The 52,435-nt window shown below is 38.4% G+C and carries 53 protein-coding genes and 1 pseudogene; 27 read left to right on the forward strand and 27 right to left on the reverse strand.

What is annotated here, in order from left to right; translation table 11 throughout:
• Positions 1 to 343: 343 nt before the first annotated feature.
• Positions 344 to 3,799, reverse strand: a complete 3,456-nt coding sequence (locus FIB07_13355; GenBank protein NJD53842.1) for a PAS domain S-box protein — start codon at positions 3,797 to 3,799, stop codon at positions 344 to 346.
• A 1,466-nt stretch (positions 3,800 to 5,265) separates the two neighbouring features.
• Between FIB07_13355 and FIB07_13360 the strand changes: the two genes are divergently transcribed.
• The 5 genes from FIB07_13360 to FIB07_13380 all read left to right on the forward strand — a co-directional run bounded on the left by FIB07_13360 (position 5,266) and on the right by FIB07_13380 (position 10,139).
• Positions 5,266 to 6,936 (forward strand): hypothetical protein, encoded by a 1,671-nt coding sequence (locus FIB07_13360; GenBank protein NJD53843.1) that lies wholly within the window; start codon positions 5,266 to 5,268, stop codon positions 6,934 to 6,936.
• Between the two features lie 42 nt (positions 6,937 to 6,978).
• On the forward strand, positions 6,979 to 7,608 hold the full coding sequence (locus FIB07_13365) for a hypothetical protein (GenBank protein ID NJD53844.1): 630 nt from the start codon (positions 6,979 to 6,981) through the stop codon (positions 7,606 to 7,608).
• 123 nt (positions 7,609 to 7,731) lie between these two features.
• Complete coding sequence (locus FIB07_13370; GenBank protein NJD53845.1) at positions 7,732 to 8,190, forward strand: hypothetical protein; 459 nt, start codon at positions 7,732 to 7,734, stop codon at positions 8,188 to 8,190.
• A gap of 218 nt (positions 8,191 to 8,408) precedes the next feature.
• Entirely contained in the window at positions 8,409 to 9,767 is a 1,359-nt protein-coding gene (locus FIB07_13375) for an MBL fold metallo-hydrolase (protein NJD53846.1), read from the forward strand.
• 36 nt (positions 9,768 to 9,803) lie between these two features.
• Complete coding sequence (locus tag FIB07_13380) at positions 9,804 to 10,139, forward strand: histidine triad nucleotide-binding protein (protein NJD53847.1); 336 nt, start codon at positions 9,804 to 9,806, stop codon at positions 10,137 to 10,139.
• Between the two features lie 2 nt (positions 10,140 to 10,141).
• Here FIB07_13380 and FIB07_13385 read toward each other — a convergent pair whose 3' ends face one another.
• Entirely contained in the window at positions 10,142 to 10,822 is a 681-nt protein-coding gene (locus FIB07_13385; protein ID NJD53848.1) for a phosphoribosyltransferase, read from the reverse strand.
• Between the two features lie 172 nt (positions 10,823 to 10,994).
• Between FIB07_13385 and FIB07_13390 the strand changes: the two genes are divergently transcribed.
• The 5 genes from FIB07_13390 to FIB07_13410 are packed head-to-tail and all read left to right on the forward strand — an operon-like array spanning position 10,995 to position 15,169.
• The gene (locus tag FIB07_13390) at positions 10,995 to 11,957 is read left to right on the forward strand and encodes an NADP-dependent oxidoreductase (protein ID NJD53849.1); all 963 of its coding nucleotides are present in this window, start codon (positions 10,995 to 10,997) and stop codon (positions 11,955 to 11,957) included.
• A 44-nt stretch (positions 11,958 to 12,001) separates the two neighbouring features.
• Positions 12,002 to 12,550: a rubrerythrin family protein gene (locus FIB07_13395; protein ID NJD53850.1), complete on the forward strand. Its 549-nt coding sequence runs from the start codon at positions 12,002 to 12,004 to the stop codon at positions 12,548 to 12,550.
• A 29-nt stretch (positions 12,551 to 12,579) separates the two neighbouring features.
• Positions 12,580 to 13,542, forward strand: coding sequence for a trypsin-like serine protease (locus FIB07_13400; GenBank protein ID NJD53851.1), 963 nt, complete (start codon positions 12,580 to 12,582; stop codon positions 13,540 to 13,542).
• Positions 13,543 to 13,570: 28 nt separating this feature from the next.
• Positions 13,571 to 14,023: a universal stress protein gene (locus FIB07_13405; GenBank protein ID NJD53852.1), complete on the forward strand. Its 453-nt coding sequence runs from the start codon at positions 13,571 to 13,573 to the stop codon at positions 14,021 to 14,023.
• Between the two features lie 36 nt (positions 14,024 to 14,059).
• Complete coding sequence (locus FIB07_13410) at positions 14,060 to 15,169, forward strand: CBS domain-containing protein (protein ID NJD53853.1); 1,110 nt, start codon at positions 14,060 to 14,062, stop codon at positions 15,167 to 15,169.
• Between the two features lie 11 nt (positions 15,170 to 15,180).
• On the opposite strand, the pseudogene FIB07_13415 reads toward FIB07_13410, so the two are convergent.
• Positions 15,181 to 16,128: pseudogene (locus tag FIB07_13415) on the reverse strand (DNA-3-methyladenine glycosylase 2 family protein).
• 223 nt (positions 16,129 to 16,351) lie between these two features.
• On the opposite strand from FIB07_13415, the gene FIB07_13420 reads away from it, so the two are divergent.
• Positions 16,352 to 16,591 (forward strand): ferredoxin, encoded by a 240-nt coding sequence (locus tag FIB07_13420; protein NJD53854.1) that lies wholly within the window; start codon positions 16,352 to 16,354, stop codon positions 16,589 to 16,591.
• A 6-nt stretch (positions 16,592 to 16,597) separates the two neighbouring features.
• Here FIB07_13420 and FIB07_13425 read toward each other — a convergent pair whose 3' ends face one another.
• The 3 genes from FIB07_13425 to FIB07_13435 are packed head-to-tail and all read right to left on the reverse strand — an operon-like array spanning position 16,598 to position 18,040.
• Positions 16,598 to 17,110 carry a CGGC domain-containing protein gene (locus FIB07_13425; GenBank protein NJD53855.1) on the reverse strand — a complete coding sequence of 171 codons (513 nt, stop codon included), beginning with the start codon at positions 17,108 to 17,110 and terminating at the stop codon, positions 16,598 to 16,600.
• 55 nt (positions 17,111 to 17,165) lie between these two features.
• The gene (locus FIB07_13430) at positions 17,166 to 17,519 is read right to left on the reverse strand and encodes a hypothetical protein (GenBank protein NJD53856.1); all 354 of its coding nucleotides are present in this window, start codon (positions 17,517 to 17,519) and stop codon (positions 17,166 to 17,168) included.
• Between the two features lie 44 nt (positions 17,520 to 17,563).
• The gene (locus FIB07_13435; protein NJD53857.1) at positions 17,564 to 18,040 is read right to left on the reverse strand and encodes a DUF2124 domain-containing protein; all 477 of its coding nucleotides are present in this window, start codon (positions 18,038 to 18,040) and stop codon (positions 17,564 to 17,566) included.
• A 90-nt stretch (positions 18,041 to 18,130) separates the two neighbouring features.
• Between FIB07_13435 and FIB07_13440 the strand changes: the two genes are divergently transcribed.
• Positions 18,131 to 18,367, forward strand: coding sequence for a sulfurtransferase TusA family protein (locus FIB07_13440; GenBank protein NJD53858.1), 237 nt, complete (start codon positions 18,131 to 18,133; stop codon positions 18,365 to 18,367).
• A gap of 243 nt (positions 18,368 to 18,610) precedes the next feature.
• Here FIB07_13440 and FIB07_13445 read toward each other — a convergent pair whose 3' ends face one another.
• Positions 18,611 to 19,183, reverse strand: coding sequence for a DUF99 family protein (locus FIB07_13445; protein NJD53859.1), 573 nt, complete (start codon positions 19,181 to 19,183; stop codon positions 18,611 to 18,613).
• Between the two features lie 75 nt (positions 19,184 to 19,258).
• On the opposite strand from FIB07_13445, the gene FIB07_13450 reads away from it, so the two are divergent.
• The 3 genes from FIB07_13450 to FIB07_13460 all read left to right on the forward strand — a co-directional run bounded on the left by FIB07_13450 (position 19,259) and on the right by FIB07_13460 (position 20,895).
• Complete coding sequence (locus FIB07_13450) at positions 19,259 to 20,020, forward strand: hypothetical protein (GenBank protein NJD53860.1); 762 nt, start codon at positions 19,259 to 19,261, stop codon at positions 20,018 to 20,020.
• Between the two features lie 73 nt (positions 20,021 to 20,093).
• Positions 20,094 to 20,327 carry an Lrp/AsnC family transcriptional regulator gene (locus FIB07_13455; protein NJD53861.1) on the forward strand — a complete coding sequence of 78 codons (234 nt, stop codon included), beginning with the start codon at positions 20,094 to 20,096 and terminating at the stop codon, positions 20,325 to 20,327.
• A 52-nt stretch (positions 20,328 to 20,379) separates the two neighbouring features.
• Entirely contained in the window at positions 20,380 to 20,895 is a 516-nt protein-coding gene (locus FIB07_13460; protein ID NJD53862.1) for a hypothetical protein, read from the forward strand.
• 11 nt (positions 20,896 to 20,906) lie between these two features.
• On the opposite strand, the gene cas4 is transcribed toward FIB07_13460, so the two are convergent.
• Complete coding sequence (gene cas4 / locus FIB07_13465; protein NJD53863.1) at positions 20,907 to 21,665, reverse strand: CRISPR-associated protein Cas4; 759 nt, start codon at positions 21,663 to 21,665, stop codon at positions 20,907 to 20,909.
• A gap of 1,130 nt (positions 21,666 to 22,795) precedes the next feature.
• Between cas4 and FIB07_13470 the strand changes: the two genes are divergently transcribed.
• Genes FIB07_13470 through FIB07_13480 form a run of 3 tightly spaced genes read left to right on the forward strand, consistent with a single transcriptional unit; the run spans position 22,796 to position 24,051 of the window.
• Complete coding sequence (locus FIB07_13470) at positions 22,796 to 23,182, forward strand: hypothetical protein (protein NJD53864.1); 387 nt, start codon at positions 22,796 to 22,798, stop codon at positions 23,180 to 23,182.
• Position 23,183: 1 nt separating this feature from the next.
• The gene (locus FIB07_13475) at positions 23,184 to 23,591 is read left to right on the forward strand and encodes a hypothetical protein (protein NJD53865.1); all 408 of its coding nucleotides are present in this window, start codon (positions 23,184 to 23,186) and stop codon (positions 23,589 to 23,591) included.
• 4 nt (positions 23,592 to 23,595) lie between these two features.
• Positions 23,596 to 24,051 (forward strand): hypothetical protein, encoded by a 456-nt coding sequence (locus FIB07_13480; protein NJD53866.1) that lies wholly within the window; start codon positions 23,596 to 23,598, stop codon positions 24,049 to 24,051.
• Positions 24,052 to 24,724: 673 nt separating this feature from the next.
• Here FIB07_13480 and FIB07_13485 read toward each other — a convergent pair.
• Entirely contained in the window at positions 24,725 to 24,982 is a 258-nt protein-coding gene (locus FIB07_13485) for a hypothetical protein (protein ID NJD53867.1), read from the reverse strand.
• 16 nt (positions 24,983 to 24,998) lie between these two features.
• Positions 24,999 to 25,304, reverse strand: coding sequence for a hypothetical protein (locus FIB07_13490; protein NJD53868.1), 306 nt, complete (start codon positions 25,302 to 25,304; stop codon positions 24,999 to 25,001).
• A 372-nt stretch (positions 25,305 to 25,676) separates the two neighbouring features.
• Here FIB07_13490 and FIB07_13495 point away from each other — a divergent pair, with 372 nt between their 5' ends.
• Positions 25,677 to 25,988 carry a hypothetical protein gene (locus FIB07_13495; GenBank protein ID NJD53869.1) on the forward strand — a complete coding sequence of 104 codons (312 nt, stop codon included), beginning with the start codon at positions 25,677 to 25,679 and terminating at the stop codon, positions 25,986 to 25,988.
• Positions 25,989 to 26,322: 334 nt separating this feature from the next.
• Positions 26,323 to 26,955: a hypothetical protein gene (locus tag FIB07_13500; GenBank protein ID NJD53870.1), complete on the forward strand. Its 633-nt coding sequence runs from the start codon at positions 26,323 to 26,325 to the stop codon at positions 26,953 to 26,955.
• Positions 26,956 to 26,984: 29 nt separating this feature from the next.
• Here FIB07_13500 and FIB07_13505 read toward each other — a convergent pair whose 3' ends face one another.
• Positions 26,985 to 27,197 carry a hypothetical protein gene (locus FIB07_13505; GenBank protein ID NJD53871.1) on the reverse strand — a complete coding sequence of 71 codons (213 nt, stop codon included), beginning with the start codon at positions 27,195 to 27,197 and terminating at the stop codon, positions 26,985 to 26,987.
• 1 nt (position 27,198) lies between these two features.
• Complete coding sequence (locus tag FIB07_13510; GenBank protein ID NJD53872.1) at positions 27,199 to 27,426, reverse strand: hypothetical protein; 228 nt, start codon at positions 27,424 to 27,426, stop codon at positions 27,199 to 27,201.
• 142 nt (positions 27,427 to 27,568) lie between these two features.
• On the opposite strand from FIB07_13510, the gene FIB07_13515 reads away from it, so the two are divergent.
• The 3 genes from FIB07_13515 to FIB07_13525 all read left to right on the forward strand — a co-directional run bounded on the left by FIB07_13515 (position 27,569) and on the right by FIB07_13525 (position 30,952).
• A complete protein-coding gene (locus FIB07_13515) occupies positions 27,569 to 28,813 on the forward strand; it encodes a transposase (protein NJD53873.1) in 1,245 nt (414 codons plus the stop codon).
• 96 nt (positions 28,814 to 28,909) lie between these two features.
• Complete coding sequence (locus FIB07_13520; protein ID NJD53874.1) at positions 28,910 to 29,422, forward strand: hypothetical protein; 513 nt, start codon at positions 28,910 to 28,912, stop codon at positions 29,420 to 29,422.
• A gap of 336 nt (positions 29,423 to 29,758) precedes the next feature.
• Positions 29,759 to 30,952: a hypothetical protein gene (locus tag FIB07_13525; protein NJD53875.1), complete on the forward strand. Its 1,194-nt coding sequence runs from the start codon at positions 29,759 to 29,761 to the stop codon at positions 30,950 to 30,952.
• A gap of 83 nt (positions 30,953 to 31,035) precedes the next feature.
• On the opposite strand, the gene FIB07_13530 is transcribed toward FIB07_13525, so the two are convergent.
• A complete protein-coding gene (locus FIB07_13530; GenBank protein NJD53876.1) occupies positions 31,036 to 31,767 on the reverse strand; it encodes a glucose-6-phosphate isomerase in 732 nt (243 codons plus the stop codon).
• Positions 31,768 to 31,893: 126 nt separating this feature from the next.
• Between FIB07_13530 and FIB07_13535 the strand changes: the two genes are divergently transcribed.
• On the forward strand, positions 31,894 to 33,273 hold the full coding sequence (locus FIB07_13535; protein NJD53877.1) for a hypothetical protein: 1,380 nt from the start codon (positions 31,894 to 31,896) through the stop codon (positions 33,271 to 33,273).
• Here the strand turns inward: FIB07_13535 and FIB07_13540 are convergent.
• Together FIB07_13540 and FIB07_13545 are read right to left on the reverse strand one after the other, a co-directional pair.
• A complete protein-coding gene (locus tag FIB07_13540) occupies positions 33,254 to 34,195 on the reverse strand; it encodes a hypothetical protein (protein NJD53878.1) in 942 nt (313 codons plus the stop codon). The genes FIB07_13535 and FIB07_13540 overlap by 20 nt on opposite strands.
• Before the next feature lie 16 nt (positions 34,196 to 34,211).
• Positions 34,212 to 35,090: a GNAT family N-acetyltransferase gene (locus FIB07_13545; GenBank protein ID NJD53879.1), complete on the reverse strand. Its 879-nt coding sequence runs from the start codon at positions 35,088 to 35,090 to the stop codon at positions 34,212 to 34,214.
• A gap of 168 nt (positions 35,091 to 35,258) precedes the next feature.
• Between FIB07_13545 and FIB07_13550 the strand changes: the two genes are divergently transcribed.
• The gene (locus tag FIB07_13550; protein ID NJD53880.1) at positions 35,259 to 36,482 is read left to right on the forward strand and encodes a lipopolysaccharide biosynthesis protein; all 1,224 of its coding nucleotides are present in this window, start codon (positions 35,259 to 35,261) and stop codon (positions 36,480 to 36,482) included.
• Here the strand turns inward: FIB07_13550 and FIB07_13555 are convergent.
• The 12 genes from FIB07_13555 to FIB07_13610 form a co-directional block, all read right to left on the reverse strand.
• A complete protein-coding gene (locus tag FIB07_13555) occupies positions 36,479 to 38,005 on the reverse strand; it encodes a hypothetical protein (protein ID NJD53881.1) in 1,527 nt (508 codons plus the stop codon). The two genes, FIB07_13550 and FIB07_13555, sit on opposite strands and share 4 nt — an antisense overlap.
• Positions 38,002 to 39,189: a glycosyltransferase family 4 protein gene (locus tag FIB07_13560; protein ID NJD53882.1), complete on the reverse strand. Its 1,188-nt coding sequence runs from the start codon at positions 39,187 to 39,189 to the stop codon at positions 38,002 to 38,004. The genes FIB07_13555 and FIB07_13560 overlap by 4 nt, the downstream gene beginning before the upstream one ends.
• A complete protein-coding gene (locus FIB07_13565) occupies positions 39,186 to 40,520 on the reverse strand; it encodes a phenylacetate--CoA ligase family protein (GenBank protein ID NJD53883.1) in 1,335 nt (444 codons plus the stop codon). Before FIB07_13565 ends, FIB07_13560 begins: the two co-directional genes overlap by 4 nt.
• Positions 40,513 to 41,601 carry a DUF354 domain-containing protein gene (locus tag FIB07_13570; protein NJD53884.1) on the reverse strand — a complete coding sequence of 363 codons (1,089 nt, stop codon included), beginning with the start codon at positions 41,599 to 41,601 and terminating at the stop codon, positions 40,513 to 40,515. The genes FIB07_13565 and FIB07_13570 overlap by 8 nt, the downstream gene beginning before the upstream one ends.
• The gene (locus FIB07_13575) at positions 41,602 to 43,638 is read right to left on the reverse strand and encodes a hypothetical protein (GenBank protein ID NJD53885.1); all 2,037 of its coding nucleotides are present in this window, start codon (positions 43,636 to 43,638) and stop codon (positions 41,602 to 41,604) included.
• Between the two features lie 14 nt (positions 43,639 to 43,652).
• On the reverse strand, positions 43,653 to 45,188 hold the full coding sequence (locus tag FIB07_13580; GenBank protein ID NJD53886.1) for a glycosyltransferase: 1,536 nt from the start codon (positions 45,186 to 45,188) through the stop codon (positions 43,653 to 43,655).
• A 394-nt stretch (positions 45,189 to 45,582) separates the two neighbouring features.
• Entirely contained in the window at positions 45,583 to 46,332 is a 750-nt protein-coding gene (locus tag FIB07_13585; protein ID NJD53887.1) for a CPBP family intramembrane metalloprotease, read from the reverse strand.
• A gap of 34 nt (positions 46,333 to 46,366) precedes the next feature.
• Entirely contained in the window at positions 46,367 to 47,452 is a 1,086-nt protein-coding gene (locus FIB07_13590) for a site-2 protease family protein (protein NJD53888.1), read from the reverse strand.
• A 68-nt stretch (positions 47,453 to 47,520) separates the two neighbouring features.
• Positions 47,521 to 47,922 carry a Zn-ribbon domain-containing OB-fold protein gene (locus tag FIB07_13595; GenBank protein ID NJD53889.1) on the reverse strand — a complete coding sequence of 134 codons (402 nt, stop codon included), beginning with the start codon at positions 47,920 to 47,922 and terminating at the stop codon, positions 47,521 to 47,523.
• Positions 47,923 to 47,924: 2 nt separating this feature from the next.
• Positions 47,925 to 49,094 carry a thiolase domain-containing protein gene (locus tag FIB07_13600; protein ID NJD53890.1) on the reverse strand — a complete coding sequence of 390 codons (1,170 nt, stop codon included), beginning with the start codon at positions 49,092 to 49,094 and terminating at the stop codon, positions 47,925 to 47,927.
• Between the two features lie 28 nt (positions 49,095 to 49,122).
• The gene (locus FIB07_13605; protein NJD53891.1) at positions 49,123 to 50,163 is read right to left on the reverse strand and encodes a hydroxymethylglutaryl-CoA synthase; all 1,041 of its coding nucleotides are present in this window, start codon (positions 50,161 to 50,163) and stop codon (positions 49,123 to 49,125) included.
• A 53-nt stretch (positions 50,164 to 50,216) separates the two neighbouring features.
• Positions 50,217 to 51,017 carry a helix-turn-helix domain-containing protein gene (locus FIB07_13610; protein NJD53892.1) on the reverse strand — a complete coding sequence of 267 codons (801 nt, stop codon included), beginning with the start codon at positions 51,015 to 51,017 and terminating at the stop codon, positions 50,217 to 50,219.
• Positions 51,018 to 51,167: 150 nt separating this feature from the next.
• Between FIB07_13610 and FIB07_13615 the strand changes: the two genes are divergently transcribed.
• Both FIB07_13615 and FIB07_13620 read left to right on the forward strand, forming a co-directional pair.
• Positions 51,168 to 51,947, forward strand: coding sequence for a winged helix-turn-helix transcriptional regulator (locus FIB07_13615; GenBank protein NJD53893.1), 780 nt, complete (start codon positions 51,168 to 51,170; stop codon positions 51,945 to 51,947).
• A 73-nt stretch (positions 51,948 to 52,020) separates the two neighbouring features.
• Positions 52,021 to 52,329: a winged helix-turn-helix transcriptional regulator gene (locus FIB07_13620; GenBank protein ID NJD53894.1), complete on the forward strand. Its 309-nt coding sequence runs from the start codon at positions 52,021 to 52,023 to the stop codon at positions 52,327 to 52,329.
• Positions 52,330 to 52,435: the final 106 nt, after the last annotated feature.

Genomic DNA, 52,435 nt, shown 5'->3' on the forward strand with positions numbered 1-52,435 from the left:
TGTTTAGAAAACTTATCAAGTTACCTAAATTATTTATTAAGGTAATCTGTTTTATACACGTTTAACCTGAATGGACGGGATAGATTTTTCATACGAAGTAATCTATTCCAAAGGGGGTACGTTTCAGCCCAAGCCTGAAGGCATTGGGCGATCTCTACCCCTTGACCCCGCACAAAGTATATATAGCAGGATATATGCTTCCCGACGCTGTAAATGTTGTAGAGCCAGTAAAATCCAGTGCAAAAAGTGCAGTTATAGGCGGCATCATTAGCATGTAAATCAATGCCCGGCCTGAAAGAATGGCTGTAATGGCGGCTGCGTGTTCATATGGGGTCTGGGGTGACTATTTTGCGCTTAGAACCTCGTGAATAGTTTTCAATAATCTCTCAGCAGTATAAGGTTTTGGTAAAAGGGTTTGTGCACGAGTGCTTTCAATTTTTGCAAGTTTATCTTTCTCTGCTAATCCACTGGCTGCTATAATTTTGACTTCAGGGTTAATTTTACGTATCGCCCGGATGCTTGCATGACCATCCATTACCGGCATCATCATATCCATAAGAACAACTTTGATTTTATCCTTATTTTGGGCATACTCTGTTACTGCCTGTGCACCATCTTCAGCAGCAAGAACATCATATCCATTTTCTTTTAATACCGAAATAGTAACCTCACGAACTGAATCTTCGTCTTCAGCAACGAGAACCAATTCTCCATGTCCGAAGGGCAATTCAAGTTGCTGCTTCTCTACATTTTGTATTTCGGTTTTAGTCGCTGGCAGGTATACATTGAACTTTGTTCCTTTTCCAACCTCGCTGTATACATTTATAAATCCACCGTGGCTTTTCACAATCGCAAGAGCTGTTGAAAGGCCAAGTCCTGTACCTTTACCAAACTCCTTTGTCGTGAAAAACGGTTCAAATATTCTGTCAACTGTTTTAGGAGGAATACCAACCCCGGTATCCGAGACAGAAATGGCAACATAAGAACCTGCTTTGGCTTCAGCGTGCACATTCTTGTAATTTTCATCGATCACGAAATTCGAAGCTGTGATTCTCAGAATACCGCCATCCAGCATAGCATCGCGGGCATTCACGCATAAATTCATTAGAACCTGGTGCAATTGGGTTGTGTCTCCGGATATGGTCCAGATACCAATTGGTATATCGGTTCGGATTTCAATGTTTCTTGGAAATGTCTCTTTTGCGATCTTTTCTATCTCAGATACGATGTTTGCAACATTAAGGGGAGCGCGTTCACCCTCTACACCCCGTGAGTATGACAGCACCTGCTTTATCAAATCAGCGCTGCGCTCGGAGTTTTTTTCAAGAATGGTAAGCAATTTCTGACTCTGCTCATCTTTGAATTTTTGTTTTAATGTATGCAGAGACATCATCATCGGTGTCAGTAAATTGTTGAGATTATGCGCTATACCTCCCGCAAGAACGCCTATGCTTTCCATTCGTTGCGCTCGTAATAAGTGCGCTTCAAGCTTTTTTTTCTCAGTGATATCTTTGGCGATAACAGAGAGACCATCCCTGGTTGGATAAGCATTAATTTCAAAAATGAATTTCTTATCCCCAAGCTGGTATTCATTCTCGAAACGCTCAGGTTGCTGCGTTTTTAATGCCTCTATATAGAACTGCTCCGCTTTTGTATCTTTCACATCAGGGAAAAGCTCGTATATAGATTTTCCAATAGCATCTTTCGCCAGAATCCCTGTAAGAGCTTCAGAGGCTTTATTCCAGTAGGTATATCTTAACCCTCTGTCCATCGCATAGAATAGGTCGTCAATGCTTTCAGTAAGCTCCCTGTAGCTTGCTTCTCTCTCCAGCAATGCTTTGTTTGCCTCTTTCAGCTCTGCTGTCCGTTCCTGAACACGTAGTTCTAACTCATCGTGCGCTTTCTGCAGCGCCTCCTCGGCTTGCTTGCGCTCGGTGATATCGGAATGCATTGCCAGGTAGCCAATGAAGTTACCGGCGGCGTCTCGCCTCGGAGAGATGTTGCTCAGAGTCCACAATATCGAGCCATCCTTCCGTCGCATCTTCCGTTCAGTATTGAAGCTACCCTGCTCTTTCAGGCGCTCACGCGCCCCAAGCACGGCTTCCCGTTCTTCAGTGCCCACGAAATCGAGGCTGGACCGTCCTACGATCTCCTCGCGCGGGTAGCCCAGCATATCAACCATGCGCTGGTTGACGTAGGTGATTGTTCCATCAGGCCCGTGGGTGGCAATGCCTTCTTCGGCTGTCTCGATGAGCCCACGATATCGCTCCTCGCTCTCGCGAAGCGCTTCTTTCGCCCGCTTTCGCTCGGTGATATCATGCATATAAATACGCACGACGCCCAGTTTTTTTACTACATGTATGGACTCGGCGAATATTCTATCTTTGATCTCAACATCACGATAAAAAAGTTGCCCCTCTTTTTCCAGCTCCAGAGCTTTCATGATTTCTTCAAAATCGCCGGGCAAAAATATACGCACGTTGTTCTCCATCTTTAATGTCTTCAGGGCTTCCGCAGTCGCCGCATTTGAGAATGTAACCTCTCCGTTTGCATCTATCTCGATAACCGGATTAGGATTTAACTGCGGGAACGAGGCAAGGTGTTCAATTTCTCTCTCGGTTCGCTTGCGCTCTGTAATATCTCTTATTATCGCCATTCTCAGCCGACCACTCGGAGTATCCTTTACCGATACCGATAGTTCAGCGGTAAATGTTTCTCCAGTCTTCCTTCGTAGTTCCAACTCAACCCGGTTCCTGTCTGCCAGGCCATTATCAATATCATTCGGATGATCTGACTGGATCATTAACGTGCCCGCCTGTTCTTCAGCAGCTACCAGACTGGCAAAAGAAGAACCAATTGCTTCATTCTGGCTGTAGCCGAATAATCTTTCTGCGGCTGGGCTCCAGACCAAAATCTTGCCTTTATCATCAATTGATATTATGGCATCTTTTGCCATGTTCACAAGCATACTGTAGCTTATCGCAGGCTCACGCCAGATATTGTCCATCTTTTGGGCGAGTCCAATTCCCTTAGCCCGTGCTTCTTTGAGTGCAGATGCTGCAGCCACGAGGAAATAAGTACTACCCAGATATTGGGCTATTCTGCCCAACCAGTTTAAGGGACTTCCAGGTGCGGCCAGGGGAGCAAGTGTTAAGCCAACAGCGATAATTGCCAGCCCCAGAGAATACCAGTAAAGAAAACTCTCTTTGGAAGAATAATATAATCTCGCGTAGAGCGAGGCTGAGATAAAGAAGAGAATGATGTACGATATTATGATAACCCATCGGGTGTGTGTGTATCCCTCCCCGGTAACGAAAAACGGTGGGAAAAGTCCCCTGATTGCGGCTGTGGAAAGAATAACAAAAAATATTATGATACCTGAATAAAAAAGTATCGCAATCGATTGTCTGGGAAACTTCTTCAGAGAATATCGGGCAGGATACTTTTCGGTACTTTGGCCTGTGCCTGATATATACAATATAGCAGCAAGCAGAGTCCCCATGCTAAATATTGTCACTGATACATTAAGGCTATTCGGGAATATCCATCCGGCAAGCAAAGCTGAAATGCCAAAGGCCAGAGCTCCTCCACCCAGGAAAAGGGCAGGGCGTTTAGCTCCGAATACGTAGGCTGATGCCGCTATGAATGCTATAGTGAAGCCAGCGCCGCTGGTGAAGATGGTATTAAGCACCGGTAGCAGCAAATGGGGTTCGTAAGTCGTCTGTATATCAACAAAATAAAGAATTATGGCTATAGCTGTTATTAACGGAAGTGGGATAAAGCTAAAGCGCTTCAACATACGATTTCACCTGATTTATTTGTATTTAGATGTAATTCGGTATCTCCCATTCTAACAATATAATGAGACAAAGCCGTATATTAGCATGACGCTAATTATCAGGTTGCCCAAACTCCTCAATTCACCGGGCGCGCTCACGTCCTGGCTTAGATACAATTTATGACTGGGAAATTAACAAAATGGAATACATATGTCATCGGTTAAGAGAAAAATCAGAACATAGAACATGGATTGCACGGATGCCGCGGATGCGCGCGGATTGGATATCCGTGTAAATCCGCGTGATAAGCGTCATCCGCGTTCGATATAGACTAATTGGAGATTTAATAGAAACCATAAAAAGATATATTCTTAGCCATTAAATTCATTAACCGATGACAGATAAGATGGAATAAGTAAAAAAGGGGGGCTGAAAACGATTAGCTTTAGAAGTGCATGGGATAACTTACGAAAAAACCGCAGATGAACGCAGATAAACACAGATTTATTGCTATGCTTATTGAAAATAAAACTGAAAACGGATCATCAGCATAAATTATTATCCCTAAACAATAAAATTCAGGTGCGCCCGGAAATCACGATGCGTATCTGTGTTTATCTGTGTTCATCTGTGGTTCCTTTGTCAGATGAAATAAAAGTATCAAAAATCAGCGCGCCCGAAAGAACACTGATTTCTCCAAAAACCGAATTAGTATTCTGTAATTGTCTCTGCACAGTTCATAGGGTCGCCCAAACTCCCGAACTTACCGGGCGCGCTCACTTCTTGGCGCATATACAATAGTTGTTACGATTGGGAAATTAACAAATGGGAATAAGTAAGAAGAAGGGGCTGAAAATTGATTAGCTTAAGTGCATGGGATAACTTACGAAAAAACCACAGATGAACACAGATGAACACAGATTTATTGCTATGCTTATTGAAAATAAAACTGAAAACGGATCATCAGTATAAATTATTACCTCTAAACAATAAAATTCAGGCGCGCCCAAAAATAACGATGCATATCAGCGTTTATATGAGCAATGTTTTATTTGATATTAAACCGGAAAACCTATGATTAAAATAGCCTAAGCGTTTACTCCTAAAGAAAAATATATTTAAGCTATTGATATAATTAAGTACCATATTTAACATGTTACATAAATAGTAAATCCAGAAAATATGAAGGTTGATGGAGAAGCGGAAATGGTTGCTTGATCAATTCAGCTTCCAAAATAGGAAAAGAAGACATGGGTAGTAAAGACGAGAAAATGGGTTTAAGAAGTATTAAAGATATCAAGAAAGAGGCAGCAAAAAAGTCGTTGATTTATCTGAAGAAAAATCAAAGACAGAGAATGCGGTAGAAAATTTAATAGAGAAAATAGAAGGTTCTTTTGAAGATGCTCAAAAGCAGACGGAAAAGAGTGTTTCTGATTTAAATATTAAACGAGTTGATCTGGAAAATACTGTCCACTTCAGAGTGGGTTTGGCATTGGAGGCAGTAAATAAATCAATTGAAATATTAAGGCACACATATGAATGGGTAAGAGCGGATTACCGGAAGTCCATAGCAGTGCCTCTTTCGGTAATGATACTTGTCGAATTTATTTATGTGATCTTTGTTCCTTATTTCCCATGGATCGAAGATTCGGTTTATGGGATTCCAGTTTTAAAAGTGATCATTGTTATAATAGGTTTCCTGGTTGTTTGCTTTACATATACTGTATTACGAAAGATTAATGAAAGATTTCTCATTAGCTTTGAAAATATAGAAAAAATGATAGAAGATTTGAACCAAACAGAGCCTGCAATTGAAGAAATAAAGCTTTCAAAACAAGAATTCAATGATACCAGGCCATTTCTTAAAAGCGTTAGGGGATTCTTAGATATTTTGATGTCTGTTGCTGGAGATTCCGTCCCATTTATGCAAAAAACATTCGATGAATTGACCCTTCTTGCAAAGTTTGGAGAGAAGGTGGAGAGTTTCGAACTTGCTTTAAACTATTACGGTTTGCTCGAAGATAAGATCTTTTTTGCGAGACTAAGTGAATTTGCTCCATCGAAAGCTCATATACTTGATGATGAAAAAGTTTGGGAATATCATATAGTTGAGAGCATAATAAATAAGCTCAAGGAACAAGGAGTAAACCTCTTCAAAGATGTAATATTGCTTTTATACCGTGAACATAATGGACTTGAAACTTTAGACATTTTCAGAGCTATAAGCACGAAAGAAGAATATATGGAGAGCCTTGCAAGAGTTCTTATTGATAGTAAAAGACTTGTGCAGCCCCCATATAATGATTTCTATAAAACAGAAGATATAGTTCCAGTCTTGAAAAAGGTTGGATGTTTCAATCTTTCAGAGATCAATAATGTGCTTTCTAGGTCTCTAAGGCAGTTGGATTACTTAAAATCTTATACCGAATTTCTAGTTAAGAATGGTATTAAACCAGATTTTAGGCCCAGCATCGAATTCATAATCGATGAATCTATAAATGAAAATGACGAGTTTGAGCGCCAAGTTATTAGCTTGGTTTATAAAATTGGAAAAAGAGCTTTTGACAAGATACCCTCATTGGATGATGCTTTCAAAGAAGCGTTTGCAAAAGCTTCTGTTTCTATCAAATTTCACAATGAAATATCTTTTAGGAAGAACGCATGTGAAATTTCAGCGGATGAAAGGTCAGCTGCCGTGATTACGGCTTACTATGAAAAATCGAAGGAAATAGGTGCTGTTTTATTAGAAGATTTGCTTAAAGACTTGGATTTAGTTAAATCTTCTTATGATAAAAGGGATGATGTTGAATTCAAATTCTTGATTAGCCAATTGAGAGAGGGAAATTGGTTTGACAGCAGTGGTGCCTATATAAAAGCCTTTTTAGATGCATCAAAAAAGGAAATCAAAGAACAGATTTCCAAGATTGAAAAATTCACAATATTACAGGAGGTCGTTAAGAACACTTTTCAGAAAGTTAGGATCACTACCGTTGAGAAAGCCATTGATGCTCAAGTGTTTGGCGCATATATAATTATGTTCTCAAAGGGGAGCAAAGGGAGTAAATTAGGGCCATTAGTGAATAAGTTATCCATAAGGGATTTGGAAAATTCAAATCCTGAAGATAAGTGGCGCTACAAATCTCCTGATGATCTATAAGCCATTGAGAAAACGTATGGATTAAGGCCTAAATATGACTTTATGAATTTTTCAAACAGCACCAGGATAGGGGTTTTGGACAAAGGAGAAAAATTTCTTGAGTTCAAAAATAATTTTTTGAATGATTTAAAAATAATTCTCAAATTGGAGGAAAAATCCGGCATTGGATTAGTGGTTCAAAGAATAACACCTTCTATTTACAGTTTCGGCCAACTTGAATACGAAGATTTAGTAGAAATAAAGGATTTAGATATTGCCAATTACATTGCACTCCTAGCTGGCGACCATATTCCCGAAGCAGACCAAGCAAGCGTAATAAGACTTGATAAAGATGTTGACCTTTTCGAAATTGTAAATATGAAATCTATTTATGAACTCATCAAGGTAAAAGGTGAAGATAGCGCAGGTAATGAGAGAAAGATCTTAGAATCACTCGATTTGAAGAAGAAAATTCTAGAAAAGCTTGGAACAGATTTAAAATCATTAGCATTAGATATAGGTTCTGGGGTAAGAAGTAAGGAGGAAATAACTCCAATAATAAGGGATGTTTTGGAATATAGTTTTTCATCCCAGTTAGGTTTAAGGGGAAAAGCGAAAGATCGTGCAAATTTATTGTCAAAGCGGTTTTCAGATGTGCTGGAGCAGCTTTCACTCCTCTATAAGATGCAGTAGAAATATTTAAAGAGAGTCTGGTTGTAATGATTATCGCAACATGATAGCATTCGTTAGCAAAATCTACGTTATAATAAAAAAATCACTAAATTCTTATACCATCGGCACATGGATGTATTACAAATGACAAGATACCAACCCATTATTGATGTGCTTATAAATAGCGGGGTTTATGACATAGTATATTTTGACCATGAAACTGAATTACCTATCCCATATCGGAATATTGGTTTCTTGAAGAGAAATGCTTTGCAAGAACAATCTGGAAAAGGAAGAGTACTTCATAAAAAGTGGCCTGATGTCTGTGGAATTAGTAATGATAAACTTAAAATAATAATTGAAGAGGAGCGGAAACCGCCAAACAATACAATTGAAGAGGATATAAATATAATATCCAAATGTAAATATCTTTGGGTAGATAACAAAGAATTTCCTTTTGATCCAGAGTGTACTCTTTTTATCCTATTATATAATAACATCAACAGCATACCAGAGAATGTTATTGAGAATAAAGGTAACCTTAAAAGAATTGTTGTGTGCGATAAGCAATTATTCGAACAGAAATACACACAGTATGTTTGAGGCAATAATTAAGTAAGATATTGTATCTTGGGATAACTACCAATGCAAATTGAAACGGTAGCATAATGATTAAAGGCACTGAGGGCCAAAGAAGCGAACGAAAATCAATCAATCCATAGTAAGAGATCGCATTTGAACCAAAAGTTACCAGAGGTATGTAACGACCGATAACAACATTTAATACCAGTCGCAATCATTTCTTCTTGAGGTGAGAGTGGATGTTCATTGAAAAGCTTGTTTCCAGAGGGCTTGCTCATTTCTCCTATATTGCAGGAAATGATAGGGATGCGTTCGTAGTTGATCCTAAAAGAGATGTGGATTCGTATATTGAAATTGCGAAAAACAAATGCTGCAGGATACGGTATGTTTTTGAGACGCACTGCAATGAGGATTACCTGATAGGGTCGCTGGAACTTGAAAAGCTAACAGGTTGCAGGATAATCCACAGCAATCAAATTGATTTTGGCTATGGTGAGCCGACAGCTGAAAATGATACCTTCGACATCGGCGGCATGAAGATTAAGGTTATTGAAACCCCAGGACACTCCCCGGATAGCCTGAGCTTTGTACTTTATGCGCCCTCCGGGGAAAAACCTCTTGCTGTTTTTACAGGGGACGCGCTTTTTTATGGAAATGTAGGAAGGACTGATCTTTTCGGAAGGGAAAAGACGGGTGAATATGCATCTATTCTTTATGACTCTGTGCACGGGAAACTCCTTTCATTAGGTGATGGAACAATCGTGTATCCAGCCCATGGAGCAGGCTCAGCATGCGGCGGCGCAATGGCAGATATTGTAATAAGTACGATAGGATATGAGCGAGCCGCAAATCCCATGCTTGATCTCACGCGTGAGGAATTTGTCGAAATGAAAAAGAGAGAAAATATTCCGCTACCCCCTTATTTTGCCAGGATGGCAGATCATAACCAGAATGGTCCAGGTTTGCTTGAGCCCGGTCGGGTCGAGCCACTGGATGCTACCACGTTCGCAGGCGTTATGTCGAACTCCACAATCTTAGATACCCGCTCTCCTACCTCCTTTGCCAGCGCGCATATCAAAGATTCATATAATATCTGGCTCGGAGGATTGCCTTCATTTGCAGGCTGGATCGTTGATTATGAAAAGGATATCCTGCTTGTGACAGAGAGACAGGAGGATGTTGAGGCAGCGTTACGATATCTTGCAAGGATCGGGTTTGATAAAGCAAGGGGGTATCTTTGCAAGGGTATCGAAGACTGGGAGGTTCATGGAATGAGTCTTGAGCAAAGCGGTATTTATACCGTGGACAATCTTCATGAGAAACTGGCAGAAAACGAACTATTTGTGCTGGATGTTCGAAAGAAGGAGGAATACACCGGGGGTCATATTCCTGGAGCCGTAAATATATATGTGGGTGAACTTGAGAAAAGACTGTCTGAGGTTCCGCCAGACCGTCCTGTTGTTTCTGTTTGTTCCACAGGCAACAGGTCGGGGATCGGAGCAAGCATCCTGGCGCGCGGGAATTTTAAGAATGTGTATAACCTTATCGGAGGCATGAAAGCATGGAAGGAGAAAGGTTATCCTGCAAAAAAAGGTTAAAGATTATACATCAAGATATCAAGATGATAACGGATCATGAATAGCAATTGTATATTCTGCAACATTATCAGGGGTAAATCTCCTGCAAATTTTATTTATAAAGATGAAAGCTTCGTGGTTTTCCATAATATAAAACCTTCAGCGCCCGTACATGTCCTGATGGTGCCTGTTGAGCACATTGAAAGTGTCAATGAGCTAAAAGAGCATAATGTGGGGGTTGTATCGAGGATGATCCTCAAATCAAAGGAAATAGCTGAGGAACTGGGTATTAAAGACAGCGGTTACAAACTTGTAATAAACGTGGGCAGCGGAGCCGGACAGGTTATATTTCATTTGCATATTCATCTTTTGGGTGGATGGAACAAAAGTTAAGGTCAGGTGTTTCTCTTTTTCAATAATTCCAATACTTCCTCCTGGGTGAGGTCATGCCATTCCTCATATGCATCAGCTACGGCAAATATTCTTGTTTCCCGGATGTTAGGGCAGAAAATTTCATCGACATAGGGAGCAACAAGATCGATTGCGCTTTCTGATGCAGTTGGAACTGCGACAATGATCTTTGCCGGAGATAGTCTTTTTACGGAACTTATGGCTGCAAGAAGCGTGTAACCTGAAGCCAGCCCGTCATCCACGATTATCGCTGTCCTGCCTTTCAGATCAGGAAATGGTCTTTTTCCCCGGAATATTTCCATTCTTTTATCAAGCTCACTTTTGACATCTGCGATTATTGAATCGATTTCAGAATCGCTCAATTGAAGCTGTTCCACTAATTTCTCATTTAGCTTCACCTCTCCATTCCAGCTCATCGAACCAAACCCGGCTTCAGTGTTGAAAGGAACAGGGAGCTTTCTGACGATTATTAAATCCATCCGAAGTCCGAGTTTTTCTGCGATAGCACTTCCTACAGGAACACCTCCCGATGGTATAGCCAGCACCATAGAATCTTTTCCGATATAAGGTCTCAGTTCTCTTGCAAGAATTTCCCCTGCATGTACCCTGTCCCTGAATACATGATTTTTATTTCTCAATTCCCTCTGTTCGATTATTTTTGCCATTTGACTCCCCCGGTATTTGATGCGAACGTTTAATATTAACAGTACTCAGGAAGTTATAAATTCTATGGATATGAAATAATATATCATGGAGTGAAGGTTATGCAAATCTGGGAAATCCGGATTGGTTAATCAAACGTTCAAAGTCAATATATCCGTTTCAAAGGAGGTATATATGAAAGCAGCACAAATTAATAAGTACGGAGATAACGAGGTTGTTGAGATTAATATGAACGCGCCGGAACCAACAGTAACCCGGGGGCACCTTCTCATTGAGGTGTATGCGGCCGGGGTTAATCCGATTGATTGGAAAATCCGCGAAGGATACATCCGGCAAAAGGTGCAGTTGAAGTTCCCGGCGACTCTGGGAGGGGATTTTTCAGGCGTCGTGGCAGAAGTGGGAGAAGGCGTTCAGGGATTCAAAAAAGGCGATGAAATTTACGGTCAGGCCAGTATCACAAAAGGCGGGTCGGGATCGTTTGCCGAATTTGCCACGGCTGATATGAATACTGCGGCACATAAACCAGGGATATTGAGCCATGCTGAAGCAGCCGCACTGCCGCTGACAGGTGTAAGTGCATGGCAGTCACTCGTTGATCATATAGGTCTTTCCAGTGGCAAAAAGATCCTTATCCATGGGGGCGCAGGTGGTATCGGTTCAATGGCCATCCAGATAGCCAAACACCTAAGAGCTTATGTGGCAACGACAGTCAGTTTAAAAGATATGGAGTTTGCAAGAGAACTGGGCGCGGATGAAGTAATTGATTATAAAAACCAGTCTTTTGAAGATATAATACATGACTATGATGCAGTCTTTGATACCGTAGGTGGCAAGACTTACACAGGATCTCACAGAGTGCTTAAGAGGGGTGGTATAATTGTTTCTATGTTAGAGCAGCCCAATCCTGATCTCATGGAGCAGTACAAAGTGAAGGCTATAGGACAATTAACACAGGTGACCGGAGAGCGATTATCTAAACTGGCCGAACTCGCTGATAAACGTGTTATTAAAGTACATGTTGAAAAAGCATTTCCCCTGGAAGAGGCGCAGGAAGCACTTGAGTTTCAGCAAAACGGACATCCGCGGGGTAAGGTCGTTCTGGAGATAAAAAATACAAGAAATAAGAGCCAGGACTAAGTATAAATACAAATAATAAAAGTTTATTGAAGGGAGGTTTTTAAATGAAAAAAATGACAGAACAGAATCTCATCAATGCTTTTGGAGGAGAAAGTCAGGCACACATGAGATATTTGCATTTTGCAAACCAGGCCGAAAGGGAGAAATTTAATAGTGTAGCGCGCTTATTCCGCGCAATCGCCCATGCTGAATATATACATGCAGGAGACCATTACAGGGAGTTAAGACACCTGGACGGGGGATTTGTTGCAAATAGCATGGCAGCTTTTGGCCCTGGCGATTCTAAAAAAAACCTTAAACTGGCCATAGCGGGTGAGACATTTGAAATTGAGGAAATGTATCCCGTTTACCTGGAAGTGGCAAAATTCCAGGGAGAAAAAGGTGCACAAAGAAGTTTTGAATATGCGTATGGCACTGAAAAAATGCATAAGATGCTTTATGAAAAAGCATCAGGTTCAGTTAATTCGGGAAATGACGTTAAGCTTGGTCCAATCCAGGTTTGCGAAGTTTGCGGATATACCGTGGAAGGAGAAGCGCCCGATATATGCCCATTATGCGGTGCATCCAGAGATAAATTTACGGCATTCAAGTAGGGAATAAAAAGAATGAAATTTATGGGGTAATGTATATGACAAATTTTGATGAGATGGTTACTGGTGCTGTGGATAAAGTAATACCGAGTGTTGTGAACATCAGCGAAGTAAGGTTAATGAAAAATGCATATCTCCAGGTGCATCCGGTTCCGGGAGTGGGTTCCGGTTTTATATTACATGAGGACGGCCTTATACTCACCAATGCCCATGTGGTGATGGGTTCACAGGAGATAAAAGTTGCCCTGGAAGACGGAAGGGTATTCCCGGCCCAGATAAGGGGACTTGACACCATGAAAGATCTTGCGGTAATAAAGATCAACGCCAGGGGTCTGCCAGTTCCTAAGATTGCAAAAGACAACGATCTCAAAATCGGGCAGATGGCTATCGCCATAGGAAGCCCGCTTGGCCTTGTTGGAGGTCCCACTGTAACAGCAGGTGTCATAAGCGCATTGAACCGGTCTATCCAGACTGAGGTGACATTCATGGAAGGACTGATGCAGACCGACGCTGCCATTAATCCGGGAAACAGCGGAGGTCCCCTGGTTAACAGCAGCGGTGAGGTGATAGGGATTAACAGTGCCATCATACCTTTTGCCCAGGGCATCGGATTTGCCATACCAATAGAGGCTGCTATGGAAATCGCATCCCAGTTGATAGAGCATGGCGAGGTCGTCAGGCCCTGGATCAGCATGAATGCCATAGATGTCAATCCCAAGCTGGTAGCATATTATAACCTGCCCACTACAAAAGGGGTAGTTATCACTGATGTAGTGAAAGGAAGCCAGGCCGATAGATCAGGTATAGAGATAGCAGATATCTTAATCCGCATGGATGGAACAGAAATAAATAATGTCAGGGATATTATCAAAGTGCTCAATAAACATAGAGTGGGCGACATTGTCACAATGGAGTTCTTCAGAGGGCAGGAGAAAGTGAAACTTAAGACAGTGCTTGAAAAGGCACCATCCGTACAGAGTCCACAGGCTCGATAATAAATATTTCAGGTTAAATGGGAGATTTATGGTAAGTAAATTATACAGAAAACTATTGATTGCAACGGATGGTTCAAAATATATTAAAAAAGTAGTTGATTATGGGATAGATATTGCAAATAATACCGGAGCAAAACTACATGCTATCTTCGTAGCCGATACCATGGCATATAGCTCAATCCCGTTGTCCTCCCCGATGGAATATGCATATTCGATTTTAAGACATGAGGGTGAGGTTGCTATAAAGGATGTGAAAAATATGGTAGAGGCCGCAGGTCTGGAGATAGAAGGAATTATTGCAGAAGGACATCCGGCTGATGAAATAATAAAGTACGCCGAAAAGAATTCTATGGACCTTATAATGATGGGAACACTGGGAAAAAGCGGGCTTGACAGATTTCTTCTTGGCAGCGTTGCAGATAAAGTGATCCGCAACTCGAAAATACCCGTTATTGTGATTCCTGTGAAGGATAAAAATTAGAACGTATTTGTTTAAATAAGCTATGGGAGGAATTTTATGAAAACTTCGATCCAGTTAGGAAAAATAATGGGTATACCGATAAAATTGCATATAACATTTCTTCTGATTCTGCCATTCTTTGCATGGAATTTTGCAGTAAACCCTTCACCGTTTGGTTTCCGCGACCAGGAAGTACCTCTCCGGTATGTCCTTTCGCTGGCTGCGGCAGTATTTCTTTTTGTCTGCGTACTATTGCATGAACTCGGACATTCTTACATAGCCAAAAAACACGGAACAAACATCCAGAGTATAACACTTTTTCTTTTTGGCGGCGTTTCATCAATGGAAGAAATTCCAAGAGATCCAAAGACTGAGTTAAAAATGGCTCTTGCAGGCCCTGGTGTCAGTTTTTTGATAGGTTTCATATTGATAATTATAGATCTCATTTTCAAACCATCCGGTGAATCGTTTGTAGATTATTACTTCTTAAAACCGTTAAATGATCCATATCTTCGTCTTGTCTGGATGATAGCAATCATAAATATTATGCTTGGCATCTTCAACCTCCTTCCGGCATTTCCCATGGATGGCGGCAGGGTGCTCAGGGCATGGCTTGCACAGAGAATGTCCTATATCACGGCAACGCGGGAAGCAGCAGGTATAGGAAAGATGTTTGCCATCATTATGGGCATTTTGGGATTGTTCTACAACTTCTGGTTTATGCTCATCGCATTCTTTATTTACATAGGTGCTTCGGAAGAAGAAAAATCCACAGAAATAAACTTGGTACTTGAGGGGGTCAAGGTAAAAGACATTATGTCAAAAGAAGTCCGGACCGTAACTTCGGGAATGTCCATTGAAGAGCTTGTGGAATATATATTCCGGTTCAAACATATGGGGTATCCGGTCGTGGATGATGGGCAGTTGAAGGGCATAGTGACATTTACAGACGTACAAAAAGTCCCCAGGGAAGAAAGGAAAGCCGTTAAAGTGTCACAGGTAATGACAAAAAATATTATAAGTCTCCAGGAAGATGACGATGCGGTAAATGCATTAAAACTAATGTCGATGAATAACATCGGCCGAATAATAGTTAAAAAAGGCGACAAAATTTCAGGTATAGTCTCAAGGACTGATCTCATGCGGGTTGTACGATTATTAGAATAAGCCATGCTTGATTAAAGAATAATACCATCCCGGGCAAGTCGATCCAGCAACAAATGGAAATACAGGAATCCGCTGTAGGGCTCCCATTTTGAAAGAATACGCCTGACGTCTTCATAACTCACAGGCTCTTTTAGTTTCAGCCAGAGCTGCAGGTTCTTGCGGGCACCTATATCATCGCCAGGGAATATATGGATCCGTCCAAGACCTCGAAGCATGACGTACTCAGCTGTCCAGCGCCCCACACCCCGCAACTCACACAGGCGCTCCAGAATAGTCTCATCATCGGGTGTTTCCAGGTCTTCCGGAATTAAACGCTTATCAGTCATCATCCGGGCAAGTTCGATAATTGCACGTGCCTTATTATTGCTTAATCCCAGTCTTCGAATGTCCCGGGGTTCCAGTCCTGCCAGGTTTTCAGGGCGGGGAAAAGCGTAAACAGCTATGCTTTCTTTCTGAACAGATATGCCATAATTTGAGGCCAACTTGTTGAGCAGAAGAATGCCTAGAGTGAGCGTTATCTACTGACAGGCAATTCCATTGACTAACGCCTCAAAGAGCGTTGGGAAGCGGGGCGGTTTGAGCCCGCGAAATCGTGCAGCCAGTTGTGCAAGTTGAGCATCTCCTGAAGCCAGTACATAGAATTCCGAGAGGTTCCGCCTGGTACCCAGCATCCGTTCTACTGTTGTTACTAAAGTGGGTTTTACTGTAGGCAATAATCCAGTGCATAAAGCTTCAATCTTGAGTTCGGGATCATCGGGCGGGCCGACCTGTGTGATTGAAATATCCACAGCCTGGCCATCCAGTGTCAGAAGCCGTCTGTACGTTTTACCATCCCACCGATCTACAATATTATTTGCCCGGCGTCGCAAAGCCCATACTGTCAAATCCAGTCGGAAAGGTGCCACCGGTTTGATCGTGAATGAGAAGGGTCTCAAATATTTGAAATTATTTTCATCCATCAAAATTTCCCCCTGGTTAGTTGTTAGCATTTTATAATAATAAGAATATGGCGGAATCTTTAAATAGCAATGTCTTTGATATAAATCATAGGAACAAAAGGGAGGTTAGACATGGAATTAAAGATACAATTAGAGCATGATGAGTTTCAGCTTCACGCTGAACTTGTAAGGGCAATCCGGGTGAAAGGAAGTTCAGGATATGGAACGATAGGAGAATACTATTATGGCAAGATTTAAAGTTGAGATTGAAAGACCATTATGCATATCCTGTGAGAGCTGCGTCAACATATGCCCTGAATTCTGGGAGATGGCTCCTGATGGTTTCTCCCATTTAAAGGATTCAAAAAAAGCAGGCGAGAACGAAGAAAGAGAGATGGAGGATGTGAGTTGCAATACCGAAGCGGCAGAAAGCTGCCCGGCTTCATGTATACATGTCTATGAGAACGGGAAGAAAATCATTTGAGAAACCTCAGTGATGTGTCCCTTCCACGATCTTAACACCCTTATTGGTTATCATCTGCTTTATTTCCTCAATATGAGGGCACCTGGCATAGCTTTTTTCAAGAAGCATACATGAACTCAGGTGAATTACATCAATATCATGTTTCATGAGGCTGTCCACAAGCCTGGAAATTCTCCTGCCAGGGCATCCACCGCATGTGAAAAATCCTATTATCCGGGCATCTTTCCCATATTGTTCAAAATGTACTTTTCGTTTGTTGAATGCCTTAAAACATGCAACTCCCGGACAGGTCTCACTCACTATATCGCACCTGACGACTGCAATTTTTGTCGTTTTTTCTTCTTTTTCGTCCTTTCCCATTATGGCCCTGAATTGCAAAGCAGCTTCATTCACATCCTCGATCGACACTATGTTTTTCCCTTTCTTTTCAACAGCTGTTTCAATGCCCATTTTGGCCATGCTTCTGACATGCTCTGGTACTTTTTCAAGTTCTTTTAATGCATCCGGCTTCCATTCCATTGTAGTTACCTCGGTCGATTATATAGAAGTTTTTTAATGGGTATTAGTATCTTATTCAATTAGATGAGCTACCCATCGACTTCCAGATATTATATATGAATATAAAATATGAAATAGCCTCTACCAGCCCGAAGATCATAACTGCTATCGCAGCATCAGAAGCATCCTTTTCTTTGAGCAGCCAGAATTGTATCATTCCGAGTTTTCTGCTATAAAGCGCCCTGCTGGTATAGCGCGGTATGCTCTCATATGCGAGGCCGAAAAGCATGAACGATACCCACCCGATAAGTGCAAAATGCGAATGCATGAAACTGTATCCGGGACCAATGGTGATAAGCACACCCAGGATTGTGCTAAGAGCGAGATACACCAGGCTTGTTTTTATAAAAAGTCGTGCCAGGTTGTTCATGATCGTATTTAATATTTACTATATAGTATTTCAATGCCTTAATATTATTTAAATCCGTACGTCACAACTTCCATGTCAGCATCCATCAGATAATCAAAATCGATCAATTTATCCCAGCCCGCTTTCTGGAAAACCCCGCCGATGCACGCGCCCAGTATCTGGCGGTCAGGATGCTCTTTAGTGATCTCTTCTATCATCAAATTTAAACCTATTATATCCACTTCCATTTTTGGCATGGCAAGTCCCCCGAGAAGCACAACAGTATCAGAAGATGGATCTGCCTTTTTACCAAGCTGCATCCCGTAATCGGTCATTTCGACATTTGCTGCCAGGTCTTTCCTGAGGTTCGGGATAAATACCATCTCTTTTCCAGCATCACGTAAAACATAGCCAAGAAGTTCTGCAAACGGATTGCACCAGCCCGGACAGCCGATAAATGTTATTTTTTTCCTTCCCCGGGCAAGTTTACGAAATGCGGTTAGCATCCCGCCGATGCCTGACGCTTTTTCTATTGGTTTCATGAAATCACAGGAATCTGGATTGTCAAAGAAGCATATAAGGATTTATTAATGAGTCAGTTTTAAATAATCCTGAGTCAAATTGGATACCCTATGTCTGACATAATTCCTGATGATACGCTTGATGTGCGCGGCGAATGCTGCCCATATCCACTCATACTCACAAAAAAACGCGTCGAACAGTTAAAAAGTGGTGAAATCCTGCTGGTAACAGCCGATGATCCGGTTGCGCCGCAGAATATTGATTCATGGGCAAAAAAATCCGGAAATAAAATCCTTGCTGTCAATCAGGAAGGGAAAACTTTTAAAATATATGTCCAGAGAATTTAATTAAATAAGTTTAGGTTATTACAACAGAGTTTCTTCGATAGTAAAAGCATCTCTTCCGCAATCCACGCATGACACCATTGCGACCCCTTTGATGAAATCAGCGTTACTTAGCGGTATTAGATGTTTACAATTAGGACACTTATATTGAGTTTCATGATATAATTTATTCATCTTCATCACAATTATTAATGATTATTCATTGTATATATGTCTTACGGTGTTTTCCATGATTATTGATGATATTCACGCCTGGCCTTTTGATTCGCCCAGCACAACCCCGGTCGCTATAATATGTGCCACCCTGAGCGGCTCCGGGATGTTGCTGTGCGTTGAGGTTATCCGGATTATCTTAACTGCGCTTTCCTTATCAATCCCGCATAACTGGATAAAAACGGGGTTTTCCTGGTCTATTTTATGTATCGTACCGGCGCGCTGGATTATCTCCCATCTTTTTTCAGGGTCAGGGAGATGTAAAAGAGCAAGCCTGATTTTGCCAAAATCCGGGCAGGAACGCATGAAAACAATTACAGGCAGACCAGTTTCTTTGCAGATGCAGGTTATATCCACAGGATTAAATCCTGCAAATGTGACGCCATCAAGCATTATAACCCTTAGCTGGGTGTAATATTTTGAATCCTTGATGATACGGATCAAAATATCAGTCGCATCCATGCCGTCTTTTGTGACCTCTGCTCTCAGGACCCCGTCAAGCTGCTCACCTCCGCGGAAAAAAGCCCCGATGATCATTACTTTTTCATTTATCAAAGGTGAGTCATCAATAGCAAGGATGCGAATTTCAGGTTTTATATGCACTATATTTTGTTAGTTATGTAATTTATTAAAGATTTCTATTCGATAATATTAATAATGCCTCCAACAATAATGATGCTCATGAAATTTGCTGAAAGATGTCCGAAATGCGGTGGTTTTGTCCAGACAAAAAGTGTACGAAAATCCATCGGGCTTGGATTTGTTGAGATCCCGGTTGCGCAGTTCTGCCTGAATCCTGTTTGCGACTGGTACCAGGATTTTGCGGAGACGAAAAAGCCTGAAGATATTGAGGAAGGTTTCCATTTAAAAATCCCATCCATTGATAAAAGGTTGCCTGCTTATAAGAAGCCTGTAATCAAAGTACCAGAAATATCCAGGAACCAGGTGATGGCGCTTGCTGCAATAATCGGATTAATTGCTATTTATACAGTTTTTACTTATTTCGTTCCTGTGAATCATTTTGAGCAGGGTAATGGCGTTAATCAGAAACAACCTGGACAATCAGGATTACAGAACAACAATACTACGCTGTCATCAGTTACCCCAAAAATTCCTGCTGTTGTTCCTGCAACAATACCTGCTGTCCCACCTTCGATAACCGGATCAAAAAATTATACTATAAAAATAGATGTCGGTCATGGTTTTTATCCTGGAGTCATAACAATAAATAAATCGGACACTATAACCTGGAATAATGAGGAGAACCAGCGCCCCAGGCTCGTATTGGTAAGCAAAGAAGGTTTATTCGAAAAACAGCTCCTGCTGTATCCGGGCAGATATCAATATCAATTCAAAAATGAAGGAAGATTTAAGTTTGCCCTGGCTGAATATCCATCGTACAAAGAATATCAGAACGCAACAGGCACTGTGATCGTAAAGTGAAAATATAATGTTTATTCGTTTGGAAAATATTATATTCCCAAAACCTAATAAGTAGGTTATGGGTGAAAATTAAATGGCAATAGGCTTCGTATTGATCAACGTGATTCCCGGATCGGAAAAAAAAATATTTGATACTATGATAAAATGGGAAGAGATCCAGGAATTATATCCTCTTTTTGGTGATTATGACCTGATCGCGAAAATCCAGGCAAACGATTATGAGGGATTAAGCGAGATCGTGGTCAATAAAATAAGGGCGTTAAAAGGAGTTACTGAGACAAAAACGCTGACGGGAGCAAAATTCTGATTGCGATAGGTCCGGGAGATATTTAACTAAAATTTGGCCATCTTTTTCCATTATGAAAAATAAGAAGCTGATCTTGTCTGGAATTTTATTGATTGCATTTATTATTTTGGAAGTCTATCTGTTTATACACACTACACGACCCCCTGCTAATGATGATATTGATTTCAATATTACATTCAGGTATGGTGTTGAAGGAAAGAATGAGTTAAACACGTTCAAAGGGACATACATGAAGGATATGGTTATTGATCCTTCCATTACTGTGAATTTATCCCTGACAAAAGAAGAAAAGCAAAGAATATACCAAAAAATGAACGATACTAATTTTTTTGATTATCCGGGTTATTTTCCGCAACGCCAGGACAGATTCGTAACTCCAAACAGTGTGTATCGTTTAAAAGTAGAATACGATTCTAAGATCAAAGAAGTATCATGGGATGATAATTCGTTATTTGAAGATGAAAATATTGAAAAAGGGCTTAATGAAATTAAAGGATTGATCATAGAAATTATTGAAGATAAAGAAGAATATAAAATAATACCAACCCCTAGAGCATTATATTTATGATAATTCCCTGACTAAAAAAATCTCGATGCAAGAGTGGATTTTACATCGCATATCCCGATAAAACCACAATATTCGCATGGAGCATCTTTCGGTCTTTCGGGCATAAAACCTTCCTGGATTTTCTTTATCTTATCCATCACCTGCAGGACTTTCCTGCGCTCATGCCGTTTGATAACGACTGGTCTTACGATTCCCCGGCGTACATATTCGACAAATCCCTTTTCAACTATTGAATTGTATTTTTCCTCCACGAGGATTGAATAGGCAGTCAACTGGAGCCGGTCGCTGTTCCAGATACCATTTTCAGGCATATTGCCTGTTTTTATTATCGAAGGGACAATGCTTTCATTTATTTTTATCAACCTGTCAGGGCTGCCGGAAAATCTGAATTTATCCGAGCGTAAGATGGGTTCATCCTGGATGAACTCGCCTGAATAGAAATCGCTATTGTCAGAAAGATTTGAAGAAATTGTTTCGATCAGGGGGCGTATATCTGTTATCGATTTGGCGATCGCTGCATCATCAATTTTGCTCAGTTCATTACGGTAAATTACACGGATCTCATTTGAGATTCTTTCAAGTTCATTATTCAGAAATGCATGTTTATCATTGCTATTAATTGCTGATTGGTATGTCACGGATAATTCTTTTAATATTAATCGTTCCAGGTATCCGGATGAGATTTCACCTATTAATTCATGTCCCTTGTTGATGAAATAGCACATCCGGGGACATTTAAGGTAAGTGGTAATGTCTGAGACTTTTATCATGGGGTGTGTAAATATCCCGCTTATTTAAAAATATTGCCCATTGAGAATATGTTGGAATTGTTATGTTTCGAAAAACTGATAATTTTCATGCTGTACGAAAAACCACAGAGCACTCAGAGGACACAGAGAAGATTAACTCTGTGATCTCTGCGTCCTCTGTGGTTGATTCGTATTTCGAACACCTGAAAATTTGTATGAAGAAGGATGTTTGTTGTTATGGCTCTTTTACTTGGGATAATCATGTATGAGCGCCCCAAGGGGTAGGTCTGGAAGGGGTGCGTACCCCTTCCGGCGCAAGCGCAACAGCGCTTTGGGGTCTGGGGTTGACCCCAGCGCAATAAGCTCGGGGCACTCTGGACTCGTAGCATGATGATGGCTCGGAACGGACGGTGATGAGCATGTGCTGCGGTTTGTCCGCCAAAGCGTCCTCATGGAAGTTTTGCGGCAGCCTTGGCTAAAGGCGATGGTTCCTTTTTGCGTGAACGAAAGGTGTAGTTGTTTTGTGCATCCTCTTTAGCGAAAATGGATAGCGTGAGAAATCACATAAACTGCGACTGTCCGAGCATCCGGCACAGGACTGTCGCTCAGCCTCCCGCAGTAAGTACGCCTTCCGCCCACAGGCGGATTCGGGTAGTGCCCGAACCTAGTGGGAGGCGCGCTTAGCGCGGCGCTCATTACCATCATATTAAATGATTACATTCAAAATGCCGTTAAGTTATTATGGATTTCTAAGAAAATCTTCCTAAGCGCGTCCACGCTTGCGTGGCGCGCCTTGGCTAATATGGAATAAAGCCGAAAGTGAAACGGAAGGAATTAGATTAGCGTATTATTATAAAGTCTAAATAGATAAAAAGTATTGATTTTATCAAAATGCCTTGTATTTATTGGTCGTGTTTTTATTACTAATAGAACAACTCAACAACATCGCAACCTCCCACTTGGTCGTCAGTGATAAGAACATTGTTCAAACTCATCTTACTTTAAATGCTTTTGAAAAATTATATATTAAATGCAGATATTTTAGGAGTTTAAAAAGCGTTAAAAAAGAAGTTGTTTCATAACAATTCATAAAAATTTATCTGGTCTTAGGAATCTTTTTATTGGCTTAAATCAAGTAAGATAACTATAATATGAAAGCTTTAATCCCTTTAGTTGAAAAGGCATGCTCAGAAAATAGTTTAAATTCACAACTGTTAGTAGATTTCTTAAAATCATTTTTTGGGAATTCTTCTATAGAAAGAGGTATAGTTTCATGGCAATTTCAAATAAAATTGAGTGTACTGGTATTACAAAAAAACATTTTTTTCGTTTTTGATTATACTAAAATTGATAACAAAGTGAAAGTTACATCTACTAATTTAAAAACTATTGATAAAATTGAGGAATCTTTTAATGGTTTAAATTATTCATGCAATTATTATTCTAAAGGGAATATCATATTTAGTACTAATACCGATGCAGTTGAATTAAGAGAAATATTAAGAAATTTAACTAACTCAATATTAACGAGGGTGTAATATGGAACAAGCAAAAGAGTCTTTACCACCTCAAGAACCTAAAGAGGAAAAGGACACATATGATGGGTATGACACTTCAACAAAACCGTCAAAAACTTTCATAACAGCTGGTGCTAATGAAAGGAGATGTTGGTTAGTTTATGACCTCGGTCTTAGAGGAAATTATGAAGGTCTTTATGTATGGCTAGATAAAATGCAAGCAGAGGAATGTGGTGATAACGTTGCAACCTTTAGTACTGAAAAAACACGAACAGAAATAAAACAAGAATTATCAGAATTTTTAAATGAGAATGTAAGAGCATATTTTATTGATTCAAGAGATTCAAAAGGAGGATTCATCAAGGGGGGAAGAAAAAAGGCACCATGGGAAGGTTACGGTAAAGAGCAAGTAGAAATCGAAGAAGAATAATTTTATGAACATTTGTGTTGATACAGGATTTCTGATCGGTCTTTATAGTGAAAAGAATCCACGTGTACACTCAAAAGCAGAAAGTTTATTTGTTCAACATTTTAATGATAATATTCAAAATAAATTACTGGTTCCTTGGCCAATCCTCTATGAAGCAGTCGCTACACAAATGACAAAGAGTCAAAAAAGGATGGAGGCTTTAAATAGAGATTGGAAATTTCTCTACAGACAAGGTAGACTTGAACTTTTAGACGATAAACCTTTTAGGGAAAAAGCAATTGACGAGTCTTTTGATGAAATGTTGAATGACCCATTATATTATAGAGGTTTAAGTCTGACAGATCGGGTAATTAGAAATATGTTGTCCGATCAAAATCTAAAAATTGATTATTTCATAACATTCAACAAGGGTGATTTCATAGACATTTGTTTACGATGTCATCGAAAATTGTTGGAATGACAAGTGTAACCACAAAATACCATAGCCTCATATTAAATTAATTCGGCTTGTTTTTAGACAATAAAGTAAGAAGTGTTGCACTTTGACCTGAATACCAACATAAATTGAAGCAAATTTATATTGTATATTAGGCTGACATGTGGTAATGTCTGAGACTTTTATCATGGGGTGTGTAAATATCCCGCCTATTTAAAAATTTTGTGGAAAATGTAAGCGGCTTTGTGTAAATAGTCGCTTCTGTGTATAAAGTCAAGTTTCTGTGTATAAAGTAGGCTCAGGTGAAACTTGGGTATTAAAAAATAGAGATATTGAATTTGTGGTTAGTTAATCTAATGGAATAAATATTAATAATATCAAAAATGATATAAGTGGGTGATATTATTAATACAGAGTATCAAAAGCCTATTGACCATCCAGACCCTCATGCAAAAATATTAAAGACGAAGCGTTATGCAAACAAAGTGAATAATAATGCAAATAGGCTATTGGCTAAAGAAACGAACGGGAAACTACAAGAAAGTGATTTGGAAGCTTTTAGATTGCTCATTGGAAGGGAACCTAAAACAGGTTCAGTGAGATGCTATAAGAAATAGTTCTCTGTTAAGTTTATGTGGTAAGTGTTATTAATTATCATGAGATACTATTAGATTAGGTAGCACTAAACAAGGTTATTTCAATTCGGAGTGTGGCTTTGTTCTCTTTCTGATAACACATTTTCTATCTCTTCTAATTGGTCTTCATAATAATCATAAATTACATATAAAATTGCTCCGATAATCATTGCTATGTAAAAAACAAACCATTTTGGAGCTAATTTGTAATCTAATCCTATTTCAAGTATTGTTAATGGTGCTACCAACATAGCACCTAAAAAAATATTACTCTTACCTCTTAATCTCTCATACTTGAGTTCTATTGCCAAATTAGGCATTAAAAATCCCTACAAATTATCGCTTGAACAGAATATAGACTCCGACTACAAACATTATTAAACCGATTAATGGGTCTAATTTACCTAAAGGTGTTATTTTTCCTAAGATAGGATAGGTCTGGGGATTTGTAAGTGCAAAAAAACCATAAAATATTAAGAATAATAAAAAAGCAGCCAGCACTACATCCATTGGAGTTGTTCTATTTCTATTTCTTGGCGGCACATCATCACCAACACCGATTATGGTGTCATGAGATATATCCATTTCTCTCTTTTTATATATCACCTCCTCCTGACAGTTAGGATTTTGTGTATCGTTCAAGTCAAATCAACTCTTTTTTGGCGCTACTTTCTTAATGAGTATTGAAGTAATACGACTATAAAAGACTGTTGTTTTCATTAATGAGCGATAGGATTCTGGTTTGCTCAAGCTTTGCACTTAAAGTCCTGATTTTTTGCAGATTTTAGGTGCGGATTAATTATTACATCACTATCCTTAAATATAACACCAGCTTAATAAATGCGAAAAATGTTAAATGAATTATCACTCTTTACAATAGCTGTTGGAATAGGCACGATAATCAGTGCAATAGTAGGTGTAGTAAAAGTAGTATTGAAACGACATAAAATATTCAACGAGATAAGATTGTTGCACAAATTTTTGATTGATAAAAATTAAAGTATTAGAAGCAAGATGAGTCATTTAAAGGAACAGATATTACTATCATCTGCCGAAATAATGAAGATGGTATTATTATTTTCTTCGTTACTTTTAGGAATGAAATATATGTTGCTTTATGATAGATGCAACAATGCTTGGAAAATGCTACCTAAGCTCCAATGTGAACCTGAAATTAGTACGAACTTAGTGACTGCTGGTATTATATTTTTTGTTTATTTCTGGTGTTTATTATATGTTTTCGGGCACGAGAAAAAAGAGCCGAAAAAATTGGATGATGATTTCGTCCCTTACCCAATAAAAGTAGAAAGCGAAAAAAGAATGTGAAAAAGGAAATTCAATTAAGACTCTTGATTGGAGAGCTACCACTACAATTTCATATTCAAAGTTGCATCCCCTTCTCTACAACAATTCTTTTCTTTCCATCAGCTTCGACTACAGAAACAGTTACAATTGTTTTATCATTCCATTCAAGCTCTTTAGCTTCAGGTGTCACAAAAACGACATAGTTATCATGCCAGCGTACCACCTTCTTGGCTTTTTTGGATATAATATTCTCCATACTACTATCTAAATAAAAATAGCACGGTAAAAACGGTAAACGTGCTAAACACGTTATTTTTAAATAGTTGTAATAATATATTTAGTATAGGTGGCAAAAATGGATAAACAAAAACACAAGTTAAATGTCTATTTGGTATACTTAGTAGGTCTGCTATTTCTCAGTCCAATAATTGCGAGCGCAGATGTGATAATAAAGGGAGAGGATATAATAATATCACAGGGAATAATAGGCACAAAGCCGAAGATTGTAGACGTTATTTTTGTTCCAAATGTAGATGAACAATATTTTTTTGATAGCGATGGCAAACAAAAAGAATTTAATGTTGGCACTGTAAGGGTAACCTTTCAAAATATTGGCGATGGGCTTTGTTTTTCTGGTGTAGTATGTCCTGTTACTGTTGAGATAAAGGGAAGTAAATTTGGTTATTCTATCGGAAGCATCAATGAAAGCAGTGGATTTTATATAAATCCTTACGGTATTGGCATTGCAGTTTTTGATGCTAAATTAGACGCCAATGAGACACAAATTGGAGAAATCATTACTGATAGTCCTACTATTATTGCAACAAGTGATAACAAGCCAAATGGAGTACGCTATGAAGATACTAAAGTGCTAAATAACGTTAGATTTAAAGTTCCTGGAAAACCTGCTGGAAAGGCTCCTGGATTCCAAATTGTATATGCTCTTGGAATAACGTTGCTCGCTTTTTACTTACGTAGCCATAAGTAGGCAGATTTTTATCTCCTACATCCCTTTTCTTATCTATAAGCCCGCCAGTAATCCCTGTTGCCTCTTTGCTGTTTATCTATCCAGCCACGTTTATGAAATTCCTTAAGGTACTTATCAGCAGTATTCCATGATACGTTGGCAATTTCGGCTACCTGTGTTGTGTTAAGATAATAATTGTGCTCCACTAACGCTTTTAAAATTCGTGATTCCTGCGGTTTCAACTGTGGTTTTGGATTTGGCATTTTAATCAGCCTTGGCTTTTCTTAACTTCAATCCTTCGTCATCGATTTCTATATCGATTTTGTCCCCGGCTTTCCATTTCGCTTCTTCAATAATCCCTGTAGGGATTTTTATCGAAAATTGCCTGGCAGTAGCATCGTACAACAATGTAACATTTTTTTTGATTGATACTGGCTCTTTTAGTCTGATTTCCGCCAAAATCTCAGGTGGGATTCTTGGTTTCTCATTCATTATGTGAAGATAGACTATTATAGTATATAAATATATGTTTTTAGTCTTTTATGGATTAAAAGTCTTTTTTCACGTAAAGACTTATATACTTTTAAAGCAATTATGTAATAATAGACTTATAAAACATAAATAGGTGAGAACTATGGAAGCTATGGATATGAGAAAAATAAAAGGTCAGCAAATAGCTGCTTCATGCAGAATAGTTAAAACCGATAAAGGCTGGCAAGTCCCATCACAATCAGGACATGGGACTTATTTAGTATATACCGAATCTTTACTGTCCAAGCCAAAATGCACATGCCCTGACCACGAATCAAGAGGAGTAATCTGCAAGCATATCTATGCTGTCGAATTAACTTTGAAGAAAGAAATCGATGTAGATGGCAATACTACAATAACACAGACCAAAAAAATCACATACTCTCAGGATTGGAAGGCATACGACCAAGCCAAGACCAAAGAAAGGCTTCTGTTTCTTGAATTACTCAATGACCTGTGCAAAGGTCTATCAAATCCAGAATATAAGTTTGGAAGACCTACTTTACCAGTATCAGACATGGCATTTGCATCAGCCCTTAAAGTATACTCTACATTCTCCTTGAGGAGGTTTACAGGCGACATGGAGATTGCTAAAGAAAGAGGGTATATAGACCAAGTACCATGCTTTTCAGCAGTAGGACATTTCATACAAAGAGAGGATTTAACACCTGTATTGCTGGAATTGATACTGAAATCTGCATTACCACTTAAAGAAGTCGAACATGATTTCGCAGTGGATAGTTCTGGCTTTTCTACATGCAGATTCGATAGGTGGTTTTCCTTCAAATGGGGACGTGAAATATCATCCAGAATATGGATAAAAGCCCATCTTATAAATGGAGTAAAGACGCATATTGTTACTGGCATAAAGATAACAGAAGCTTATGCCAATGACAGTCCACAGTTCCCAGAACTCGTAAGCGCAACAGCCGAGAATTTCCAGATTAACGAGGTCTCAGCAGATAAGGAATATTCAAGCAGGAAGAACTTTGAAGTCGTCTCCTCCTTAGGTGGAACTGCTTTCATTCCATTCAAGAGCAACGCTACAGACAAGCAAAGAGGCTCGCCAATCTGGAGCAAAATGTATCATTACTTCATGTATAACAAGGAGATGTTTTTAGAGCATTACCACAAGAGAAGCAACGTGGAAACAGTATTCCACATGATAAAAGCCAAATTTGGCGATTCAATAAGGAGCAAGACAAAAACAGCACAGGTAAACGAGGTATTGCTCAAAATCCTCTGCCATAACATCTGCGTGGTAATTCAAGAGATGTTCGAGTTGGGCATTCAGCCCAATTTTTGTAACCAAAATCTTGCTTGCTTACCAAGCAACGAGAAGGCTTAAAATTCTTATTTCTCTTTTTTAACATATAACAAAGTATAAACGAACATATTGCAGAAGACACTATTATAATGTTAAAAATAGTGATAGGTTGTAGTCATGAATGTTACATTGATAAGCGTAATAGTTGCATTGGCAGTGTTAATTTTAAAAATGGAGTTCTCTTCAAAGCGGATTAATGATTTTATGACCTTTTACGATAAATCACTATCTGATTTGGCGAAAGCAGAACAAAAAAGAATAATTGATGAAAAACAACATAACAACGCTGCGAATGAAATTAATAAATATTATAAGGATTTTACAAAAGGTTATGTTGGTTATGTTATATTAAAATTGATTAAACCTGCTGAATGGTTAAAAAATTTTTTACCTATGCTCTTAATATTTGAAGTATTACATATTACTTTACAGGAATTTGGGTGGTCTGGTTTTTACGATGGAAGATATCCTGGGCTGAATAAACTATATGTGGTAATTATAATTTTGTTTATAATTTTTATTATGTTTGTACATTTAGCTTTTGAACTATTTATGTCTGATAAAAAAATTCGTGACTTAGAATCTAAAATTGCGTCAGTTATAGCGAGGTATATTTACGATATGCTCTGACCTTTATATCCTGATTCCCAGACTCACAACTTTCGGTATCAGCTTTTTTACCATTCCTGTGTAAAAAGTGGTATGTCTGTGTATAAAGTTACTGGGTTTGGCTACTTCTTACACAAAGCCAATGTAAGCGCAAACTATTTATGTAATTAAGAATTAACCAGATAATAAATAGACCGGTTGTGCTAAAGATAGTAAAGTTTAGTCACAAAAATATAAGCCCGTTTATTAACGGGAGAGGAAAATTATTTAAAACCATACTTAAAAGTCCGAGATGCAGGGGGATTTTCCTGAAAAGGTGTTATGGTAAATGCATCAATAATAAAATGGAGGTAAAATATGGTTAATAACAAAACTAAACTTGTACTGTTATCTATAGCTGCAATAACTTCATTGCTTATGGGCAATGTTTTTCAAGTTTATGCAGCTCCGGATCAACAAAAAGTTCCCACCCTGGTGGTTTTTGTAAATGTAATCAATGATGACGGCGGTGCAATGATGGCATCTGATTTTGTAGTAAGTGTTACAGCAAAAGATCCATCGCCAGCCATATTCAGTGGTACGGAAACAGGAACAACCGTTACTATGAAAAATAGTGAATATAAAGTTACTGAACTTGCAGTCAAAGGTTACGACGTATCATATTCACCGGGATGTTCCGGGCGGATAAATAATAACGAAGCAAAAACCTGTGTAATAACCAATTATGACAAAGCATCGTATTTGAAAGTAATCAAACATGTAATTAATGATAACGGAAGTACGGCTATTGCTTCTGATTTTGGAATAAATGTTTTTGGCAATAATCCCAACCCGGCTTATTTTGTGGGTTCAGAAACAGGTACTGATGTAAAAATCGGCGCAGGGTACTATAGCGTGAATGAAAATTGGAATCCAGAATATATTACATCGTATTCGCCTGATTGTTCTGGTCAAATAAACATGGGTGAAAACAGGACATGTACCATAACCAACGATGATATACCCAGGGCTCAATTAGTCGTCATCAAACAAGTAATTAATAATGATGGCGGTACAGCAAGCTCATCTGACTTCACAATGTATGTAAATGGCAATTCCCCCTCGCCAGGTGTGTTTCAGGGGTCTGAAACCGGCACTAATGTAACAATCTATGAAGGCTACTATTATGTCGGGGAAAATTCAAGATCAGATTATTCTCAAACAAACTCTGCTGATTGTAGTGGTTATATTAAAGGCGGTGAAATTAAGACCTGCACAATAACGAATGATGATATAGCGCCATCTCACCTGATAGTAACCAAAAATGTGATCAATGATAACGGCGGCAAAATGACAGCAGCTGACTTTACAATGTTTGTATACGGAAACAACCCGTCACCAGGTGCATTTCAAGGGTCGGAGACTGGTACAGATGTGAATATCTATTCAGGATGGTATAATGTAGATGAGTCCTACAATCCGGAATATAGCAGATCCTTTTCTGGCGACTGCTCTGGTTACATAAATCCTGGCGAAACAAGGACCTGTACTGTAACCAACGACGACATATAGATTGAAAATAGATTCATATATGAAGACGGAAAGAATTAATTTCTCTCCTCGTCCTCATTTTCTTTTTTTGTTTAAAATTGGAATTATTTACCAAGCACTTCTTCGAAAACCCATGCATGCTCATGAGGTTTTGTAAGGAATTCAAGATTTTTTAAATCCCGAACAAGCCCATACATCTCTTTGCTTTTCTGCAATCCTATTTCTTTAAGATTGGCGGGTTTGCCAGGCTTGATTTCGGGCACATGTCCATATCGCGGATTTTTAACCATTCCTTTATCCAGGATGAAATATGCGCCTCCGCCCTTTTCTTTTATTGGCTGGTATATGGACTCAAAGTCGCGTGCCACCCAGTTAGCCATTTTCAATACTTTATTTGATGTATTGATGGTAAGATGCCCGTAGCCTGGCGGAATAATCACCTTATCGCCTGCGCCTGCTTTTACCAGGATCACATCATTTATTCCTTCATTATCCGGTTTTTGCAGCATATAAGTTGCTTCGCCTCCCAGTACTTCATATATTTCAGGATACGTGATTTGAGTTCCTGGAACAAGCGGATGATAATGACCTGCTGTTTTTACAAATTCACATCCCAGCATCTGCGGCGGGATGATAGTGATATCGTACCTGAGGCCATGTTCTTTCATGGCAGCAGCATCTTTTTTGCTCAGTGAAAGCTCCCGGTACATATAATATAATTCAGAATTTCCTGCACTTGAAAGCCAATTACGATCATAAATGACATCTTTCATGTCGGAAAGCATACGTATACCTGGCTTGACTCCCCTTGATATCATATCCAATGTCAACTCCATTATGTATAATAGTGCAGTTCATTATATATATTCTGCGCCTATTGATGATCACTGTAGAAATTATATTATGATACGCCGAATGACTATACACAATCTTTTTATTTCATTCCCCCTAATCAGCGCTATATGATAAAAAATTCTGTAATTATATTATTATCTATATTATTCATTTTAATACCATTCCCTGCAGCATCCGTATCTGAAATAACATTGAATGAAGTGAAAAGACCGCAAAGCGCTATCCTTTTCATAGTTGATGGCTTTGGCTCTTCATATTATTATCCTGAAACTTCACCTTTAGCATCAGACGGCTCTTTGCTTTCAAAAGCAAAGACCGGGAACCTGTCATTCGGAACAAGGATCGCGGATATAAGGACAAAAATTCCTGTAACTGGTATCGCACACTCGGTAATTGTTACGGGATTTTCCGATTCAAATGAGGAGATCGTGGGCTACCCGGATGCTACAATATTTGATATCACAAGAGAACATGGCCTTGTAAATCTTGCTATAATGGAAAGGGGAGATTTTATGAATATGCGAAGCGAGCAGGATATAATTCTATTTGCCGAAAATAATTCTATTGATGAGCCGCTCATGTCAATACAAACAAAGAATGCACCTGAGGGCGTTTATGATCTGATGTATGAATGGAAGATGAAACTCCCTTCTTATCTTGATGGTAAAAAAGGTGTGGATAAATATTCTGCATATAACAGATGGGGCATTGATGCCGCAAATGCCGCAGCTTTAAATATGATAAAAAAACATCCTTCGCAGAGATTCCTCCTGACTGTGAATATCGGGGCAATTGATAGCGGTGGACATAATATGGGAGATGATGATTACATGAAATTGATCGAGAGCCTTGATTCGGATATTTATCCCCTTTATAAGACAGCGCTTGACAATAATATTGCATTCTTCCTGACAGCAGATCATGGAATGTCTTTTGCAACAATAAACGCACGGCGTGGAGGGCATAGCTCTGATAAATATTCAACAAAGATTGAGAGCCTGAAAATACCTCTTGTAATACTCTCCCCGAATACATTAACGGGAGTTGTCGGCGGTGAATATGGACAGGAAGACATTGCTCCTACTCTCCTTGGTGTTCTTGACCTTCCGGATAATCTCCAGTATGGAGATGGCAATGCCATCAATATAAAAAAATATGCCAGTATCTATGTAAAAGCTGATTCGAAATACCAGGTATCATTATGGAATAATGGCCAAAAACTATCTGAACATTCGGATTCCGAACTTATTTTCACGGGGCTTCCCTTGAATTCAAGTTATACCCTGAAAGCAGCAGGAGATGGCGGTACGTTTGAAGAAATAGTATCCCTTGATTCTGATAAACAATTCAGTTTTAAAAAACCGGAGAGTTTATTCAATAGTTTATTCAATATCAGTAACAGGGCATTGATCGCAATTATCCTGATATTGATTGTTAATATTGCAGGATTGATGGTCATAAGAAGGATCATGCAAAGTCGGCTATGAACTCTTGAGGGGTTATAAATACAGCTTCTAATTTCTTTTTCTTTGCAATTGCTATAATATTATTTAGATTTCGCTCAAAATTATTCAAAGAAAACAGCCTGTCTTTTTCTCCGATATCACAGGGATGGAAATATGTATTTAATAAATATTCCTGATTATAAACGATGTTATTACTAAAATTTCTAAAAAATATCGGATGTTTTGCGATATTTGCAGCCATATTTCTTTTAATTATGAAGATTTGCCAGAAAAAAGGCATTGTATAATTTGTTATTGGGATTTCCATGATGTTATGATTGTTAGAAGGATTATCGTCCCTGGTCCTGTAATCTTTTTTCGAGGGAAAATAAGGGCATGCTGATGTATTCTCCCAATCATAAATATTACAGGTATCCCTGCTGTTTATAAGGCCGGGAATGGCTGACAGGTCACATTTGATGCCAAAGGAATCTACTAAATCCATTGTGTAATTGTTATGGAAGCACCAGCCCATTTTTACACTATTTATTCCAAATAGTTTTGATATTTCATGATAGCCATTTTTAAGGCATGAGGATATCCAATCATTATCATTGATTTCCTGATACCATATATTTTTTAGTTCATCATATCGCCATAGATGAGGATGCCATCCGATTTCATCACCTGATTTTTGTTGCTCGTTCCATAATGACAGGTATTCTCTGGCCGGATAGCACCAGTCATTCCACTGTGTGTTGATTTGCTGATCCGACCTCAGGAACCAGGTAATTTTAGGAGAGAGTCCCCGTTTTTTTTCAAATATTCCTATCTTTTCTTTTAATCTGAGAATAGACTGAATAGTCTTGTCCCATATATTTTCTTTAATTAATGCTTTCGGTTCGTTTGTCTCAATTACAGGATCAGTATCGCATCCGATTATTACATATAATTTTTTTGCCATACTATTATTTTTAGGATTATTTATAGAACTTAAGAGCAAGTTCCATAATTATATTTTTAAGATATACAATCGGAATTCTATATGTGTATAATTCCCTGTATTCTCCACCAAAACTTTTTTTGAACTCGGTTGGCCCATGGTTTTTATTTATGATTGCGCCTCCCATATCATAGTAAGCATATCCCTGATCTTTTCCCCATTTTATAATTTCCCAGTTCAGGAGATTATTTGGGCGATATTTTCCGGAATTTGAATCCATAGCAGATAACCAGTTGAGAATACCTTTATTAAGTAACAGGAATGTTCCGGCTATTACTTTATCCTCAGATTTTGCCAGAAATAAACGGGATATATCAGGATTGTTGAATAAATCATATACCAGGCCATATTTTTGTCCCTCGAACTCTTTGGTTTTTACGGCAACTTCGTATAATTTCCACCACGCGTTAAAATCATTTTCATGCTTAGCTTCCTCGATAATTACACCACTTTCGTTAGCCTGCCTGATCTTTTGCCTGACATTTCTATGAAAATTTTTCCATATATTTTCACAATCAGGATCATTATCCTTAAAATCTATGACAAATGTACCCCCTGATTTTATAATATATTTTTTAATGGTGTCGTCTTTATATGGTGTAATTATTTCCAGGAAGGCCACATTTTTTCTGGCAGATACGATCCTTGATTTTTGGACAATAGATAAAAAATCTTCCAGATCGGGTGAATGAATTTTCATGAACGTATATCCAAAAACCGGAAGCCTGTGGAAATAAGCAATTGTGGTATCAATCTTTGAAAGTTCAAAATTCTTATATTTGCAATATGATCCCATAAATATCTCATTTTGCATTATATCATGGCCATCCCATTTTATTGTTTTTTTTTCATTCACTTTTTTATCACCCGGAATATAAATCCATTAAATTTTCTATCCTTATATACTTTAATCCCCATTCCATGATGACCAATAAAATATACAATCACCTGCCTTATATATAAATAATCAAGATAATCTACATATTGTGCTTTAAGGCACTTGGTCGTACTCCAATCAGGCGTTATGTATAATCATATCAAAAGATACCTGGGCAATTCCCTCTTGAAAAATTCTTTTTTCCTTCTCATGGGCAGTTACTTTAATGTAGCAGCTGGTTTTTTTTTCTGGATTATCGCAGCAAGATTTTACTCTATTGAAGATGTGGGCATGGCAACAGCAGTTATGTCTTCTTTAGGACTTGTAATGCTATTATCAAGATGTGGCTTTGATCACTCTATTATTCGCTATCTTCCTGTTAATGATAAAAAAAAGGTTTTCAACTCATGTTTGATGGTAACTACAGTTTCTACTATTTTCGTGGGATTTATTTATATTTCAGGCATCAACTATTTCTCCACAGGTCTACCCTTTATGCAGGATTTTAAATTCGTAATGATCTTTCTTATATTTGCAGTTCTGAACTCAATAACTTCAATAACTGGAAACGCTTTTGTAGCTATAAGAGGCGGGGATCTTTTTTTCTTTCAAAATGTTTTGCAGGGCATAAGGGTGCCCCTTTTAATTCCACTTGTATTTCTTGGAAGTTTTGGCATATTCGGATCTGTAGGTATATCATACCTGGTTGCCACTTTTTTTTCTTTTTTAGCCATTAAAAAACATATTGGGTTAAATTCCAGGATAGATAAAGCATTTATCAAACAATCTTTGTCATACTCATCAGGCAATTACATATCACAAGTCCTGATGGTCGCCCCGACATTAATACTGCCAATATTGATCTTAAATTTATCCGGAGAGACTGAAGCCGCCAAATATTATATCGCATATGCTATCGGGAATCTTGTCTTGATTATCCCGGATTCGCTGGGGACTTCACTGTTCGTGGAAGGAAGCCACGGCGAAAGCCTTAAGAAAAACATAAAGAAGGCGCTGGTTGCAATTTATTCTTTCCTTATTCCATCTGTAGTATTTCTTTATTTCTTTGGGGATGTTCTTCTTGGTTTTTTTGGAAAGAACTACATGGGAGCTTTTGAGCTTTTGAGATATTTTGCAATATCAAGCTTTTTCGTTGTCGCATATTCATTATTTGTTCCTATCCAGAAAGTAAGGATGGAAATTGAAAGCATTGTGAAACTGAATTTGTTAAGGTTTCTGCTCCTGCTTGGATCGAGTTATATTTTTATTTCAATATTTGGAATCCCAGGCGCAGGATATGCCTGGATGCTAACACATGTAGTTTTAGGGATGTTGATCTACCTGCTGGTAAAAAAGAATGGGTGGATTTAAGATAGATATATTTCTATATATCCAGAATAATATATTTTTTTTATTTTCGGATTAGTATTTATTTTATCTTTAGAAAACTTCCATGTCCTGATGATTTTCCAATTTTGGAGACTCATTCTACTTAGATCATAATTTACAATGAAATATTTACTTTCTGAATTATTTGATTTTTGAAGCAGAAATACCACATCATCTATAGATAAAATTTTCATATGCTCGCGTATTTTCGTATAATTAATATCCTCTACCTGTTTTTCATGATGCATAATGAAGAAATTTTTTGTTAACTCATCAGATACTGCTATTGATGACCTGACGGTTTTTTCTAAATACCAGTATGCAGAATATTCAATATAACCATATTTATTTTCGTCTGTATCTATTAAGTTATTGCTATAATTTTCATAATAATAAACAGGCACCAGGACCATTAATAACAGAACAACAAAAATTGCCCAGGTTTTGAATTTATCTGAGAATCTATATAACCAGATAGTGCAAACTATTCCAGGAAGATAAATCTGGGTAATTGCAAACTGGGCTAAAAAAAACCTTATTGAAGCATATGAGACTGCAAAAAGAATAATTGAACATACGACAGTATCAAAAAAATTAATAGGATTCTTTGCCCTTAATTTTCCAAGCATTATTATTGAAAAAGCTAATATTGAAACTAATAATGCCGAATATTTTATTAAACTGATTATAGAGATTATTCCGGGATAGCTGATATAGAGTTCACTCAAAGGAGTCTGTACGCTTTCAGTAGAAACGTATGATAACATAAATTTATCAACAGCAGTTACATCTCTTAACTGATTATTCAAGATTGTTGGGATAAAAACATCATATACGAACTTTAATAATCCAAAATTAAATACTATCAGTATAATGAATATATTTAGATAATTTCTTTTCATATTATCTTTTCTGACATTTGATATAAACTTCAAAAGAAAAAGCAACAATGACAAGATGACCAAAAATAATAAAGATACTGCAAATATATCGTAGGATATGATGGCCAGTGACATACCAGGGAGTATTAAAAGGATCCGGAATTTCCACTCTTCTTCATTTTTTTTCTCTGCGATTTTAAAAACAATAAAAAGCATCGTGTAAAATATGATCCATCCTAACGCATGAGGCCAGAAAAAAACTTTATCAGTACCATTTGTGCTTGAGATGAGTTCTATTAAAGTAATTAAACTTGACAATAAATAACTCCCGGATATTTTATATATAAAAACATAAAAAACAATCAGATACGGGATAAACTGAATCGGTAAAAAAACAAATTCTTTTGCAGGAATTTCAGTAAGAATGTTTATTATGGCTCCTGTCATATAAAAACCTGGTGCGATTTGTTCGGCTTCCTTGGAAAACAGATATCCGTGTTGGACGGTCTCAGACATTACCAGCATATGTTTTGGTGCAAAACCATCTAATGTACCGTTAAAAATCATCAATGGCACAATAAAAGCCATAGACAGGATTATTAAACTTATTTTTTTGTATCTCATTTTCCATTAAAATCTCTTTTAGCAATCTCATAAACTTTAAGGATGTCACTGGCAATATTCTGCCATCTGAATTTTTCCGAATAACCCCTTATTTTTTCTGTATCCCATACTTTATCCAGGGCAGTTAATATGTTTTCAGCTAAATATCCTGAATTCGCAGGCTCACACAATAAACCATATTCTCCAGATGTAATTATTTCGGGAATTCCCCCAACCTTTGTTCCGATAAAAGGCTTTCCGCAGGCCAGGCATTCCGGCAATACCGTAGGATTACCTTCTTTCAAACTCGGTAAAATAAATATATCACAGGCGTTCATCCAGATCGGGATTTCTTCATGTGTTTTCCTGCCGACCAGTTTGATTTCACTCTCCAATCCCATTGTACGAATTTGTTTTTCCAGGTTCTTTCTTAATTTTCCGGTTCCTATTATAATACACAGGATATCTCTTCTCCGTTTTTTAACTTCATTAATGGCTTCAATAAGATACTTATGTCCTTTTATTTCATCATACATATTCCCGACATTCAATAAAATTTTTTTATTGTTAACCTGTAAATTTAATTTTTCCTTACACTGGAGCCCGTCAAGCGCAGTAAACTTATTATGATCAAATCCATTAGGTATAAAATGCACTTTATTTAATGAAACACCGACATTGTCAAAAAATTGAATATCACCTTTTCGTACCCGGATAATAGCATCACATGATTTCCAAGATTTAATGAATACCGGATCTTTATTTTCAATCGCATTTTTAAAAGTAACCGAGGTATGTTCCGTAATTATTACAGGCACATTAAATTTTTTCTTTAATTCAATTGCGACTGCCCCGGATGGCCAGGTATAATGAGCATGGATCAGATCGAATTCCAGTCCTTCTTTCTGGATTTTGTCTATTATCGCTCTTTTCTCCAGGTATGTCCAGTTCTTTCGTCCGTAAGAATAGAACACAGGAAAATTCAAATATTTTAAAAAATAAACCTGAATATTTTCAAATATATAATCTTCTTGCTTTATTTTCCTGGTATATTCAATTCCATAAGGAGCAGGAGAAATCACATAGATGTTATCAAAAAAAAATCTCAGGTGTTTTACCTGTTCTTTAATGAAAATGCCACCGATATACAGGTTCTCCCTGTCCGGGAAATTATTGCATATTACAAGTAAATTCCTGTCTGTCATTTTCGCATCTCATTTATTACATATTTATATTTACCAGCCCCTGTCCTATCGATTTTATCGACAAATTTAAATTCCACATTCCATCTTTCACTTTTCAATCTTACTTCATGTAATATTTTATTTAACTGCATTTCATCAAAATATTCATCTATAACTATCTTAATAATGATTTTATCCAATTTTTCCTGGATGATTTGATATTCTTTTATTCCCTGGCAAAATTTCCAGAATATATATATAAAGAACCATCCATTGACATTCTTCCCTTCCGGTGTCAGCAGGAAATCCACGCTCCTTCCAGCTACCTCTTTTAATAGCTTATATCCCCGGCCGCAGCTGCAAATATCATCAGCAAGGTTTCCTAAATCGTTTGTATCATATCTTATAAAAGGCATCGAATAATTATAAAGACTGGTTGCCAGTATTTTCCCTTCGCCGGTCTCTAACTGATTTCCTTCCGGATCTGCAATTTCCATAATTCCCCTCTCAGTATCAATATGCAATCCGGCATGATCCGGGCATTCATAAGCACTGATGCCGCCATCATTCAATCCATAAGTATCCAGTACCTCACAATGAAAAATTTTCCCTATCTGTTCCTTCATGTGAGGATACAGCTTCTCGGAGGTTGTGAATACCAACAAGGGTTGATCTATTTCCAAGTTATTTTTTTCAATCCGGTTAGCAAAGAAGTATAGTGAAGATACATATCCCCTCAAAAATTTTGGCTTGAATGAATTTATGATCTTAACATATTTCCGCATTTGTGCTTCTCCCATATCAAAGGAAGAGAGTTTCCTGATATTCCTGGCAATTTCATGAACTCTTTTGTCCAGGTAAGATTTTGTCCCGATATCTAACGAAGAGCCTGCCAGGAATACCATCTTATCCCCGAGCTCATAACCTCCATATCCCCATCCCCTGTATAACAGGGCACCACTGAGAAACCTGTCAGGCTTGCTTAACCTGTATTTAAAGGGCGTACCTGTTGAACCTCCTGTAACCCCCTCATAATAATTTATCCTGTTCAAATTAACAGGCTGGAAATCCTCCCAGTTTGATTTTATATTTTCCTTTGTAAGTACAGGAAGTTTCTGCAAATCTTCTATTTTTTTTATATCTGCCGGGTCCAATCTCAAATCTTTAAAGAGGTTATGATAATAAGGAACATTTTTATAAGCAAAATTGATCATATGCCTTAATTGCTTCTCTTGTTCTTCTTTTAACTCATCATAAGATTTCCATTGATTCCGGATCAATTTTTTATAGATCGAATAAAAATTCCTGTCTGCAACTTGATGTGCTAATATGAATAATTCTTTATTAAACATCTTTTTTATTCCTTTTCATATTTTTCATATTTTTAATTGCATGAAAACTTTCAGGATAATTCTCTATAAACCGGATCATGAACTCATTTGGATCAATCTTATCTGTCATTAAAATCTCCTGTTTCTTTTTCCATTCATTTTTTATATCGGATTTTCTGATAAGCTCGATTGCTTTTTCGATTGCTTTATCCTGGTCTCTGTAACTTAACATCAAACCATATCTTTGTTCAAGTTCAATGAAATTGCCCATTGTCCCGGCAAGCGATGAAACATATATTGAAGGTGTACCCAGAATTGCGCTTTCAGTCGCCATGGTTCCTCCCTCGCCTAAATATAATGTGGCAAAAAATAATAAATCATGTATCTTCTCCGGAGAAATTGTTATGCGATATTTCTCAAATTCGCAGGGCAACGGACTTTCAGAGGAAATAATCACACGCCCGTATTTACTGAATTCTTCCACAGCTTTTCGTTTTGCATCCACTGAAAGCCCGCTTTGTCCAATATCATGATGTGCATCCCATGCAACAAAACGTAAAATAAAGAATTTATCTCCTGGTGAGAGATTTAATTCAGACAATACCATGGGATCAGGGGTGAAATAATCAGGATGAAGATAAAACATTTCTTTATAAGCATCAAATCTTAATTGTTTTTTTCCAAGATCATTTTTAAAACAATCCGGGGTAATGATAACATCTGTACAAAGCTTTGCTATAAATAGACAAAATGTGGAATGTTCAGTATCTTCAAAAATAATATGCTCTTTTCTAAATAAAAAACTATTTATTGCCATCATCGGAGATGCCCTGCCAATATATATATCCGGTTTGAATCTTTTGCTGATTTGAAAGATCCTGATTAATGTCTTTATAAAAATTATCCCTTTATCAATTATGGTTTTTCCCGAGGTATTTGAAATAATTTCATAATTAATATTGAAAATATCCAGCAATTCCAGATCCCTGTCTTTATTTATCGCAACAACCTTTACAATATGACCTTTCTTTTCAAGTTCCCGGATAATATATTTGAATTGATGTGCCCATGAAGGATGTTCAATAGATAATAAAAATTTCATTTACTTCCTCCCCTGAAATCGGGTCTCATATATCCTGGGAACTGAGTTGATAATTTCTAAAGTTTCATCGAAATTAATGCCAATAGTATCGCAGTACCATTTTATCGATTCATATCTTGGTTTATTTTCATCTTCAACCAGTTCTAAAGCTTTCTCTCTCGTTATCATGCCTTCCCTTATCTGGTTACTGCGAAATGTATCATTCTCGGTAAAGCCTGTAATTGCTCCATAGATATAATTATAAAAAGCAGCAGTGCCATCTCCTATTCTCCATGTTGTGCGTGTATCGGGAGCCAGTTCCCATTCGTATTCTTTTATTAATGTCGATTCAATCTCCTTTTCATTCCATTCGATATATCGGTATAAATTCAGATATTCATGGGGCATCATATAATATGAAAAATAGGCGCTCATTGTGTCAAATATCGAAGAATTAATATATGAAGGATTTCTTATATATTGGTTTAAATAATATGCAGCTAACTTTATTTTATTCGCACCCGCAAGAGAATATGTGTGCTCACCTCCAAAACCGGGTTTGATCCCGCAATATCCCGATTTGAAAAAGGTGTTTTCCAGCATATTTTCGCATAGAATAACTAATTTGATACCGGTTTCTTCCATTAGCTTGTTGGCATAATAGAAATATTGTTTATCTCCTGCCATGAATAAAGGAATCATTCCCAGGTCTGGTTTTTTAAGCCATGCATTTACATTTTTTCGGATGTTTTCTCTTTTTTTATTTATATCGGCAGACACCAGTACATTCTCAACACCCAATTTACCACACATCCTGGCAATATTTCTTCGTGCAAGATCTGTAACCATGCCCCAATCATACGTATAAGTAATAGGATTCATTTTTAAAACATTCTTGACATAGTGTAATCCATAGCTGCTGTCCCTCCCTCCGCTAAAAGCTACGATGCAATCCGGATCTCCACTTTTACTCCGGTATTTTGCAGCCAGTTTTTCCAGGGCATCCTTACCCATTACTTCAGTTTTTTTATGATTTCTGCAATAATTGCATACACCTGCAACATCATATTCTATAAACGGCATTGTTTCAGGGAGAAGACACTTTGCACAGCGTTTTATAGTTCGGGTATCAGGATAAAATCTTTGTGCCCTTTGCGGTGAGCGTTCAATTAATCTTTGATTGCTTATCATGTCATTTAACTCTGAGCGACTGTACAAAACGTTAATATTTTTCAAAGAGTTACATTTTTTAATTGAATAATTAATACATTCCTTATTATTTAGCTCAATTTTTATTAAATCCAGGCTATGGGTATTTATCACATAACCGATTCCCGGCCTGACCTGCGATATTTCATAATTCCCCAAAATTTTCTGCAATTTTTGTTGTTTTATTACTGTATTTAATATATAAAGTTCTGATGCAAAAATATAGATATTACCTTCTGAGTTCTTACATAAATATAGAGAGCCATTATTTGTAGCTAATAACAGATGATTAATATCATTGAATAATAATGCTACTGATGCAGTACCTTTTATGAGCCTGAAACTTTCTTGAACAGCATTTATTAATGAATTCCGGTGATTATAGAAATAACGAATTAAACTCAATAAGATTTCAGTGTCCACGTCGTATTTTTTGCCTAAATATGGAAATTTATTCCAGAGTTCATCATTATTCACAATTATGCCATTATGAATTCCCACTATCCCATCTTTTATGACCGGCTGATTATTTTCAATAACCTGCCTGGCGCCATTTGTCACTAATCTGGAATGCCCGATTATAGTAACAGGTTGAGAATATTTATGTTTTTTATTAGATATATTTAATGCAGAATCCAGAATTTCATTGAATTCTTTACTATCTATCAAAACAGATGCCGGAACAGGGCATTTGTAAACCTTTATTTCATCATCAGAATTTATTGCAATTCCTGCTGCTTCTTTACCTCTTGATTCGGATAGCTTGAATAGGTTAGTTACTATTGATTTTAATTGCTTGCTGTTAATACCTGAATCATTTTTTACCGCTATCCCGAAAATGCCGCACATATATGTACCTATAGTTATTTCAAAATCCCGATATTTCCGCTCCTGCTTTTATCAGCCTGCATGTCAAAGAGCATCGCAAATAAAAGGAACTGGATTCCCATAAGTGTTATAAAAGCCGAAAGTAGCGGGAAGTTTTGAGAAACAGGGATTTGATGCCATTTCTGCATGGATATCCAGAAGCCAAAAATTACTCCTGAAGGCACAAGCACTATTCCTGCTATATAAAAAAAGACAAGCGGATGGAAATCAAGCACAACATACTTTATTTTCAGTCTCCATAAAAATCCCCTGAAATTCATTGGAGCGACCTTCATAATATAACTGATATATTTGATCTTTGATTTCTCACAACCATAACGGGCTGGCATCACAACATCTTCAACCCTGACGCCAAAGGCATTCAGTTTTATAAGCATATCATTACAATAGCCGTAATATGGAAAAATATCATCCAGATTCAGCACTTCAAGCGCCTGCCTGGATATAGCTGTGTATCCATTTTGCGGATCCATTATATGCCAGTATCCGCTGCCTATCTTTGTGATTATAGTAAGCATTGCATTCCCCAGGAATCTCCATTTGCTCATTCCCTTACGGAAATCTTTGCTTATCAGCCTGTTCCCTTTGGTATAATCCGCCCTTCCTTCAATTATAGGGATAATCAGGCGGGGGAGCTGATCAGGATCCATCTGGTTATCTCCCGCCATTACAGCAACAATATCCATTCCATCTTCAAGAGCCAGTTTATACCCTGTTACTATTGCTGCGCCTACTCCTTTATTAGTCTTGTGACATACGGCAACTATCCTTTGATCAATGATGCCCTTTAAAATTTCAGGGGTCCTGTCATTGCTGCAATCATCAATGACATATATCCTTTTAACATAATCCGGTATACCTTTTAGCGTTTCCTCTATCAAAAGTTCTTCATTATATGCAGGAACAACTACGGCGATATTGTAATCTTTGAACTGATGAAAGTTGGATTGATCATCCTGGCCAATATATTTTATTTTTAGATTATTTTTCTCTGCTTGATATATGATATCTTTTACTGTTGATCCATTTAAATTTCTCAAAACAATATTTTTCAAACATTCAGTCGATAAACCAATACATTCTTTCTTTTCAATATCTCTTTTATTTAAACGGACATGTAGCCGCGAGTATGGGATATTGGTTTTTTCTTTTGAATTTACAACAATATCATAACCTTCATTCCTGATTGGCTCGATAATCTTTGGTATAATATCAGGTGCTTCATCAGAACTCATCATGACTATTATTTTTGCGTCCTTCTGCATGGCAATTTCAAACTCATTCTTAAATTCTCCCCTCCGGCCATTTTTCGCAGGATAGTTATAAACTTCAGCGCCAGCAAGCTGTGCTATTTCTACCGTACTATCATTGCTGCCACCATCGATAACGATGATACGGTCAGCATACCTGTGAGCTTTAATAACTACACTGCCAATGGTCGCTTCTATGTTAAATGCATGAAAAATAATCGCTATTGCTCTGGTATTGTTATGGTTATTATTTTCCAACATATTGGCTCTATCTCTGAGAATATGTTAAATCTGATTAAATCCATATAAGGCTTTATATAAAAAAATAATTATAATAATTATGATTATGATCATTTATTAGAATTTTGAATGAATAAGTATATACATTTATTTTTTCATTTATTAATAATGTCTATTGTACTCTGGGTTTCATCTGCAGGTAGCCTACTATCTAATACTATACCAATCAGTATGGTTACAGGACTGGCAATAGGCGGTGTCCCGGCGATAATTTTATTGATTTTATTGATATCTTCAAAAGATATAATTTTATCAAGCAAGTACAAGGATGATGTAAATGTGGATTTTTTAAATATTATGATATTACCTCTACTGATTGTTTTTACTTCTATTGTAATCTTTAAGATTGTTATGATTATATAACAAAAGGCAATATACCGAATAATAATATATTATTTACTCCATGCGCCATTACAACGAATGGAAGACTTCTTGTTTTTTGAAAGCTAAATCCCAGTATTAAACCCGCAGAAAATGCAAAAAGGATCTCATAATAACTGGAATATCCCGAACTCATGAAACCGGATATAACACCTGCTATGAGTAATCCGGCCATTGGTCCTGAATTTTTTTCTATGCTTTGCTGGAGAAGGGACCTGAATAAAATTTCTTCACAAAGGGCTGAGAAAAAAATCATTATAATGGCCAGTATAAATAAATTAAGTAAATCTGGTTCCGGGATCAGAGGATCCGGGACAAGAATATTATATTCGAATAAGGCCAGTCCGATTCCCAGGAGAATGGAAACTGGCAATAAATAAAGATTTTTGTACGTTAATCCGATATGACTATTGCTTAATCCCTGTTTTTTTATTAATAGAATTATAGGAATAAACATTATTAAATACAAAGCTGCAAGCCAGTAAATAGTGAAGGAAACAAAGACAGGCAATGATAAATTAAGGATGCGAAGAAGTGAAACCAGGGAAAGCGATTGAATAACCTGATGTTTCTTTTTTGAAATTAATAATATTAATATTAGAATACTATTAAATGAGTGCACTGCTATGGTGAGAAGTCTTTGTCCTGAGAAAAATAAGATTTCTGCTAATATGATTAAAAGTATGGATGTGATCTCATATTTTTTTAATTTATATTTATTCATAAAACAAGACCATAAAGGGTATTTTAAAATTATTTTACCCCATCTGGAAAGGCACCAGGGTAAAACACAGCAAGCCCAGGAAAAAAGTTATTACCCCCAATGCCATTCTTCCTTTCCCGAGCGGTATATCATCATTCAGGGGCTTGGGATGCCCGGCTGCTGTAAAAAACGAAAGGAAGATACCCCATAATACCCATATAAAACCATTGCTGTTCAGAATAATTGTGATATAGAAACCAAGAGAAATAAGGATAAATGGAATTATTCTGGATGCTTTTTTTGCTTTTTCACCAATCATTGCGCGAAGAACATGACCACCATCAAGTTGTCCTGCCGGGATCAGGTTAAGAGCTGTTACAAGCATCCCGACCCAGCCTGCAAACGCTATCGGGTAGTGGATTATACTTCCATCTCCTGCAGGTATAATGCGGTTTACCAGTTCAAATAGTAAAGGAGTGCCAAGTTCTATCTGTAAATGCTGGGCCGTTTGTACTATCGGGGGCTGGAGAAGTCCGATTGCTGTTACGATTATAGATACAATAAGCCCGATAATAGGGCCTGAAATACCTACATCAAACAGGGCTTTCCGGCTGGGTATGGGTCCACGGTGTCTGATCACGGCCCCAATCGTGCCTATCGGGTTAGGGAACGGTATAAAATACGGTAATGACGTTTGCATACCATGCTTTTTCGCTACTAAATAATGGCCTGCCTCATGTGCTCCAAGCACAGCCATGATAGCGATAGTAAACGGCAATCCTTTCAGTATATCGGCAGAGGATGTGAGCGGATTTGCGCCAAAAAGATAAGAACCTTCAATCATAGTCATGAAAATGGTAGCAATTGCAAGAACATAATTTATCCAGAGGCGCTCTTTTGCAGGCGAGAATGGTGATACTACGAGAATGTGTTCGCCAAGTTCGTATTTTATTGTGAACTGGAAACCTTTTTCAGAAAATAGCGGCCATAGCTTCTGGAAGATGATCTTTATATCTTCCTTTGGGGTGCCAAAAAAATAAATATTACCATCTGCATGCTGGATATCATAGATAGAAAAAACCTGGTTTATTTTCTCTCTAAGCTCCTGTTCTGTCATAGATGCATTTTCAAGATTATTCATCTGTGCTTATATGATCTATTCTATATAATGAATGTAACGCAGTAATTTAAATGAATAAAATGAAAAAATCAGGCTTTTTCTTCCATCGGGACAAATTTTGTCCCGTAATATATCATTCCTTTATCGCTTTCCTCACCAAGCTTCCTGAAAGCTGACCTGACCCTCATGCCAATACATATCTGTGAATGATCACATATTACCTGGGACGTAAGGCTTGGACCTTCATCCAGTTTTATTATAGCAAGAATATAAGGTGTAAGCTTGGAATAATCTTTCGCTGAAGTATGTACGATTGTATATGTTACAACAACACCTGAGCCTTTGAATTTGAACGGACTTACAATACCGTTTCTTCTGCATTTGGGGCACATGTTCCTGGGTGGATAGAAAAACCTGCCGCATTTTTCACAATGTGTTCCTATGAGATTATAAAGATTCTTAAGTCTTCTCCAAAATCTTGGGACTGACATACTTATTTCTCCCTCCCGAAAATATGAACGACAGCAGTGCCTCCCGAACCTCCGACATTATGCGTAAGACCGATCTTTGCACCGTTTATCTGCCGCTTCCCGGCTTCACCACGAAGTTGAAGTGTTATTTCAACAGCCTGTTTTACTCCTGTAGCGCCAACAGGATGGCCGCATGCTTTTAATCCACCTGACGGGTTTATGGGGACTTTTCCTCCAAGGGCCGTCATGCCTGATTCTGTTGCAGGCCCGCCTTCCCCTTTCTTAACAAATCCAAGGTCTTCAATAGCACAGATCTCGGCAATTGTGAAACAATCATGGACTTCTGCAAAACTTATATCCTTTGGCTTGAGTTTTGCCATCTTGTAAGCCCAGTTCGCTGCTGCGACAGTGGCATCAAGCGTTGTAATATCGGGTCTGTCATGAAGCGAAATTGTGCCGCTTGCCTGGGCAGATGCCTTTACATAGACAGGAGTGTCACAATATTTCTTTGCAATTTCAGCCGGGGCAATTACCACAGCCGATGCGCCATCTGTGATCGGGGAACAATCAAAGACTCTCAAGGGGTCTGCAACCATCAGGGAATTTGTTACAGTTTCAATTGAAATTTCATTCTGGAACTGCGCTTTTGGATTCATTGTCCCATTGTGGTGGTTTTTCACAGCCACTGCTGCCAGCTGTTCCTGTGTTGTTCCATATTTATGCATGTGAAGCCTTGCGATCATAGCATACAGTCCGGGGAATGTTGCGCCCATAATACCTTCCCATTCCCTGTCAGCAGCTGCTGCAAGAGCATCCGTTGTTGTCTCAACACCCACATCGGTCATTTTCTCAGCTCCCCCTGCTACCACAATATCATGGTAACCCGATGCTACCGCAAGGATACCCTGGCGTAATGCAAGCCCGCCCGATGCGCATGCTGCTTCCACGCGCGTTGAAGGGACATTAAGGCTTGCAAGGCCGGAATAATCCGCAATAAGCGCTCCGAGATGCTCCTGTTCGATGAACCGTCCGCCGCTCATATTTCCCACATAAAGCGCATCGATCTTCCCGCCCTGGACATTGGCATCTTCTATTGCGCTCACCCCGGCCTCCACAAACAACTCCCTGAAGGATTTATCCCATAATTCGCCGAATTCCGTACATCCGACTCCGATAATTGCCACATCTCTCATTATTTCACCTTGTTTGATTTATCCGATTTTATAATTTAATTTTACCTTTATGTCTTGCATAGGTCGCATAATTGATATATACAGGATTTGCCAGCAATGTTTCAACGCCCGGTGCCCTGTTTCGTATTTCATCGATCCTGTCAGTCACCGTAAAGCTGAATGCATCGCTTCCGGCGCCTGAACCGAAAGAAGTCATGAATATCCGGTCTCCTGCTTTTGCAATATCGAGAGTTGCCGCAAGTCCCATCATGCATGAACCCGAATATGTATTTCCAAGACGCGGAACAACAAGTCCGGGTTTTATCTGCTCACCGGTAAAACCAAGCATCTTTGCAACGCGGGTTGGGAACTTGCCGTTTGGCTGGTGGAATATTGCATAATTGTAATCCGAAGGTTTTGTGCCCATTCTTTTCATAAGGCCCTCGGCAGCAGATGAGACATGTTTGAAGTACCCCGGTTCTCCCGTGAATCTTCCCCCGTGTTCGGGATAAGGCATTCCTTCTCTTCTCCAGAAGTCCGGTGTATCTGTAGTGTATGAATATGTGGATTCGATATTTGCAACCTGGTCTTTCTTTCCGATTATATAGGCTACTCCGCCTGCGGCAGCAGTATATTCCAGCGCATCCCCTGGCGCGCCCTGGGAAACATCCGAACCAATTGCCATACCAAGCTCGATCATTCCTGTTTCTACCATGCCCATACATGTCTGGATAGCAGCAGTTCCTGCCTTGCATGCGAACTCAAAATCCGCGACAGTGAGGTCTGGTGTAGCCCCAACAGCTTCGGCTATAACGGTGCTTGAAGGTTTGACCGCATAAGGATGGCTTTCCGAACCTGTATATACCGCCTGGATTTTTTCCGGGTTTATATTTGCCCGGTTAATTGCATAACGTGCAGCTTCTACTGCGATTGTTATTGTGTCCTCATCAAGATCAGGCACTGATTTTTCAAAAACCATAAGCCCATCAATTATGCTATTTGCGTTCGCGCCCCATACCCTTGCTATCTCTTCAACCCGTATCCTGTATCTGGGTATATAAGCACCATACGAAACGATTCCAACATTCATTTTTGTACCTCTTTTTTGTTAAATATTATATAACAATAATAATACTGATAATATTAATGTTTAAGATCATGGGACGTAAGGGCGCGGATCAAGTCTGGCATTGGCATAACCGTCGCAATCAGCGGAACATGTTCGATCTCTGCTATCTTTGCTGCTATTTTGTCCACCTGTGATGACGGGATTCCATGAATTACCACCAGTGCAGGCTTCAGGTTTGTTACCCTCAGGGCAACCATAGGAGACCTGCCTGTTGATACCTGGGTGAAGATCATAGCTCTTTCAGAGCTCCATCCATATAATTTCTGGAATTCATTGTAAGATAACTGGAGGATCGCTCTTAAGCTATCCACAATTGTATAACCGTATAATGGTTTTATTTGTTCGGGCGGGGGTCTGTAAACCACTTCCCCATTTACGAGTTTTATGAGCTCTTCTATGGAAATCGGGGACAGGTACTCATGAATCTCATATATGGAGTCTGCGCTAAAACCACCCCGTAGCATTCCTTCATAAGAACGGATTTTGGCGCCACCGCGTGCAGTATCCATTTCAAGTATTGCTTCCACTATCTTGCTGACGATGAAAATCCCCGGGGATTTTCTCCTTCCGCTTTCATAATCACTTATTACGGAAGGGGAAACTTTAAGAAAAGAAGCCAGGTCTGACTGGGAGATATCAAAGCCTGCCCGCCATTTCTTTAATGTCTCACCGGGATTATCCGATAAAGTGATCTCACCTGCCATTTTTTCAGCCAGTCTGTTCTTCAGGTCATGATAAGAGCCGTTTATTACAGGAGGATTAATACCAGATGCGGTAGAGGCAGGAGTCGAAGCAATATCTGCTTTTTCGGTCATATGTGGGCGAAGTATAGATTTAAAGGGATATAAAACTAACGAAACGGGCATCGTCAAATAACGAAGTGGTTTTAATATGGCGTTTTAAAGTACAACTCCATTCGTAGTTATAGCAATCTCTTTTAATATCCTTGCCTATTAATAATAACAATGCCAGAAAATGAAAAAAATCCGGGCGAAGAGAAGCTCCTCATACTGCCGCTGGGAGATGCATCAAAGAAGATAACGCAGGTAATCTCAAACGATACGGCAAGGCAGATAATCGAGCTTCTTGCTGATACGCCTCTTTCTGCTTCGGATATTGCCCAGAGTCTGCATGTGCCCCTTACCACCATTGCTTACAATCTTGAGAACCTGGAAAACGTGGGACTGATAAAAGTCGAAAAGATAAAATATAGCGAGAAAGGGCGGGAGGTCAAGATATATGCGCCTGTCAGAAAACTCATCATTTTAGTGCCGGAAAAGACAGACAGGAACTCTGTTGGTGACATACTCAGGAAGTACCTGGGAATAATATTAGCAGCAGTGTTTGCTTCAAGCATAATTGAATTTTTCATGAGAAGCGCTGGAAGGAACGCGGGTGACTTACTTATAACAAATGAATTAAAATCACAACCTGTCCCCCCGGCCATTCAGGATTTATCGAACACATCCATGCCTGTCAGTATAATTAATGAGACAGTAAAGAGTGGAGAGGCTGGTAGAGCAGTTCCATCAATAAATGCCTGGGATGCAAATGCAACTGCTGCGGTCCCTGTGCAGCCGCCCTCAGTGGATAATGGTGCAATAAGCAGGGCTGCGCCTGATATATTCACAAACCTGGCGAACGCAATTAATGCACACCCCGGATTTGTATTTCTTCTTGGATGCCTGTTTGTAGTTGCAATACTTGTAATTATGGATTATAGGAAAAAGAGAAAAAAGAGCTGATGGTACAAAATGTCTCTATTGCAGGTTATGAGCCGAAAAGCTTATCTTTACAGGTGTAAATAATAACAAACACATGTTAAAGCTCACAACCAACTCTGTCTCAGAGCTCTCAAAGCTCCTCGGATTCTTCGGGAACGAGCAGCGCCTCTGCATACTCAAAGCAATATCAGTGCAGGAGAAGTACGCAAGGGAAATCTCGGAGGAAGTTGGCATCTCAAGACCTCTGGTCAACATATACCTGAAGCAGTTCGAGAAGCTTGGACTTGTAAAAGGCAGAAGCGAGGTATCGGAAGAATCGCCATATTTCAGGAGATACTATAAATCAGTACCTTTTGAGCTGGTTGTGAGCCTGGATGTAATTCAAAATATGAAGGAGGAATAAAAATGAAGTAACTATTCAGACCCCCTTTTTCCGGTTAAGCCAGACAATACTGGCAAATTTTCTCTAAAACAGCAACATTGAAAATAATTATCCGAAAAACCAATAT

Origin of the sequence: Candidatus Methanoperedens sp. (genome assembly GCA_012026795.1) — an archaeon.
In the GTDB taxonomy this organism is placed as follows: Archaea; Halobacteriota; Methanosarcinia; order Methanosarcinales; family Methanoperedenaceae; genus Methanoperedens.

Excerpts from the sequence above, each read along its gene's own strand:
- FIB07_13580 (NJD53886.1), bottom strand. The coding sequence starts at position 45,188 with ATGTTGGAAAATAATAACCATAACAATACCAGAGCAATAGCGATTATT.
- FIB07_13380 (NJD53847.1), top strand. The coding sequence starts at position 9,804 with ATGAATAGCAATTGTATATTCTGCAACATTATCAGGGGTAAATCTCCT.
- FIB07_13575 (NJD53885.1), bottom strand. The coding sequence starts at position 43,638 with ATGTGCGGCATTTTCGGGATAGCGGTAAAAAATGATTCAGGTATTAAC.
- FIB07_13550 (NJD53880.1), top strand. The coding sequence starts at position 35,259 with ATGTATAATCATATCAAAAGATACCTGGGCAATTCCCTCTTGAAAAAT.
- FIB07_13375 (NJD53846.1), top strand. The coding sequence starts at position 8,409 with ATGTTCATTGAAAAGCTTGTTTCCAGAGGGCTTGCTCATTTCTCCTAT.
- FIB07_13440 (NJD53858.1), top strand. The coding sequence starts at position 18,131 with ATGTCTGACATAATTCCTGATGATACGCTTGATGTGCGCGGCGAATGC.
- FIB07_13410 (NJD53853.1), top strand. The coding sequence starts at position 14,060 with ATGAAAACTTCGATCCAGTTAGGAAAAATAATGGGTATACCGATAAAA.
- FIB07_13615 (NJD53893.1), top strand. The coding sequence starts at position 51,168 with ATGCCAGAAAATGAAAAAAATCCGGGCGAAGAGAAGCTCCTCATACTG.
- FIB07_13365 (NJD53844.1), top strand. The coding sequence starts at position 6,979 with ATGAATTTTTCAAACAGCACCAGGATAGGGGTTTTGGACAAAGGAGAA.
- FIB07_13595 (NJD53889.1), bottom strand. The coding sequence starts at position 47,922 with ATGTCAGTCCCAAGATTTTGGAGAAGACTTAAGAATCTTTATAATCTC.
- FIB07_13515 (NJD53873.1), top strand. The coding sequence starts at position 27,569 with ATGGAAGCTATGGATATGAGAAAAATAAAAGGTCAGCAAATAGCTGCT.
- FIB07_13520 (NJD53874.1), top strand. The coding sequence starts at position 28,910 with ATGAATGTTACATTGATAAGCGTAATAGTTGCATTGGCAGTGTTAATT.
- FIB07_13470 (NJD53864.1), top strand. The coding sequence starts at position 22,796 with ATGAAAGCTTTAATCCCTTTAGTTGAAAAGGCATGCTCAGAAAATAGT.
- FIB07_13525 (NJD53875.1), top strand. The coding sequence starts at position 29,759 with ATGGTTAATAACAAAACTAAACTTGTACTGTTATCTATAGCTGCAATA.
- FIB07_13475 (NJD53865.1), top strand. The coding sequence starts at position 23,184 with ATGGAACAAGCAAAAGAGTCTTTACCACCTCAAGAACCTAAAGAGGAA.
- FIB07_13425 (NJD53855.1), bottom strand. The coding sequence starts at position 17,110 with ATGGAATGGAAGCCGGATGCATTAAAAGAACTTGAAAAAGTACCAGAG.
- FIB07_13610 (NJD53892.1), bottom strand. The coding sequence starts at position 51,017 with ATGACCGAAAAAGCAGATATTGCTTCGACTCCTGCCTCTACCGCATCT.
- FIB07_13570 (NJD53884.1), bottom strand. The coding sequence starts at position 41,601 with ATGAAATTTTTATTATCTATTGAACATCCTTCATGGGCACATCAATTC.
- FIB07_13390 (NJD53849.1), top strand. The coding sequence starts at position 10,995 with ATGAAAGCAGCACAAATTAATAAGTACGGAGATAACGAGGTTGTTGAG.
- cas4 (NJD53863.1), bottom strand. The coding sequence starts at position 21,665 with ATGATAAAAGTCTCAGACATTACCACTTACCTTAAATGTCCCCGGATG.
- FIB07_13510 (NJD53872.1), bottom strand. The coding sequence starts at position 27,426 with ATGAATGAGAAACCAAGAATCCCACCTGAGATTTTGGCGGAAATCAGA.
- FIB07_13600 (NJD53890.1), bottom strand. The coding sequence starts at position 49,094 with ATGAGAGATGTGGCAATTATCGGAGTCGGATGTACGGAATTCGGCGAA.
- FIB07_13495 (NJD53869.1), top strand. The coding sequence starts at position 25,677 with ATGAGTCATTTAAAGGAACAGATATTACTATCATCTGCCGAAATAATG.
- FIB07_13355 (NJD53842.1), bottom strand. The coding sequence starts at position 3,799 with ATGTTGAAGCGCTTTAGCTTTATCCCACTTCCGTTAATAACAGCTATA.
- FIB07_13370 (NJD53845.1), top strand. The coding sequence starts at position 7,732 with ATGACAAGATACCAACCCATTATTGATGTGCTTATAAATAGCGGGGTT.
- FIB07_13455 (NJD53861.1), top strand. The coding sequence starts at position 20,094 with ATGGCAATAGGCTTCGTATTGATCAACGTGATTCCCGGATCGGAAAAA.
- FIB07_13485 (NJD53867.1), bottom strand. The coding sequence starts at position 24,982 with ATGCCTAATTTGGCAATAGAACTCAAGTATGAGAGATTAAGAGGTAAG.
- FIB07_13555 (NJD53881.1), bottom strand. The coding sequence starts at position 38,005 with ATGAGATACAAAAAAATAAGTTTAATAATCCTGTCTATGGCTTTTATT.
- FIB07_13540 (NJD53878.1), bottom strand. The coding sequence starts at position 34,195 with ATGGCAAAAAAATTATATGTAATAATCGGATGCGATACTGATCCTGTA.
- FIB07_13535 (NJD53877.1), top strand. The coding sequence starts at position 31,894 with ATGATAAAAAATTCTGTAATTATATTATTATCTATATTATTCATTTTA.
- FIB07_13500 (NJD53870.1), top strand. The coding sequence starts at position 26,323 with ATGGATAAACAAAAACACAAGTTAAATGTCTATTTGGTATACTTAGTA.
- FIB07_13450 (NJD53860.1), top strand. The coding sequence starts at position 19,259 with ATGAAATTTGCTGAAAGATGTCCGAAATGCGGTGGTTTTGTCCAGACA.
- FIB07_13585 (NJD53887.1), bottom strand. The coding sequence starts at position 46,332 with ATGAATAAATATAAATTAAAAAAATATGAGATCACATCCATACTTTTA.
- FIB07_13620 (NJD53894.1), top strand. The coding sequence starts at position 52,021 with ATGTTAAAGCTCACAACCAACTCTGTCTCAGAGCTCTCAAAGCTCCTC.
- FIB07_13530 (NJD53876.1), bottom strand. The coding sequence starts at position 31,767 with ATGGAGTTGACATTGGATATGATATCAAGGGGAGTCAAGCCAGGTATA.
- FIB07_13435 (NJD53857.1), bottom strand. The coding sequence starts at position 18,040 with ATGAAACCAATAGAAAAAGCGTCAGGCATCGGCGGGATGCTAACCGCA.
- FIB07_13430 (NJD53856.1), bottom strand. The coding sequence starts at position 17,519 with ATGAACAACCTGGCACGACTTTTTATAAAAACAAGCCTGGTGTATCTC.
- FIB07_13605 (NJD53891.1), bottom strand. The coding sequence starts at position 50,163 with ATGAATGTTGGAATCGTTTCGTATGGTGCTTATATACCCAGATACAGG.
- FIB07_13505 (NJD53871.1), bottom strand. The coding sequence starts at position 27,197 with ATGCCAAATCCAAAACCACAGTTGAAACCGCAGGAATCACGAATTTTA.
- FIB07_13590 (NJD53888.1), bottom strand. The coding sequence starts at position 47,452 with ATGAATAATCTTGAAAATGCATCTATGACAGAACAGGAGCTTAGAGAG.
- FIB07_13460 (NJD53862.1), top strand. The coding sequence starts at position 20,380 with ATGAAAAATAAGAAGCTGATCTTGTCTGGAATTTTATTGATTGCATTT.
- FIB07_13480 (NJD53866.1), top strand. The coding sequence starts at position 23,596 with ATGAACATTTGTGTTGATACAGGATTTCTGATCGGTCTTTATAGTGAA.
- FIB07_13420 (NJD53854.1), top strand. The coding sequence starts at position 16,352 with ATGGCAAGATTTAAAGTTGAGATTGAAAGACCATTATGCATATCCTGT.
- FIB07_13400 (NJD53851.1), top strand. The coding sequence starts at position 12,580 with ATGTATATGACAAATTTTGATGAGATGGTTACTGGTGCTGTGGATAAA.
- FIB07_13385 (NJD53848.1), bottom strand. The coding sequence starts at position 10,822 with ATGGCAAAAATAATCGAACAGAGGGAATTGAGAAATAAAAATCATGTA.
- FIB07_13560 (NJD53882.1), bottom strand. The coding sequence starts at position 39,189 with ATGACAGACAGGAATTTACTTGTAATATGCAATAATTTCCCGGACAGG.
- FIB07_13565 (NJD53883.1), bottom strand. The coding sequence starts at position 40,520 with ATGTTTAATAAAGAATTATTCATATTAGCACATCAAGTTGCAGACAGG.
- FIB07_13405 (NJD53852.1), top strand. The coding sequence starts at position 13,571 with ATGGTAAGTAAATTATACAGAAAACTATTGATTGCAACGGATGGTTCA.
- FIB07_13395 (NJD53850.1), top strand. The coding sequence starts at position 12,002 with ATGAAAAAAATGACAGAACAGAATCTCATCAATGCTTTTGGAGGAGAA.